The organism is Pantoea sp. X-Soil-TKNS-1279 (genome assembly GCF_059730565.1).
The window spans coordinates 4,018,537-4,076,207 of record NZ_AP035948.1 but is presented as its reverse complement, the minus strand read 5'-3'; the positions used below and the strand labels follow the sequence as shown (position 1 = coordinate 4,076,207).

Annotated in this window: 50 protein-coding genes; 23 read left to right on the top strand and 27 right to left on the bottom strand. The window is 55.7% G+C overall.

Annotation, left to right across the window (positions count from 1 at the left end; translation table 11 throughout):
• The first annotated feature begins 192 nt into the window (after positions 1–192).
• Positions 193–528, top strand: coding sequence for a universal stress protein UspB (gene uspB, locus AC6I8N_RS19110; protein ID WP_036626735.1), 336 nt, complete (start codon positions 193–195; stop codon positions 526–528).
• A 45-nt stretch (positions 529–573) separates the two neighbouring features.
• Here the strand turns inward: uspB and pitA are convergent, their stop codons facing one another.
• Positions 574–2,073: an inorganic phosphate transporter PitA gene (pitA, locus tag AC6I8N_RS19105; protein WP_021184910.1), complete on the bottom strand. Its 1,500-nt coding sequence runs from the start codon at positions 2,071–2,073 to the stop codon at positions 574–576.
• Positions 2,074–2,314: 241 nt separating this feature from the next.
• Between pitA and AC6I8N_RS19100 the strand changes: the two genes are divergently transcribed.
• The gene (locus AC6I8N_RS19100) at positions 2,315–3,505 is read left to right on the top strand and encodes a BaiN/RdsA family NAD(P)/FAD-dependent oxidoreductase (protein ID WP_497829697.1); all 1,191 of its coding nucleotides are present in this window, start codon (positions 2,315–2,317) and stop codon (positions 3,503–3,505) included.
• Here the strand turns inward: AC6I8N_RS19100 and AC6I8N_RS19095 are convergent, their stop codons facing one another.
• The 5 genes from AC6I8N_RS19095 to AC6I8N_RS19075 form a co-directional block, all read right to left on the bottom strand.
• Positions 3,506–4,384, bottom strand: coding sequence for a hypothetical protein (locus AC6I8N_RS19095; protein ID WP_497829696.1), 879 nt, complete (start codon positions 4,382–4,384; stop codon positions 3,506–3,508). It abuts the gene before it with no gap.
• The gene (locus AC6I8N_RS19090) at positions 4,354–4,836 is read right to left on the bottom strand and encodes an Hcp family type VI secretion system effector (RefSeq protein WP_021184907.1); all 483 of its coding nucleotides are present in this window, start codon (positions 4,834–4,836) and stop codon (positions 4,354–4,356) included. Before AC6I8N_RS19090 ends, AC6I8N_RS19095 begins: the two co-directional genes overlap by 31 nt.
• Before the next feature lie 45 nt (positions 4,837–4,881).
• Entirely contained in the window at positions 4,882–5,364 is a 483-nt protein-coding gene (locus AC6I8N_RS19085; RefSeq protein WP_021184906.1) for an Hcp family type VI secretion system effector, read from the bottom strand.
• A gap of 498 nt (positions 5,365–5,862) precedes the next feature.
• Positions 5,863–7,260, bottom strand: coding sequence for an APC family permease (locus tag AC6I8N_RS19080; RefSeq protein WP_036626733.1), 1,398 nt, complete (start codon positions 7,258–7,260; stop codon positions 5,863–5,865).
• A 149-nt stretch (positions 7,261–7,409) separates the two neighbouring features.
• Positions 7,410–8,243, bottom strand: coding sequence for a helix-turn-helix domain-containing protein (locus tag AC6I8N_RS19075; protein WP_415173638.1), 834 nt, complete (start codon positions 8,241–8,243; stop codon positions 7,410–7,412).
• Between the two features lie 178 nt (positions 8,244–8,421).
• On the opposite strand from AC6I8N_RS19075, the gene AC6I8N_RS19070 reads away from it, so the two are divergent.
• The 3 genes from AC6I8N_RS19070 to AC6I8N_RS19060 are packed head-to-tail and all read left to right on the top strand — an operon-like array spanning position 8,422 to position 11,311.
• Positions 8,422–9,561: an ornithine cyclodeaminase family protein gene (locus tag AC6I8N_RS19070; protein WP_497829695.1), complete on the top strand. Its 1,140-nt coding sequence runs from the start codon at positions 8,422–8,424 to the stop codon at positions 9,559–9,561.
• A 14-nt stretch (positions 9,562–9,575) separates the two neighbouring features.
• Positions 9,576–9,998: a RidA family protein gene (locus AC6I8N_RS19065; protein ID WP_021184902.1), complete on the top strand. Its 423-nt coding sequence runs from the start codon at positions 9,576–9,578 to the stop codon at positions 9,996–9,998.
• Positions 9,999–10,018: 20 nt separating this feature from the next.
• Positions 10,019–11,311, top strand: a complete 1,293-nt coding sequence (locus tag AC6I8N_RS19060; protein WP_497829694.1) for an NAD(P)/FAD-dependent oxidoreductase — start codon at positions 10,019–10,021, stop codon at positions 11,309–11,311.
• Between the two features lie 61 nt (positions 11,312–11,372).
• Here AC6I8N_RS19060 and AC6I8N_RS19055 read toward each other — a convergent pair whose 3' ends face one another.
• The gene (locus tag AC6I8N_RS19055; RefSeq protein WP_208724341.1) at positions 11,373–11,648 is read right to left on the bottom strand and encodes a metal/formaldehyde-sensitive transcriptional repressor; all 276 of its coding nucleotides are present in this window, start codon (positions 11,646–11,648) and stop codon (positions 11,373–11,375) included.
• A gap of 94 nt (positions 11,649–11,742) precedes the next feature.
• Here AC6I8N_RS19055 and AC6I8N_RS19050 point away from each other — a divergent pair, with 94 nt between their 5' ends.
• The 3 genes from AC6I8N_RS19050 (at position 11,743) to AC6I8N_RS19040 (ending at position 13,626) form a co-directional block, all read left to right on the top strand.
• Complete coding sequence (locus AC6I8N_RS19050) at positions 11,743–12,819, top strand: nickel/cobalt efflux transporter (protein ID WP_497829693.1); 1,077 nt, start codon at positions 11,743–11,745, stop codon at positions 12,817–12,819.
• Between the two features lie 60 nt (positions 12,820–12,879).
• A complete protein-coding gene (locus AC6I8N_RS19045) occupies positions 12,880–13,230 on the top strand; it encodes a hypothetical protein (protein WP_021184898.1) in 351 nt (116 codons plus the stop codon).
• Positions 13,231–13,353: 123 nt separating this feature from the next.
• Positions 13,354–13,626 carry a YdgH/BhsA/McbA family protein gene (locus AC6I8N_RS19040; RefSeq protein ID WP_021184897.1) on the top strand — a complete coding sequence of 91 codons (273 nt, stop codon included), beginning with the start codon at positions 13,354–13,356 and terminating at the stop codon, positions 13,624–13,626.
• Positions 13,627–13,701: 75 nt separating this feature from the next.
• Here the strand turns inward: AC6I8N_RS19040 and AC6I8N_RS19035 are convergent, their stop codons facing one another.
• Positions 13,702–14,196 carry a helix-turn-helix domain-containing protein gene (locus tag AC6I8N_RS19035; protein ID WP_497829692.1) on the bottom strand — a complete coding sequence of 165 codons (495 nt, stop codon included), beginning with the start codon at positions 14,194–14,196 and terminating at the stop codon, positions 13,702–13,704.
• A gap of 328 nt (positions 14,197–14,524) precedes the next feature.
• Between AC6I8N_RS19035 and AC6I8N_RS19030 the strand changes: the two genes are divergently transcribed.
• Complete coding sequence (locus AC6I8N_RS19030) at positions 14,525–15,532, top strand: alpha/beta fold hydrolase (RefSeq protein WP_497829691.1); 1,008 nt, start codon at positions 14,525–14,527, stop codon at positions 15,530–15,532.
• Positions 15,533–15,572: 40 nt separating this feature from the next.
• Here the strand turns inward: AC6I8N_RS19030 and AC6I8N_RS19025 are convergent, their stop codons facing one another.
• The 5 genes from AC6I8N_RS19025 to AC6I8N_RS19005 all read right to left on the bottom strand — a co-directional run bounded on the left by AC6I8N_RS19025 (position 15,573) and on the right by AC6I8N_RS19005 (position 22,057).
• Positions 15,573–16,541, bottom strand: coding sequence for a GGDEF domain-containing protein (locus AC6I8N_RS19025; protein ID WP_497829690.1), 969 nt, complete (start codon positions 16,539–16,541; stop codon positions 15,573–15,575).
• 114 nt (positions 16,542–16,655) lie between these two features.
• Positions 16,656–17,633 (bottom strand): porphobilinogen synthase, encoded by a 978-nt coding sequence (gene hemB, locus AC6I8N_RS19020; protein WP_021184893.1) that lies wholly within the window; start codon positions 17,631–17,633, stop codon positions 16,656–16,658.
• A gap of 122 nt (positions 17,634–17,755) precedes the next feature.
• On the bottom strand, positions 17,756–19,261 hold the full coding sequence (gene proP / locus AC6I8N_RS19015) for a glycine betaine/L-proline transporter ProP (protein ID WP_021184892.1): 1,506 nt from the start codon (positions 19,259–19,261) through the stop codon (positions 17,756–17,758).
• 257 nt (positions 19,262–19,518) lie between these two features.
• Positions 19,519–20,478, bottom strand: coding sequence for a D-2-hydroxyacid dehydrogenase family protein (locus AC6I8N_RS19010; RefSeq protein WP_497829689.1), 960 nt, complete (start codon positions 20,476–20,478; stop codon positions 19,519–19,521).
• Positions 20,453–22,057, bottom strand: coding sequence for an EAL domain-containing protein (locus AC6I8N_RS19005; RefSeq protein ID WP_497829688.1), 1,605 nt, complete (start codon positions 22,055–22,057; stop codon positions 20,453–20,455). The genes AC6I8N_RS19010 and AC6I8N_RS19005 overlap by 26 nt, the downstream gene beginning before the upstream one ends.
• Before the next feature lie 239 nt (positions 22,058–22,296).
• On the opposite strand from AC6I8N_RS19005, the gene AC6I8N_RS19000 reads away from it, so the two are divergent.
• Complete coding sequence (locus AC6I8N_RS19000; RefSeq protein ID WP_497829687.1) at positions 22,297–23,061, top strand: class II aldolase/adducin family protein; 765 nt, start codon at positions 22,297–22,299, stop codon at positions 23,059–23,061.
• Positions 23,062–23,072: 11 nt separating this feature from the next.
• Positions 23,073–24,032, top strand: coding sequence for an ABC transporter substrate-binding protein (locus AC6I8N_RS18995; protein ID WP_497829686.1), 960 nt, complete (start codon positions 23,073–23,075; stop codon positions 24,030–24,032).
• A gap of 64 nt (positions 24,033–24,096) precedes the next feature.
• On the opposite strand, the gene AC6I8N_RS18990 is transcribed toward AC6I8N_RS18995, so the two are convergent.
• The 3 genes from AC6I8N_RS18990 to AC6I8N_RS18980 are packed head-to-tail and all read right to left on the bottom strand — an operon-like array spanning position 24,097 to position 27,415.
• The gene (locus tag AC6I8N_RS18990; RefSeq protein ID WP_497829685.1) at positions 24,097–25,749 is read right to left on the bottom strand and encodes an ABC transporter permease; all 1,653 of its coding nucleotides are present in this window, start codon (positions 25,747–25,749) and stop codon (positions 24,097–24,099) included.
• A gap of 3 nt (positions 25,750–25,752) precedes the next feature.
• Positions 25,753–26,724: an ABC transporter substrate-binding protein gene (locus AC6I8N_RS18985; RefSeq protein WP_208724331.1), complete on the bottom strand. Its 972-nt coding sequence runs from the start codon at positions 26,722–26,724 to the stop codon at positions 25,753–25,755.
• The gene (locus AC6I8N_RS18980) at positions 26,702–27,415 is read right to left on the bottom strand and encodes an ABC transporter ATP-binding protein (RefSeq protein WP_021184885.1); all 714 of its coding nucleotides are present in this window, start codon (positions 27,413–27,415) and stop codon (positions 26,702–26,704) included. The genes AC6I8N_RS18985 and AC6I8N_RS18980 overlap by 23 nt, the downstream gene beginning before the upstream one ends.
• A 234-nt stretch (positions 27,416–27,649) precedes the next feature.
• Between AC6I8N_RS18980 and AC6I8N_RS18975 the strand changes: the two genes are divergently transcribed.
• Positions 27,650–28,870, top strand: a complete 1,221-nt coding sequence (locus tag AC6I8N_RS18975) for an MFS transporter (RefSeq protein ID WP_021184884.1) — start codon at positions 27,650–27,652, stop codon at positions 28,868–28,870.
• A 69-nt stretch (positions 28,871–28,939) separates the two neighbouring features.
• Here AC6I8N_RS18975 and AC6I8N_RS18970 read toward each other — a convergent pair whose 3' ends face one another.
• Complete coding sequence (locus AC6I8N_RS18970; protein WP_497829684.1) at positions 28,940–29,755, bottom strand: TIM barrel protein; 816 nt, start codon at positions 29,753–29,755, stop codon at positions 28,940–28,942.
• A gap of 293 nt (positions 29,756–30,048) precedes the next feature.
• Between AC6I8N_RS18970 and AC6I8N_RS18965 the strand changes: the two genes are divergently transcribed.
• Together AC6I8N_RS18965 and iolB are read left to right on the top strand one after the other, a co-directional pair.
• The gene (locus tag AC6I8N_RS18965) at positions 30,049–31,554 is read left to right on the top strand and encodes a CoA-acylating methylmalonate-semialdehyde dehydrogenase (RefSeq protein WP_021184882.1); all 1,506 of its coding nucleotides are present in this window, start codon (positions 30,049–30,051) and stop codon (positions 31,552–31,554) included.
• A gap of 23 nt (positions 31,555–31,577) precedes the next feature.
• Positions 31,578–32,393 (top strand): 5-deoxy-glucuronate isomerase, encoded by an 816-nt coding sequence (gene iolB / locus AC6I8N_RS18960; protein WP_021184881.1) that lies wholly within the window; start codon positions 31,578–31,580, stop codon positions 32,391–32,393.
• 91 nt (positions 32,394–32,484) lie between these two features.
• Here the strand turns inward: iolB and AC6I8N_RS18955 are convergent, their stop codons facing one another.
• The 5 genes from AC6I8N_RS18955 to AC6I8N_RS18935 are packed head-to-tail and all read right to left on the bottom strand — an operon-like array spanning position 32,485 to position 39,492.
• Positions 32,485–34,506 (bottom strand): CocE/NonD family hydrolase, encoded by a 2,022-nt coding sequence (locus AC6I8N_RS18955; protein ID WP_497829683.1) that lies wholly within the window; start codon positions 34,504–34,506, stop codon positions 32,485–32,487.
• Positions 34,503–36,125: an ABC transporter ATP-binding protein gene (locus AC6I8N_RS18950; RefSeq protein WP_415173653.1), complete on the bottom strand. Its 1,623-nt coding sequence runs from the start codon at positions 36,123–36,125 to the stop codon at positions 34,503–34,505. The genes AC6I8N_RS18955 and AC6I8N_RS18950 overlap by 4 nt, the downstream gene beginning before the upstream one ends.
• Positions 36,122–36,952, bottom strand: a complete 831-nt coding sequence (locus tag AC6I8N_RS18945; RefSeq protein ID WP_021184878.1) for an ABC transporter permease — start codon at positions 36,950–36,952, stop codon at positions 36,122–36,124. Before AC6I8N_RS18945 ends, AC6I8N_RS18950 begins: the two co-directional genes overlap by 4 nt.
• A 3-nt stretch (positions 36,953–36,955) precedes the next feature.
• The gene (locus AC6I8N_RS18940) at positions 36,956–37,903 is read right to left on the bottom strand and encodes an ABC transporter permease (protein WP_021184877.1); all 948 of its coding nucleotides are present in this window, start codon (positions 37,901–37,903) and stop codon (positions 36,956–36,958) included.
• Positions 37,903–39,492, bottom strand: coding sequence for an ABC transporter substrate-binding protein (locus AC6I8N_RS18935; RefSeq protein ID WP_021184876.1), 1,590 nt, complete (start codon positions 39,490–39,492; stop codon positions 37,903–37,905). Before AC6I8N_RS18935 ends, AC6I8N_RS18940 begins: the two co-directional genes overlap by 1 nt.
• 194 nt (positions 39,493–39,686) lie before the next feature.
• Between AC6I8N_RS18935 and AC6I8N_RS18930 the strand changes: the two genes are divergently transcribed.
• Positions 39,687–39,968 (top strand): CBU_0592 family membrane protein, encoded by a 282-nt coding sequence (locus AC6I8N_RS18930; RefSeq protein WP_021184874.1) that lies wholly within the window; start codon positions 39,687–39,689, stop codon positions 39,966–39,968.
• Positions 39,969–40,092: 124 nt separating this feature from the next.
• On the opposite strand, the gene AC6I8N_RS18925 is transcribed toward AC6I8N_RS18930, so the two are convergent.
• The 3 genes from AC6I8N_RS18925 to AC6I8N_RS18915 all read right to left on the bottom strand — a co-directional run bounded on the left by AC6I8N_RS18925 (position 40,093) and on the right by AC6I8N_RS18915 (position 44,064).
• A complete protein-coding gene (locus AC6I8N_RS18925) occupies positions 40,093–41,007 on the bottom strand; it encodes a LysR substrate-binding domain-containing protein (protein WP_208724326.1) in 915 nt (304 codons plus the stop codon).
• Between the two features lie 107 nt (positions 41,008–41,114).
• The gene (locus AC6I8N_RS18920) at positions 41,115–41,957 is read right to left on the bottom strand and encodes a MurR/RpiR family transcriptional regulator (RefSeq protein ID WP_013510847.1); all 843 of its coding nucleotides are present in this window, start codon (positions 41,955–41,957) and stop codon (positions 41,115–41,117) included.
• A gap of 193 nt (positions 41,958–42,150) precedes the next feature.
• Positions 42,151–44,064, bottom strand: a complete 1,914-nt coding sequence (locus tag AC6I8N_RS18915) for a bifunctional 5-dehydro-2-deoxygluconokinase/5-dehydro-2-deoxyphosphogluconate aldolase (protein WP_497829682.1) — start codon at positions 44,062–44,064, stop codon at positions 42,151–42,153.
• Between the two features lie 528 nt (positions 44,065–44,592).
• Between AC6I8N_RS18915 and iolD the strand changes: the two genes are divergently transcribed.
• The 3 genes from iolD to iolE are packed head-to-tail and all read left to right on the top strand — an operon-like array spanning position 44,593 to position 48,509.
• Positions 44,593–46,527, top strand: a complete 1,935-nt coding sequence (iolD, locus tag AC6I8N_RS18910; RefSeq protein WP_021184871.1) for a 3D-(3,5/4)-trihydroxycyclohexane-1,2-dione acylhydrolase (decyclizing) — start codon at positions 44,593–44,595, stop codon at positions 46,525–46,527.
• Between the two features lie 59 nt (positions 46,528–46,586).
• Positions 46,587–47,600: a bifunctional inositol 2-dehydrogenase/D-chiro-inositol 1-dehydrogenase gene (gene iolG / locus AC6I8N_RS18905; protein ID WP_021184870.1), complete on the top strand. Its 1,014-nt coding sequence runs from the start codon at positions 46,587–46,589 to the stop codon at positions 47,598–47,600.
• A 12-nt stretch (positions 47,601–47,612) separates the two neighbouring features.
• Positions 47,613–48,509 (top strand): myo-inosose-2 dehydratase, encoded by an 897-nt coding sequence (gene iolE, locus AC6I8N_RS18900; protein WP_415173657.1) that lies wholly within the window; start codon positions 47,613–47,615, stop codon positions 48,507–48,509.
• A gap of 79 nt (positions 48,510–48,588) precedes the next feature.
• Here the strand turns inward: iolE and glpD are convergent, their stop codons facing one another.
• Complete coding sequence (gene glpD, locus AC6I8N_RS18895; protein ID WP_021184867.1) at positions 48,589–50,097, bottom strand: glycerol-3-phosphate dehydrogenase; 1,509 nt, start codon at positions 50,095–50,097, stop codon at positions 48,589–48,591.
• Between the two features lie 228 nt (positions 50,098–50,325).
• Here glpD and glpE point away from each other — a divergent pair, with 228 nt between their 5' ends.
• The 5 genes from glpE (at position 50,326) to malQ (ending at position 57,007) form a co-directional block, all read left to right on the top strand.
• The gene (glpE, locus tag AC6I8N_RS18890; protein WP_021184866.1) at positions 50,326–50,652 is read left to right on the top strand and encodes a thiosulfate sulfurtransferase GlpE; all 327 of its coding nucleotides are present in this window, start codon (positions 50,326–50,328) and stop codon (positions 50,650–50,652) included.
• 33 nt (positions 50,653–50,685) lie between these two features.
• Positions 50,686–51,513, top strand: coding sequence for a rhomboid family intramembrane serine protease GlpG (gene glpG / locus AC6I8N_RS18885; RefSeq protein ID WP_036626762.1), 828 nt, complete (start codon positions 50,686–50,688; stop codon positions 51,511–51,513).
• 48 nt (positions 51,514–51,561) lie between these two features.
• Positions 51,562–52,320, top strand: coding sequence for a DeoR/GlpR family transcriptional regulator (locus AC6I8N_RS18880; protein ID WP_013510838.1), 759 nt, complete (start codon positions 51,562–51,564; stop codon positions 52,318–52,320).
• A gap of 148 nt (positions 52,321–52,468) precedes the next feature.
• The gene (malP, locus tag AC6I8N_RS18875) at positions 52,469–54,874 is read left to right on the top strand and encodes a maltodextrin phosphorylase (protein ID WP_208724323.1); all 2,406 of its coding nucleotides are present in this window, start codon (positions 52,469–52,471) and stop codon (positions 54,872–54,874) included.
• A 72-nt stretch (positions 54,875–54,946) separates the two neighbouring features.
• A complete protein-coding gene (gene malQ, locus AC6I8N_RS18870) occupies positions 54,947–57,007 on the top strand; it encodes a 4-alpha-glucanotransferase (protein ID WP_497829681.1) in 2,061 nt (686 codons plus the stop codon).
• A 37-nt stretch (positions 57,008–57,044) separates the two neighbouring features.
• On the opposite strand, the gene nfuA is transcribed toward malQ, so the two are convergent.
• Positions 57,045–57,620 (bottom strand): Fe-S biogenesis protein NfuA, encoded by a 576-nt coding sequence (nfuA, locus tag AC6I8N_RS18865; RefSeq protein ID WP_013510835.1) that lies wholly within the window; start codon positions 57,618–57,620, stop codon positions 57,045–57,047.
• Positions 57,621–57,671: the final 51 nt, after the last annotated feature.

The following is a 57,671-nucleotide window of genomic DNA, read 5'->3' as shown; positions in this document are numbered from 1 at the left end:
TCGCGGTGAACGAAAATCATCGCTGGAAAAATTTTTACCAAATCTCCTACACTGAAAATGACGGTCATACATCTCCTGATGACTTACCGCCGGACTCGCAAAAAAACAACGCAATTCGATTCATTCAGTGGAAGGCTTTCTCGTGGAGCGTTTACAGCGTTGCGTCTCCACGTCTCCAGCCGGGAGGGGATCATGATTAGCACTATCGCGCTTTTTTGGGCTCTTTGTGTAGTTTGTCTGGTGAATATGGCGCGCTACTTCTCTTCTCTGCGCTCGTTATTGGCGGTGCTACGTGGTTGCGATCCGCTGTTATATCAATATGTGGATGGTGCTGGCTTCTTTACGTCGCACGGTCAGCCCAGCAAACAGGTGCGCCTGGTGCGCTATATCTGGGAGAAGCGCTATCGTGACCATCACGACGAAGAGTTTATTCGTCGCTGTGAACGGGTACGCGGGCAATTTATTTTGACCAGCGGGCTGTGTGGGCTGGTGGTTGTCAGCCTGATCGCGATGGCGGTCTGGCAATAAAAAAAGGGCGACATTGCTGTCGCCCTTCGGTGTCTGAAGCGGTGATTACACCAGCTTCAGCGCAATCCAGTACAAGGAACCGGACAACAGAATACACACCGGCAGGGTAAACACCCACGCCATCGCGATATTCTTGATGGTACGGCTTTGCAGACCGCCACCATCAACCAACATGGTCCCGGCGACTGACGACGACAGAATGTGCGTGGTGGAAACCGGCATCCCGGTGTAGCTGGCAATGCCAATCGACACCGCTGCCGTCACCTGCGCTGACATACCCTGCGCGTAGGTCATGCCTTTCTTACCAATCTTCTCACCGATAGTGGTCGCCACACGACGCCAGCCAATCATGGTGCCGACGCCAAGCGCCAGGGCTACGGCCATGATGATCCACACCGGCGCATACTCAACGGTTCCCAACAGATCGCTTTTCAGCTTGTTCAGGAAACGCTGGTCGTCAGCGCTGGTTTCCGGCAGCTTCGCCGCTTTATCGGCGGTATCGGAGATACACAGCAGCAGACGACGCATCTGGCTGCGCTGGTCTGGTGTCAGGTCACTGTAGCTTTGCAGATTGTTCAGTAAGCCCTGAGCTCGCTGAATCGCTGGCAGCGCACGGGCGCTATCGCAGTGGAATTCATGCGGGCCATTGATGGACTCTTCTGGCGCAGGCACCGCAGGCGGCACCATCTGCACAATGTGCGTCAGGGTTTCGCTGTGCTGCTGGTAGTACTGCTCCAGATGGTTGACGGCATCACGGGTACGGGTGATGTCATAACCGGAGGCATTCATGTTGACCACGAAACCCGCAGGTGCGACACCAATCAGCACCAGCATGATCAGGCCAATGCCTTTCTGACCATCGTTCGCACCGTGTGAATAGCTTACGCCAATGGCGGAAACAATCAGGGCGATACGCGTCCAGAATGGCGGCTTTTTCTTGCCGTCGATTTTCTCGCGATCGGCTGGCGTCATATGAATACGCGAGCGTTTCTTGGTGCTGCTCCAGTAGCGGCGCAGCAGGAAAATCAGGCTACCGGCAATCACCAGACCGACAATCGGCGACAGGATCAGGGAAAGGAAGATATTCAGAACTTTTGGCAGGTTGAGCGCATCAACCACCGACGTTCCGGTCATCAGAGCATTGGTCAGACCGATACCAATAATGGCACCAATCAGGGTATGGGAGCTGGACGCCGGCAGGCCAAGATACCAGGTGCCGAGGTTCCAGATAATCGCAGCCAGCAGCATGGAGAACACCATAGCCAGGCCGTGAGCTGAACCAACATTTAATAGCAGATCGGTGGGGAGCATATGAACAATGGCATAGGCCACGCTCAAACCGCCCAGCAAAACACCGAAAAAGTTGAAAACACCTGCCATCACAACCGCCAGCTGCGCCCGCATCGCACGGGTGTAGATAACTGTCGCGACCGCGTTGGCTGTGTCGTGGAAACCGTTGATTGCTTCGTAAAACAATACAAACAGCAGGGCAAGAACCAATAACAGGCCGGTACTCAGGTCAAGACCAGCAAACAGATGTAGCATAAACGTTACGCCATTTTGGAGGACATGAACGCGGCGCATTATCCGCGACAACGTGCTGTATGGGAAAGGGAAATATAGTCTTTTTTTGTCTTAATGTTGCCAGTCACACGCCTAAACAAGGGAAAAATGCCGAAATATGAGTCATTTACAATATGACATATTTACGGCATTTTTTTGACGCTGGCGTCAAAGAGGACAGAACACTACAATCAGCGCCTTTCGGGTGAAGTGAGAAAAAGCAGTGGAAAAGTTTGACGTTATCATTGTTGGCGCGGGTGCTGCGGGCATGTTCTGTGCTGCACAGGCCGGACAGCGTGGCCTGCGTGTGCTGCTGCTTGATAACGGCAAAAAAGCGGGCCGCAAAATTCTGATGTCGGGCGGCGGGCGCTGCAACTTCACCAATATGTACACCGAGCCTGCGGCCTACCTCTCCCATAACCCGCACTTTTGTAAATCTGCGCTGGCGCGCTATACCCAGTGGGACTTTATCGATCTGGTCAATCGTCACGGCATCGCATATCACGAGAAAACGCTGGGCCAGTTGTTCTGTGACGATTCGGCGCAGCAAATCGTGGATATGCTGCTGGCCGAGTGTGAAGCCGGACAGGTGACGCTCCGGTTGCGCAGCGAAGTGCTGAGCGTGCAGCGTGACGACGCAGGCTACACCCTGCAACTGAACGGCATGACGGTGCAGGCGGAGAAGTTGGTGATCGCCAGCGGTGGCTTATCGATGCCGGGGCTGGGAGCTTCACCGTTCGGTTATAAAGTGGCGGAGCAGTTTGGTTTGAAAGTGTTCCCGACGCGCGCTGCGCTGGTGCCTTTTACTCTGCATAAACCGCTGCTGGAACAATTGAACACCTTATCCGGCGTGGCGTTACCCACCACCATCACTGCGCAGGATGGCACCTTATTTAAAGAGGCGTTGTTGTTTACCCATCGCGGTTTATCTGGCCCGGCGGTGTTGCAAATCTCCAGTTACTGGCAGCCCGGCGAGTTCGTGACGGTGGATTTATCCCCGGCAACGCCGCTGGATGGGTTTATTAATATCCAGCGCGACGCCCATCCGAATCTCAGCCTGAAAAACAGCCTGGCGAAAATTTTGCCGAAGCGCCTGGTGGAAGTGTTGCAGGCGCTGAACCAGATCCCTGACGTCACCCTGAAGCAGCTCAACAGCAAGCAGCAGGGCGAACTGGTGCAAACCCTGCATCAGTGGCGGGTACAGCCAAACGGCACCGAAGGCTACCGCACGGCTGAAGTGACGCTGGGCGGCGTGGATACCACCCTGTTATCGTCAAAAACCATGGAAGCACGCGATGTGCCCGGATTGTATTTTATCGGCGAAGTGGTGGATGTGACCGGCTGGCTGGGTGGCTATAACTTCCAGTGGGCGTGGAGTTCCGCCTGGGCGTGCGCGCAGGCGTTGTCATCCTGATTACGGCAACTTGAGATTGATCAGGTAATCATACTGAATACGTGAAATATCCAGCGGAGCCCCGCCTTCAAAATAGACCTTCATAAACTCGGCAGGTCGGCCAACAATATCAACGCGCTGATAGGCTGAGCTGATAAATCGGGTCAGTATCTGCTGAATTGCCGCGGCCTGATCGCCCGGAAGTGCATTTTTACCGGTGACATTTTGTTCAAAAGTCAGGGGAGGGCTGTCTTCATCAGGTTTGTACTGTACGCGTTTGACATAGACGTCATTGCGGAATTCAGAAAATGCATTGTGGGTGGTATTGAACATATCGGCGAGATTTTTGATATGTGACGCCATCTGATTCACCGCCACGACTTTCTGGGTCACAAAACGTGTTCCCCACGCGGAGGCGGCGGTGACGCCGAACTGTACGGCATTCCTGCCAATGATGCTGCCCACACTGGACCCTAATCCCGCCCATAGCCCGGCACCGAGAAATATTGCGGTTCCCCCCAACGCACTTTTGGCGGCATTATCCACATGCTGGACGCGCACACCGGCTACACGGTTATCCAGATGGTTAATCCTCCCCAGTGGTAACTGCCCTGACTCGACATCGCCGGAAGCCAGGCGGCGGTTATTCTCGTCTTTGTAATCTTTCAGGGTATAAGCAATCTGACTGGTTTCCGATTTAGCCAGTCTGAAGACTTCATCCGTCGATAACGAACGGACGAGAATCAAAGCTTCGTCCAGAATTTCAGTGGTCAGATAGTTTGCTGACACACGATTATTTAATTCGGGTTGTGATGTCAGTGCTAATATTTCATGTGATTTCGGAAATGCCATAACGCCCCCGAGCGTGGTTAGACTTCTTTGTTTTGTTTGATATCCCAACCCATCTGCACTGACGCGCCTTTATTCCCCTGAGAAGTCTGTTCCCAATATTCCATCGCCACCTTACTGGCCTGAAATGCGTATTCCATACCCAGGGTTGATCCATGTGCTACACCGATATAATCGGTTTGTGTTACCAACACATCTTCCAGCGTAATAAGGGTATATTCGACTTCCTGACCGCCGGCTTTGCAGACTGACAGTTGAACTTTGGCAATATGTTTGCCGCTGGAGCAATATTTCAGTAACGCCGGGGTACCTTTATCAACCAGCGCCTGCACAGTAAGGTCACGATAATTCACTTTACCTGCGCCACCACCACCACCCACCGCCATATTACCGGGTTGCTTTGCCCCCCAGCTAAATGAATACACATCGATCCAGTTCTTGTGATTCGCATTTTGCGATTCACCATTGATGCCATCCACTTTTAAAAAAATATCTATCGCCATTGTGTTTACCATCGCCTTGTCGTGATATCAGGGTGTCATGCGTGTTTAGCTTTCTTTGTTTTGCTTAATGTCCCAGCTCACTTTGCTTTCGGCACCTTTGGTACCACTCTCGCCCTGTTCCCAATAGCTCATGGAGACTTTGGCCGCCTGGAAGGCGTAATCCACTACGATGGTGTCGCTCTGACCCACGCCGTTGAAGTCGGTTTGCGTAACCAGCACGTCTTCAAGGGTGATCTTTGAATATTCAACCTGGTTGCCACCGGCCTTACAAACTGACAGCTCGACTTTGTCGACATGTTTACCGCTGGAGCAGAACTTCAAAATCGCCGGGGTGGATTTATCAATCAACGCCTTAATATTCAGATCACGGTAAGCCACTTTGCCAGCACCACCGCCGCCGCCAACTGACATATTTCCCGGTTGTGCAGCTCCCCATGTAAAGGAGAGTACATCGGTCCATCCTTTGTGATTGCTGTCCTGGGACTCACCGGTTGTTCCGTCAACTTTCAAATAAATATCAATAGCCATTACCTGATTTCCTGATTGCTTTTTCCATGAAAGATAAATGAGATACGCATCTCACTCGGTTACGTGAAAATGGTGTCAAGCCAGTTAATATGGAGATAATTCTGTCACCGCAATGTCACTTTTCACCCGATTTATCTGAAAAAATCGAGGGGATATTGCGGCCTGCTAAAGCTGATATGTCACTTATTTGTGTAGAGATTGGATCTGATTATCATCGCGTAAATACGCGATGGCACCGTAATACATTAGTAAAATTTAACACGGCTTCATGTCAATAAATTAACAGTGTTAACGATTTTATTAGGATGATTCTGAAACTGAATGATGTTGCCCAATGTTGGGAAGAGTGGGGTGGGAAACGATGATGCATTGAGTAGCGGCGCGATTTATCGCGCGGGTCATTGCAGGTCATGACACAGCCTGAAAAGAGCGCGATAAATCGCGCCGCTACATATAGGGATATTCAGGGGGAAACTGAGTTAAAGCAGCTAAGGCAGATTATTTTTTTATCACCGCCACTTTCATTCCACGCTTCAATGACATGCCGTAACCCGCCAGCGCACAGGCGGCGATAAACCACGGGATCATCTTCACCACGCTGGAATCGCTGCCACTCAGGGATTGCAGATTGTTCACCACCAGAATGATGGTGAGGGTCATACAAATAATCGACAGCAGCGGTGCCCAGAACACCTGAAACCGGCTGTCATCCGTTACGACGCGACGGAAAAACAGCACCACCGCCGCTGACACGCCCAATTGCAGAATCAGGATACACAGGGTAGCGACCGCCGAACCGATGGCAAAGATGTGCACCATCGGGTCCAGCCCGGCGCTGCCCATCCCCGCCAGTAACAGCAACAGAATCACGCTATGCAGATGGCTGGCGTTATGTGGCGTACCGTTGGTGGGATGGGTTTTGCACAGCTCTTTCCAGATCAGACCATCACGGCTGATGCTAAACAGATAGCGGGAGATATTGTTGTGAAACGCCAGGGTGGCGGCGAACAGGCTGGTGATCAACAGCACCGACATGGTATCCACCGCCCACTGGCCGACATACTGACGGGTGATGTTGAAGACAAAATTGCCGGGATCTTTGCTGGCGATGGCCACAATTTCATCGAAGCCATAGGCCTGCACCAGCGACCAACTGGTAAAGCAGAAAAAGGCGGTGATGAGCAGCAGGGCGCAAATGGTGGCGCGTGGCACGGTTTTCTGTGGATCGCGGCACTCTTCGGCATAGATCGCCGTTGATTCAAAACCGATAAAGGCGGCGATGGTAAAGATAAAGGCGATACCGAGGTTGCCTTGCATAAACACGGACGGCTCAAACGACTGGAAGGTGTAAGGACCGGCTTTTTTCACCAGCAGCATCACATCGGTCAGCAGTACGATCGCGACCTCGGCCAGCATCAGCACGCCCAGTAACTTACCGCCCACCTCAACCCGTTTGATGCCCAGCACCCAGGCAATCACCGCAAACAACATACTCAGCGCCCACCAGGGAATATGGGTGCTGAGATGTTCTTCAAGGAACAGCTGGGTAAAGAAGCCGAGCATGGCGACAATCGCGATTTGGATGGAGAAGTAGGCCATTAACGCCAGTACCGACGCCGATGCGCCCCAGTTTTCTCCCAGACCTTTGGAGATATAGGTATAGAAGGCACCGGCGTTATTGACGTGGCGACTCATGGCGATAAAGCCCACCGCGAACAGCATCAAAATGACGCACGACAGGATGTAAAACACCGGAATGCCACCGCCATTGCCGGAAATAATCGCCACCGGCAGGCCACCGACCACGCCAGTCAGCGGCGACGCCGCCGCCACCACAAAAAAGACCAGAGAAAACAAGCCCAACGTATTTTTGCGTAAACCGGTATCGTTGTTCATCGCCAGCGCCTCTATGGAGAGAGTGAAATTTCTCAGGCGATCTGCGTCGCCTGAAGCAGGTAACTTCGCTGCATCATTTCTCAGCGATGACGATGACGGATAGAAAAAATCGGACAGAGCAACGGTGCAGAGTTGCACCGTTTTAGTGCTCAGTGATAGCGCAAGCGATGGAACAACGCGTCGTGGGCAATCCGGCGTTGATAGTCGCAGGGCGTGGTGCTGACGAACTTTTTAAATTCACGCAGGAAGTGGGACTGGTCGCTGAACCCGAGGTTAAACGCCAGATCGCTAAAGGAAATATTACCCTGCGCATGGATGCTGGTTAGCGCCGACTGGCAGCGCAGAATGCGGCTGAAGGCTTTGGGCGACAAACCGGTATCCTGGCGGAACTGCCGCTGAATGGTGCGGCAGGTATAACCGGTCAGGGCTTCCAGTTGATCGACGCGAATATTGCCCTTTTGCTGGCGCATCGCGTGGATGATAAAGGCGGTTACCGATGAGGCTTTGCGCACCAGCCGTGGCGTGAAGTGGGCGTTAAATAACGAAATTTGCTGTGAAAAGCTGTGGCTTTGCACAATTTGTTCAAACGCCAGTCGGGCATCAGGTACCACATCAAGAAAGCTGAATTCATGGTCGGGGATCTCCTCTGCCATCACATCAAGAAAATCGGGGATAACGCCTGGCGCGAACCGCACGCCAAAATAATGATGGTTGTGCAGCATGTCGGCGCCGCGTGCTTCCAGCGTGGTGCCGCACACGCGCCCTTTCGGGTTGAGCGGATCGCAATCAAACACGATATCGACGCAGCCATCGGGAATCGCCAGCGTCATGCCTGCCGATTGCGCGACATCGAAGCTGTAAAAGTGTGAAATCGCCGGGTTTTCTGAGGCGATCACGGAGTAATGTTGCGCGGCATTCAGCACGAAAAACGGCTGTTCCGGGTGAAAGCTGCCGCCATGACGATAAAGGGAATTCTCAGACATCGCGCGCTCCGCTACAGGCTGAACAGGGATAGCGGGATCATGCAAGCGCTGTGCCACGCGGATGTCGCAAATATTCAATACAGCCCGAATCCAGTCACGTATTCCTAAAGGCATCCACCTGCACGCCAGACGCACTGCGCTGGCGGGAATACGAACGAAGACTGAAAAGGGGTTAGCCATGACAGATTCAACCCGGATTGATTTTATCTACCTGTCGGAGCAGGACATGATCCGCGCAGGCGTCACCGACATGCCCGCCTGTGTCGATACTATGGAGGAGATGTTTGGCCTGCTGTATCAAGGCGACTACCGCATGGCCGGGGCCAATAACGATTCGCACGGCGCGATGGTGACCTTCCCGGAAAACTCACCCTTTCCCACGATGCCGAAGCCCACGGCTGACCGACGTTTAATGGCGATGCCCGCCTATCTCGGCGGCAGCTTCTGTACCGCCGGGGTGAAATGGTATGGCTCGAATATCGCCAACCGCGAAAAAGGACTGCCGCGCTCGATTCTGATGTTCACCCTTAACGATGCGGATACCGGCGCACCGCTGGCGCATATGTCAGCGAACCTGTTGTCGGCGTATCGCACCGGCGCAGTACCCGGCGTGGGCGCGCGCCATCTGGCACGCAAGAATTCTCGCGTAATTGGCCTGCTGGGCCCCGGCGTGATGGGTAAAACCGCCGTCGCCGCGTTTATCGCGGTGTGCCCGCTGATCGACACCATCAAAGTGAAGGGGCGTGGGCAGCGTAGCCTCGATAACTTCCTCACCTGGGTGCAGGAGACGTATCCGCAAATCAAACATATCGAAATCGTCGATACCCTCGAAGCGGTGGTGCGTGACTCCGACATCGTGACCTATTGCAGTTCCGGCGAGGTGGGCGACCCGGACAGCTATCCTCTGGTCAAACGCGAGTGGGTAAAGCCAGGGGCGTTTCTTGCCATGCCTGCGCTGTGCAACATCGACGCCGGGATGGAGCAACCCGACGTGCGCAAAGTGCTGGATAACACCGGCCTGTATCAGGCGTGGTTCGAGGAGGTGCCGAAACCCGCCCATAAAACCATCCCGGTTATCGGCGTGCGTTTTATGGACATGATCGCCGAGGGCAAGCTGGCAGCGGAGCAACTGGAAGATATCGGCAAAATCGTTGCCGGTGATGCACCTGGCCGCCAAAACGATGAAGAGATCATCATCATGTCCGTCGGTGGTATGCCGGTGGAAGACGTTGCCTGGGGCACGGTGGTGTATCGCAACGCGATCGCAAAAGGCATCGGCGTGAAATTAAACCTGTGGGAAACCCCGGTACTCAGCTAACCAAGGAAACCAGCATGACGCAGATTATTAAAGTAAAAACCGGTTCAAAATTTGAAGAGATGGGCAGTTATTCACGCATTGTCGCGGTAGATAACTGGATTTATGTCTCCAATACCGCAGGCCGCAACCCGGTCAGCAAGGAGATTCCGGCCGATGTCACGGAGCAAACCTTGCAGGTGTTTGCCAATATCGAAGCGGCGCTGGCGGCGATTGATGCCTCGCTCAAGGATGTGGTGTTCTCGCGGGTGTTTATTCAGGAACCGGACGATGTGCCGACGGTAATGGCCATCATCGGCGAGAAGTTTCGTGGCATCAACCCGGCCACCACCGTGACTTGCCCGCCGCTGGGTTCCACGGTTTACAAGGTGGAGCTGGAGGTTACGGCATACCGTGGGGCCGGTCAGGCCGCAGTACAGGAAATCACCGTGGCGCTGTAAGGCATCACAGGAGGCGCGTTATGTCACCGCAAATTACCCCCGTTACCACCTCTGCCGCTTTCCCCTCCGCCACCACGGTGGTGATTATTGGCGGCGGCATTGTCGGTTTAACCGCCGCGCTAACGCTGGCGGAGCGCAACATCCCGGTGGTGGTGCTGGAAAAAGGCCGCATCGCGGGCGAGCAGTCATCGCGTAATCTGGGCTGGATTCGTAAAACCAGCCGTGCTGCCGATGATATTCCACTGGCGCAGGCCGCCGATCGTCTGTGGGCGGGCATGGCGGCGCGTGTTGGCAGCGATGTGGGATATCGTCAGGCGGGCATTATGTTTATCGCCCGCAATGAAGCCCAGATGGCGCTGCATGAAGGCTGGTTTAAAGCGGTAGCGCCGCTGGCGCTGGATACGCAATTGCTGAGCAAAGCGGAGATTGCACAACGGGTGCCGGGAGGGCAGGGTCATTGGGCGGGAGGGATTTTCACCGCCTCCGATGGTCGGGCAGAACCGACGCTCGCTGCCAGCGCGATTGCGAAAGCGGCTATCGCGCGCGGGGCGATCATTGTTGAGCAGTGCGCGGTGCGCACGCTGGAAACCAGCGACGGCAAGGTTAGCGGGGTGATAACCGAACGTGGCGAAATTCGCTGTGACCAGGTGCTGCTGGCGGCGGGAGCCTGGTCGCGGCGTTTCCTTGGCAATCAGGGTATTGCGCTGCCGACACTGCCATTGATCTGTTCGGTGATGCGCACTAAACCGATGGAGGGGCCAACCCATATCGCCGTGGGTGCGCCGGATTTCTCGTTCCGCAAACACCAGGATGGTGGATTTGTTATTACTCAGCGTGGCGCGTTGGATGCGCCGCTGACCCTCGACCATCTGCTGCTGGGGACGCGCTATTTACCCCAATTGCGTCATGCGCGGGACAATCTGCGTATCTCGCTTGGCCGCTATTTTGTTAAAGACCTGGCGCTGGCTCGACGCTGGCGTGGCGATCGACGTTCGCCGTTCGAACGTGTTCGTACGCTCGATCCGGCGGCTAACCCGGCGCTCAATCAGGAGGCGATGCGTAACCTGCGTGCGGCCTGGCCGGTGTTTGAGCAAGCTGAGCTGGCGCAGGCCTGGGCTGGGGTGATTGATGTGACGCCCGATTCGAACCCGGTCATCGGCCCGGTTGCCAGCTTGCCGGGTCTGACGCTGGCGACCGGTTTTTCCGGTCACGGTTTCGGTACGTCACCGGCTGCCGGGCAACTGGCGGCCGATCTGGTCTCCGGTCATACGCCGCTGATCGACCCCACGCCGTATCGGTTTGCGCGATTTTGAGGAAAAAGGCGCGATAAATCGCGCCGCTACGTAATCCACACCTATTTATCGCGCGATGTTGTTACTTCATATAACTGCGCACCACCGCAATAATCTGTTCCATATCGGCGTTGCGCTCTTGCTCGCTGGCGTGTGGGTTCATCAGGTGCTCGCGAATATGTCCTTCCAGCAACTCACTCATTAATCCGTTAATCGCTCCCCGCACCGCTGCGACCTGCTGCAACACCTTCAGACACTCTTCCCCGCCCACCAGCGCTTTTTCCAGTGATTCGGTCTGGCCCTTGATGCGGCGTACGCGCGCCAGCAATTTCTTTTGGTCTTTCAGGGTATGAGACATGGCGTGACATCCGTTGATCAATACTATAGTGGGGTATAGTATATTCGCAGTGTCAGACAATTGCATCTGCCGCACCGTGACAATGAGAGAAAATATGACTGATTTTGCCGCCCTGATCAGCCAGGGCACCTCCAGCGCCTGGCTGTTTATCCCCAGTGCAATTTTGCTGGGGGCATTACACGGCCTGGAGCCAGGACATTCAAAAACCATGATGGCGGCGTTTATCGTGGCGATTCGCGGCACGGTTAAGCAGGCAGTGATGCTGGGGCTGGCGGCAACCCTGTCGCATACCTTGATTGTCTGGCTGATCGCGTTGGGTGGCATGTATGTCAGCCGCAAGCTGACGGCCGATACTGCCGAACCCTGGTTCCAACTGATCTCCGCCATTATCATTCTGGCAACCGCGCTTTGGATGATTTGGCGTACCTGGCAAAGCGAGCAGCAGCGCAAGCAACATCAGCACGAGCAGCGGGCAGATGCGCAGGTGATCGACACCGGGCACGGCCATATTGAACTGGCGCTGCATCAGGACCACTGGCAACTGCGTACTCTGGATGGCGCGGCATGGCAGCCCAGTCAGGTTAGCGTTGCGACCCGGCGCGGAATGGGATTCTCGCAAATCTTTACCTTCGCCGCACAGGACGGTGTCCTGCAATCGACACTGGCGGTGCCACAACCGCATACCTTCAATGCGCGTCTGTCACTCGGTCATGCTGGTCATTCCCATGATTACGATGTGGCCTGGCAGCAGGGGGAGGTCCAGCGCGCACCTGGCGAGCATGATGGCAGTTTTCAGGATGCGCATGAGCGTGCCCATGCCAGCGATATCAAAAAGCGTTTTGCCAGCCGTGAAGTGACCAACGGGCAGATTATCCTGTTTGGTTTAACCGGCGGCCTGATCCCCTGTCCGGCGGCCATCACGGTACTGTTGCTGTGCATTCAGGTGAAAGCCTTCAGCCTTGGCGCTGCGCTGGTACTGTGTTTCAGCCTTGGCCTGGCACTGACGCTGGTAGGGGTGGGGGCCGCTGCCGCGTTAAGCATACAAAAAGCCACCCAGCGCTGGCAGGGGTTGGATACGCTGGCACGCCGTACGCCCTGGTTCTCCGGCACTCTGATCGCGCTGGTGGCACTTTATATGGGTTATCACGGGCTAAGTGGCATCCTGCACTAAACCGCAACGCTGCGAATCTGTTAACATCGCGGCGTTTTTTTCCATTTGGTTATTTTCCCCATGTTAAAACTGAAATTTATCCTGCCGTTGCTGATCATCATCAGCGCTTTGGTCTGGTGGTTTACGCCGCATTACAGTGACGAGGACAAGGCGTATTACATCGCCATGTTTTGTACCTTAACCCATGATGGGCGCAGTAATTCGGTGCAGGATATGCAGCAGATTATTGAAGGCAGCAATTCAGACTATGCGTTGCAAAAAATTCACTTCCAGCGCGGTCTCGGTGAGCATCTGCAAATGGTGTGGCAAGGCTTGTCGCCTGAACTGCAACAGCAAGCCCATCAGGACCGTACTCAATGCCGCCGTTTGATGTCGGAAAAATTATTACCGGGTCAGGAATTACAGGGCTAAACGGTTTGGCGCGATAAATCGTTTAGCTACGAATAATAAGTGCTCAAAAAGATCAATGTCGGGTGGCGATTAATTAGACAATAGCCATAGAAAATTACCACGAAAATTGAAGAGGACGAGCTAATGAAAAAATATATTCTGTCTGCGTTGCTGCTTGGTGCGAGCGTACCGGTTATGGCCGCCAATAATATTTCTGCGCAGGAAGCGGAACACTTTAAACTTGAGTCGCTGGGAAATATTAGCGTATCCGATACTGGCGGTGCCATCAGCTCGCCGATGGATCTGCATCAACGTTTGTCAGAGATGGCTGATGAGAAAGGTGGAAAATATTATGTGGTCGAGGCTGCACGCCAACACGGAAATAATTTTGACGCGGTAGCCCAGGTCTACAAATAATGCGAAAAGCCCCGGAAGGGGCTTTTTTTTGCCTGAAAGACACGATAAAAAAAAGCGCGATTATCGCGCTTTGTCTCATTGCATCACACAGTCAATACGGCGCACCGGAAACTGACCCGACCGCAATGGTGGTGGCAGAATCTCTGGCATCTCTTTGCTGTTGGCGACAGATTCCAGGCGACACAAGACGCAAGGATCTTCACATTCTGTCAGTTGCTGTTGCCGTTCGCCGCTTAATTGTTTTTTACGACATGCAAGCGGGGTACAACCCATCATTTGTTTAAATGAACGGGTAAAAGATTGCTGGCTTTCAAAATGGTATTTTACGGCCAGGCTGATAATCGTTGCTTCGCTGTTTTTCAGCTCGACAACGCTGGCGGCCAGTTTCTTTTTGCGAATAAAACGTGCCAGGGTTTCATTATGGCAACGGGCGAAAAGTTTCTGCAAATACCATTTTGAATAACCAGATTTTTGCGCAATATCATCAATGCTTAAACGCTGATCTAAGTTTTCAACAATCCATTCAGTTACGGCGAGAATGACACCTTCATTGTATTTTCTCTCTTGCATATAGCACCTCCAGGTCAGTGCGCACAGTGTAATTTAACTTATCTTTCCGTGTGCCTTGTTACGTAAAGTTTTATCAGGAAGTTGAGGTTTATTTTTCTGCTATCAGACTATTCTCGCAACTCGTGAGATTTGACCGTTGTATGTTGTTTATTTGTTGAGGGAATATCCTGATTTAACCCTAATTAGTTAACGTAAATCCCATAACCTGATTTTTTGCGCCACATCGGTTGCCATACATCAGGGAAATTTACTGATGGCACGGCCCATCAATACAGCGATACGCGTAACATGCCACACTCGATCTTTTGATCTGACAGGAGATGTCCTGATGGCGTTACGTTTTCCCGTGAAGTTATTGATTTCTTCGCTGATGCTGATGAGCAGCGCATCAGCGCTTGCCGCCAACGTCTATGGAGAACAACTGGAAGGATTCCAGTACCCTTATCCGTTGCAGCACTTTAACTTCGCCTCCCAGCAGCAGACGCTCAGCATGGGGTATATGGATGTGCAGCCCGCGCAGCATGCCAATGGGCAGACGGTGGTGCTGATGCACGGCAAAAACTTCTGCGGTGCCACCTGGGAAGACACCATCAAGGCACTGAGTCAACAGGGCTATCGCGTGGTGGCACCGGACCAGATTGGTTTCTGTAGTTCCAGCAAACCCGCAAATTATCAATACACCTTCCAGCAACTGGCGCAGAACACCCATCAGTTATTGCAGCAACTGGGCGTCGATAAGGCGGTGATTGTCGGACACTCGACCGGCGGCATGCTGGCTACGCGCTATGCGCTGATGTATCCACAGCAGACGCAAAAACTGGTGCTGGTGAACCCGATTGGTCTGGAAGACTGGAAAGCCAAAGGCGCGCCCTGGCGTTCGGTGGATCAGTGGTATCAACGCGAGCTGAAGCTCAACGCCGCCGGTATCAAAAAGTATGAGCAGCAAACCTATTACGTCGGCCAGTGGAAGCCGGAATATGACAAATGGGTGGATATGTTGGCCGGGTTAAACAGCGGTCCGGGGCATAAAAAGGTCGCCTGGAACTCGGCGCTGATCTACGACATGATTTTTACCCAGCCGGTGTACTACGAATTTAAAGATCTGAAAGTGCCGACCACCCTGATGATCGGCACCTCCGACACCACCGCCATCGGTAGCGATATCGCACCGCCAGCGGTGAAAGCGCAGTTGGGGCATTACAATGTGCTGGGTAAACAGGTGGCGAAAATGATCCCTGGCGCGCGCCTGATTGAATTCCCCGGCATGGGGCATGCACCGCAGATGGAAGAACCGCAGAAGTTTAATCAGACGTTGATTGATGACCTGGCGCGGTAAGGTCAACACCGCGCGATGAATCGCGCAAGTTGTTTGCGGTTTATCGCGTCTGTTTACGCAGTTTTTTCGCGGCATACATCCGTTCGTCGCTGCTTTCCAGCAGTTGCTCCAGCGACAACGGGTGGTGTGGATCAAACTCGACGATGCCGGACGAAAAATGTAGTTGATAGCGCCGGTTCAGATCGCGCGTCTGTTTTTGCAGCAACCGATCAAAGCGCTCCAGCACTCCCTCGGCATCTGCTTGTTGCAGGCCGTTAAACAGCACCACAAATTCATCACCGCCCAGACGCGCGAACAGATCCGCATGACGGAAACTCACCTTCATTGCATCGGCAAAATCCATCAACGCCCGATCGCCTTCACGATGGCCGAGGGTGTCATTGATCTCTTTAAAGCGGTCGAGGTCGAGGAACGTCAGGCTGGCGGGCAACTGCTTCAACTGACATTCGTTCAACGCCAGTTGCCCCAGCGTCATAAAGCCACGGCGATTGGTGATTTGTGTCAGCTCGTCGGAGGTGGCGGTCTGGAAAGCCACCAGCTCAGCTTCCGCCATCGCCGCCAGATCGCGCAGCGTGTGGCAATCCTCGGCATCAAACGCACGGGCATGGTGGTCGACAATGCACAGGGTACCGACTTTGGCACCGGCAGGGGTACGCAGCGGGCAACCCGCATAGAAGCGTACTGGGTTCTCGCCAGTGACTAAGGGATTATCGTGGAAACGTTCGTCTTCCAGCGCATTCTCCACCACCATCATATCATCCTGTAAGATGGCATGGCCGCAAAAGGAGGTATTGCGCGGCGCGGTTTCACCGGATTGTCCCGCGATAGATTTGAACCATTGATGGTCCTCCTCCAGCAGGCTTACCAGCGCAATCGGCACGCCAAACAGACGACGGGCGAGGCGAGTCAGACGGTCAAAACGCTCTTCTGCCGGGGTATGCAGAATGTTGAGCGCACGTAACTGAGCCAGACGATATGACTCGTCTGCGGGCAGCGCAGGTGCTTTCATCGCGTTACTCTTCTTATAGGATGCAGGTGCTACAGAACTGGTGTTGTGCCACAACAAAAGATGGCCGTAATAACTTATCAGCCGCCAAACAACGGCTGATAAGCGTAACGGTGATCAGAGCATTTTTTGCTCGGCAAGATCAAGGGCAAAATAGCTGAAAATCAAATCAGCCCCGGCGCGCTTAATGGCACCAAGGCTTTCCAGTACCACATTGCGTTCATCAATGGCACCGGCTTGCGCGGCGAATTTGATCATCGCGTACTCACCGCTTACCTGATAGGCAGCCAGCGGCAGCGTGGTACGCTCGCGGATATCACGCAGGATATCAAGGTAGGCTCCAGCCGGTTTCACCATCAGCGAATCGGCACCTTCCGCTTCATCAATCAGCGATTCGCGAATCGCTTCACGGCGGTTCATCGGATTCATCTGATAAGTTTTTCGATCGCCTTTCAGCGCCGTACCCGCCGCTTCACGGAACGGACCGTAGAACGAAGACGCGAATTTGGTGGAGTAAGACATGATGGCGGTATCGGTAAATCCGGCGGCGTCGAGCGCCTGACGAATCGCTTTAACCTGACCATCCATTGCCGCTGACGGCGCAATAAAATCAGCACCGGCCTGCGCGGCAACCACTGCCTGCTTGCCGAGGTTAATCAGGGTGGCGTCGTTATCGACGCCGTGGTCGCACAGCACGCCGCAGTGGCCGTGGCTGGTGTATTCGCAGAAACAGGTGTCAGACATGACGATCATCTCTGGCACGGTGTCTTTGCAGATGCGCGACATACGCGCCACCAGGCCGTTTTCGTTCCATGCATCGCTGCCGGTGGCATCGGTATGGTGCGAAATACCAAAGGTCATCACCGAACGGATACCCGCTTTGGCAATACGCTCGATTTCATACGCCAGACGTTTTTCGGGAATACGCATCACGCCTGGCATGGCGGTAATGGGTTTGTAATCATCCACCCCTTCTTCAACGAAGATGGGCAGCGCCAAATCGCTGAGGCTCAGGCTGGTTTCCTGGAACATTTCACGCATCGCGGCGCTTTTACGCAGCCTTCTTGGACGCTGGATAAGAGAAAAATCAGACATGCTCATTCTTACTTACAGGTGAAAAAAGTAGCGCCAGTCTACTCCTTTTCACGGCGGTGGATGAAGGTTTGTGTGCTGCGCAGCAAATGAAAACTCCCGCCGAAGCGGGAGTGGAGGGAGAATTACTCGTTGATATCCGGGTGCTGCTGCACCAGGTTTTTACGCTTCGCTTCCAGTTTCGCGATCTCGGCATCGATATCTTCGATTTTCTGCTCGATGTTGTCGTGATGTTCCTGGAGGATTTCACGCGCTTCTTCAATGTCAGATGCCGCAGGCGTTGCGCCAATCAACGGTTTATTCGCCGTCTCTTTCATATACAGGCCGGTGACCAAACCAATCACCGCAATCACCATCAAATAATAAGCCGGCATGTAGAGATTGTTGGTGGACTCCACCAGCCAGGCGGCGGCGGTCGGCGTCAGACCGGCAATCAGCACCGAAATGTTGAAGGCACTGGCGAGTGCGCTGTAGCGGATATGGGTCGGGAACATCGCGGGCAGCGAGGAGGCCATCACACCGGTAAAGGCGTTCAGGATCACCGCCAGCAGCAGCAGACCGGCAAAAATCAGCCCAATCACGCCGCTGTTAATCAGCATAAACGCCGGAATGGAGCAGATGAACAGCGCGATGCTACCAATAATGACAAACGGGCGGCGGCCAAAACGGTCACTCAGCATCCCCATCACCGGCTGGACAAACAGCATCCCGATCATAATGGCGATGATAATCAGCACACCGTGATCTTCCGAGTAGTGCAGGTTATGCGACAGGTAGCTCGGCATATAGGTCAGCAGCATGTAATAGGTCACGTTGGTGGCAATCACCAGACCTACGCAAGCCAGCAGGCTTTTCCAGTGTTTGCTGGCGATCTCTTTAAACGAGACTTTCGGGCCGTCACGCAAACCTTCACGATCGCCCTGTTCCAGCTTGTCCACATGCTGCTGGAAGGCCGGAGTCTCTTCCAACGCATGGCGCAGATACAGCCCGATGATGCCTAATGGCAGCGCGAGGAAGAACGGCAGACGCCAGCCCCACTCCAGAAAGCGGTCTTCGCCGATAATGGTGGAGATCAGTACTACCAGACCGGCACCCAGCACGAAACCGGCGATGGAGCCGAAATCCAGCCAGCTTCCCATAAAGCCACGCTTACGGTCCGGCGAGTATTCGGCGACGAAGATCGACGCGCCGGTATATTCACCGCCCACCGAGAAGCCCTGCGCCATTTTGGCGAGCAGCAGTAACACCGGCGCCCAGATGCCGATAGACGCATACGAAGGTATCAGGCCGATACAGAAGGTACTGATCGACATAATGACTATGGTGATCGAGAGAATTTTCTGACGACCGTATTTATCCCCCAGCATGCCGAAGAACAGGCCACCCAGCGGACGGATCAGAAAGGGGACGGAGAAGGTCGCCAGCGCGGCGATCATCTGAATACCGGGCGTCGCGTCCGGGAAAAACACCTTACCCAGCGCATACGCCACGAAGCCATACACACCAAAATCGAACCATTCCATCGCGTTACCCAGAGATGCCGCGGTGATGGCCTTACGTAAACGGCTATCGTCGATGATGGTGACATCATCCAGCCCGATCGGTTTTACACGTTTCCTACGAATTTTCATGAGGTTACCCTGTCCTGGAATCAGAAAGTCCTCAACGGCGCGGACCGGGTTACAGCAGTCAGTCCGCGGCGTTGAGAAAATTAAAGCATAGCCGTAAAAAGTGCGTTTCTCCGGCTTGCTACAGCAATAATTACGCTGGCAATTATTGCATCCCGCGACAGAGTATACCGTTTTTGTGTGATATTTGTCATGTTTCAGCCAAAAACCAGCGAGTTTGTGGCTGAAACTATGGCTATGAATGGGCGTAAAACGCAGGTTTACAGCAGGGACCGCAGCGGTGCGCCTTTTAACCAACCATTGATATTTTCTACGGCTTCGGTGAAGTAGGTGTGGTAGTTATTATCGGCCACGTAACCCAGGTGTGGTGTGGCGAAGACGTTTGGTAACTGGCGCAACGGATGGTCGGCTGGCAGCGGTTCCTGATCAAACACATCCAGCCCGGCACCCGCCAGTTGCCCGCTTTGCAAGGCGGCGATCATTGCCGCCTGATCGACCAGGCCAGCACGCGAAGTATTGATCAGCAACGCGCCCGCTTTCATCTGCGCCAGCGCGTCGGCATCCAGCAGATGGCGGGTGCGATCGCTCAGTACCAGATGAAGTGAGACGACATCACTCGCCTGCAACAAGGCGGGCAGCGTGCTCATCTTTTCTGCCCCACAGGCAGCCGCGCGCTCTGCGGTCAGATTCTGGCTCCAGGCGCATACTCGCATACCAAATGCCTGTGCCACCTTCGCCATCTCGCCGCCAATTTTCCCCAGCCCAATCAATCCCAGGGTTTTGCCCTGCAATCCGATGCCCAGCGTTTGCTGCCACGGGCCATTGCTGCGTAGCGCCTGATTTTCGCTGACGAGATGACGCGCCAGCCCCAGCACGAGTCCCCAGGTCAGCTCCAGCGGCGGTGCGCTGCTGCTGCCAGTGCCGCATACCGCGATATAACGTTCGCGGCAGGCATCGAGATCGATAGAGGCGTTCCGCATGCCGGATGTGACCACCAGCTTCAGTTTAGGCAGGCGGCCAATCAGCTCAGCGCTGAGCGGGGTACGTTCACGCATCACCACCAGAATATCGGCGTGCTCAATTTGGCTGACCAGCGTGTCGAGATCGTCGATGTGGGTGGTGAGGGCGGTAGTGTGGACCAGGGGTTCCAGCGTAGCCCAGTCGGCAAGCGTCAGGGCGACATTCTGGTAATCATCAAGAATGATGCAGTTCAGACTCATGGGATTCCTCAGCAAGTAGCGGCTGCTGCCCCTGCTCGTTGAGCCATGCGCGCAGCCGGTCATTATCCATTGGCCAGGCGTAATAATAGCCCTGAATAAATACCACACCACGCTGTTGCAGGTACTGGAATTGTAACGAGGTTTCAACGCCTTCGCCGAGCACCTCAAGCTGCAACTTGTGCGCCAGATTGATAATCGCGTCCAGTACCGGGGTTTCGCCATCCAGCCGTTCAATCGCGTTGATAAAGCCGCGATCAATTTTCAGATAATCGAGTGGAAAAGTTTGCAGATAGCTGAGCGAGCAGTGACCAGTACCGAAATCGTCGATTGCCACCTTCATCCCTTGCGACTGTAGCAATCGCAACTTACGCGCCACATCCTCACCGTCGTGAATCAAACTGCGCTCGGTCAGCTCCAGAGTTATCTGCAATTTTTTGTTCTGCACGCGTCTGGCGAACAGCTGGATATCTGCGACAAACTCCGGGTGTTGCAAATGTTCTGCCGCCAGGTTCAACCCGATATGGAACCCCGGTTCCACTTGCCAGCTCTGAATGTCTTCCGCCATCAGCTCCAGCAAATGACGCGTCAGCGGCACAATCATGCCTTCCTGTTCTGCTGCGCTGATAAAAATGTCAGGCCGGATGGTATCGCCGTTTGGCAAACGCCAGCGTAGCAACGCTTCGACACCGTTGCAGCGCTGCGCGGCCATGCTGTAGACCGGCTGATAATGGACCGAAAACTGGCGGTTGCGCATCGCGCGACGAATTTCATCCCGCCAGGAGATACGACGACGCAGCCAGTTGGCGGTGAGGATCATCAGCAAAATGGAAAAAATTGCCGCCATCGGCAGGAAAATAAACAACGCCTGCTGCCACGCCTTCAACAGTTCGCTGGGAGGGACCACCACTTCGACGCTGATGGGATAGCGGCTGGATTCAGCCCGCCAGGGTTCACTTTTCAGGTAGGTTTCCGGCAACTGCTCCGCCGGCCCGCTGGTGATGGGGGCGCCGTCATTAAACCGCATGGTCATGCGATAGCCACGCGACTCGCCCAATGCGCGCATAAAATCCATCAAATACTGACCATCAATCACCGCCCAAAAGCCTTCACCATCAGGCAGTTGCCGCACAAAGATCACTGCCGGGCGGTCTGGCACGCCAAATGTCCCACGGATCGAGATACTCCACCAGGCTTTGCCGGTTACGGGGGGGTGACGCAGCATCATTTCGCTCAGGGGGCCGGGATTCATCCCGTATGCCGAGGAGCAGGTCACGTTATCGCCCTCCAGCTTGCCGATGGAGCGAAAATAGGCGTTCAGGTTACCATCACGTTGCAGCTTGTCTTCAATCGCCGAACAGGGTTGATAGTGGAACTGGCGCAACTCGGTGATCATGTCCCAGGCGCTGTCGCTCATTCTTTCTGCCTGAGCCAGTAGGGAGTTAGCGGTGGTGATTTGCTGCTGATGCACGGTGTGGCGTGCTTCAATGGCCGTGCAGAGGATGCCAAGCACCAGCGGCAGCAGCCCGGCACAAACAATCAACAGCCAACCAAAATCGCGGTTTCGTCTCTGCGGTGGCACCAGGCATCCCTCGTCAGGTTTAAGCAGCGGAAAGGGCGATAAGCTGCGGCTTCAGCAGCATAGCACTTCCCGGGGCCGTGCATGTTAGCGTTTTGATTTTCAACCAAACTGACCCAGGTCAATTATCGACTCCGCTTTGCGTTTATTGACATTGTTTTGCCGTTATTGGCATTTCCCAGGGTGAAAAGCGCTGTGTCAGGATGATTTGCAGGCAAACCGACCCGGCAAAGGAGCAGAAAATGAGTACGGCAATCCTGGATATCAGCGCATTACGGCAGCGCATTAGCGAGGGAGAATGGCAGGCACGCGTCAAACTGGCGCAGGCTTATCATCTGGCGGCAAAGCTGCGTTGGACGGATCATATTTACACCCATTTCTCACTGCGCGTACCCGGCGAAAAACCGCATTTCCTGATTAATGCTTACGGGCAGACCTTCGATGAAATCCAGCCGGAGACGCTGGTGAAGATCGACATCGATGGCAACATCATTGATGATCCGACCGGACTGGGTATTAACCCGGCCGGATTTGTGATTCACAGCGCGATCCATCGCGCCCGCCCGGATGCGCATGCGGTGCTGCATACCCATACCGCCGCGGGCATTGGGGTGTCGGCACAGAAGCGCGGGCTGTTGATGATTTCGCAGCACAGCACCCGCTTCCATCAGCGCCTTGGCTATCACGATTACGAAGGTATCGCGCTGGATCTGGATGAGCAGCAACGTATCGTGGCCGATCTTGGCACGCGTAACGCGTTGATTTTGCGCAATCATGGCCTGCTCACCAGCGGCGGCGGCATCGAAGAGGCTTTTTATAACCTCTATTATCTCGAACGCGCCTGTCAGGCACAGCTGGCGGCACAAGCGGGCGGTGCTGAACTGATTATCCTGCCGGATGCGGTGGCGGAGAAAGCCGCGCAGGCATTTGATAACAGCATCCGCAACCAAAAATATCTGCTGCACTGGGATGCCTACATCCGTCAGCTCAACCGCAATGCCCTCTGAGAGTCTCACCGATGAAATGGCTGAAACCCGTTGTTGCTGCGCTGCTGTTGTGCGCGGCGTTTGGCAGTCAGGCTGCGCCTGATTTAAGTCACGTCACGCTGGTGCTGGGCGATCAGGCGCGAAACCTGCGCTCGCTGGTTGAAGCGGCTGGAGTGATGAAAGATGCGCCTTATCAGTACCGTTGGGCGAATTTTCAGGGGGCGGCACCGTTGTTTGAAGCGCAACGCGCCGGGGCCGTGGACACCTCCTACGCCGGTGATTTACCGGTGCTGATGGCGGCATCTGGCGGTGTTCCGCTGAAAATCATCGCCACCAACGTCGGTGACGGCGGCTCCAACGGGCTGATTGTCCCGGCGGATTCCCCAATCCACAGCGTTAAGGATTTGGTGGGTAAAGAGGTGGTGGTTTCATCTGCGCGCGGCAGCATCTCACAGCATCTGTTGTATCAGGCTTTGCAGGAAGCAAATGTGCAACGGGATGCCGTACCGGTGCGTTTTGTGCTGCCAACCGATGCCAGCGCGGCGTTTAACTCAGGGCAGATTAGCGCCTGGGCCACCTTTGATCCCTATTTAGGTATTGCGGAGCAGCATGGCGCACGCCTGCTGCGTGATGGCAAAGGGCTGACCACGGCACTCTCCTTTGTCACCGCGACACAACGCTCGCTCGATGATCCATTGAAGCGCGCGGCGATCGCCGATTTCACCCATCGTCTGGCACAGGCGCGTGAGTGGGCGCTGGCGCACCCGCAAGAATACAACCAGGTGTATGCGCAACTGACGCGCCTGCAACCGGCTGATGCCGGGAAAATCACCGCGCGTATCTCCCACGGTATTCGCGCGGTGACACCGGATGATATCGCCCAGGTGCAGCAGGTATCTGACCTGTTCAGCACGCTGCATATTCTGCCGAATAAGGTAGATGTGCAGGCGATTACCGATACACGGGTGTTTGCTGACGGCGGGCAGCATTGATTGAAAGCGCAATAAATGGCGCCGCTACCTGACGTAGCGGCGTGATTTATCACGCAAAAACAGGCTAGCCCGATTTTCTGCGCAGCAACGCCAGCGCGGCGAGCATCAGGCTGAGGCTGGCGAGCAGCGTCAGGGTGGCCATTGCCATGCCCTGTCCGACGGAGCCTTGCTCAAACTGCCGCCAGATAAATATCGCTACGGTTTGCGTGCCTGCCGGAGCCAGAATCAGTGAAGTCACCAGTTCGCGCGAGGCGACGGCAAACACCATCATCATGGCCGCCAGCAGGCTCGGTGCCACCAGCGGTAACACAATCAAACGCAGTGCCTGGATACGCGTCGCCCCATGCACGCGGGCGGCGGGTTCCAGCGTTGGGCCAAGCTGGCGCAGGGCGCTGCTGACATAGCGCACCGGCCACGGCAGCAGCAGGCAGCTATAGGAAAGCAGCAAAATCGCCAGCGTGTTGTAAGGTGAAACTGGCCAGAAACCGCGATTCCACAGCAGAATCAACCCCACGCCAATCACCACCCCCGGCATGGCCGCCGGTAGCAGCGCCAGACCATCCATCAGCGCCAGCAGACGGGTTTTGCCCTCGGCAACGCGCCAGGCGATGAGAAAGCCAAGAAGCCCGGTCAGCAACGCCGCCCCCAGCGCCAGCCCGATGCTGGTGGAGAAGGCTGTCAGCGCATCCCCCTGCTGGCTGAACAGCGCGGCGAAATGGCGCAGCGTCAGGTTGCTGGTATGAATGCCGCCGGACAAGGTATTTAACAGGCCGCTGAGCGTCATGGCCCCCAGCGGTAACGCTACTGCCAGCAACGTGGTCCCGGTGAACAACAGCAGCATTGGCCATTGCCAGCCACCAGGATCGGCGGCGTCCTGTGACACCGGTTTGCCGCTCACTGCCGTGACATCGCTGCTGCCGGTCAGTTTGCGCTGGCAAAACCACGCCAGCAGCGCCACCAGGCTTAACATCAGCGACAACGAGGCGGCCCCTGGCAAATCGATGGGCCAGTCGGCCAGCTTCTGTTCAATGCCCACCGTCATCAAGGTTAATCCAGCGCGTGCACCGAGCGCCGCCGGGACGCCGTACTCCTCAATTGCCAGGGTAAACGCCAGCAGCACACCACCCGCCAACGCCGGTAAGGTCAGGGGCAGGGTGATTTGCCAGAAAGCACGCCATGCGGAAGCGCCATGCACCCGCGCCACCCAGGCCAGACGCTGCCCACTTGTCATCAGCGCACGCGACACCGCGAAGTAAACCACCGGAAAGATATTCAGCGTCATCACCAGCATCATGCCGCTGCTGCTGAACAGCAGGCTGTCAAAATTCAGCCCGGTGAGCTGGGCAACGTAACCATTGCGTTGCAGCGCCAGCGTCCAGGCCAGCGCGACGATGTAAGGTGGCGTCAGGAAGGGGATAAGAAACAACAGATCCCACAGCGCCGCGCCGGGCAGGCGAAACAGCCCACGCAGCGCGCCAAGGGGTAGCCCGAGCAGCAGGCTGCCGAGTGCCACTCCCAGGCCAATTTTCAGCGTACCCAGCCACATCGGGACTAACTGCGGGTCCTCCAGCAGGGTCGGCAGCGCGCTGAAAGCGCCACGCCACTCTCCCTCGCTCAGATGCGGAAACAGCGCCTGGAGCACGATAAACAGCAGCGGCAGCGCCACCAGCACCAGCAACGCCAGCAGGATCAAACCGTTAAACAGGGCACGCGCCATGACTTATTGCCCGAACAGCGTGGCAAAGCGTTTCAGCACCGCCGCGCGTTCGCTGCCCCCCTCCTGATTCACCGGCAACAGTTTAATCTCGGTGATCAGCGGGCGTTGTGCCTTGATATCGGTACGCGCTGGCATCAGCCAGGCCTTCGCCACTTGCTGCTGGCCCTCATCCGACAACACATAATCGATAAAGGCTTTGGCATCCGCAGCATGTTGGCTGGTTTTCAGGATCATCATCGGACGCGGCGCGACCACCGTGCCGTTTTCCGGGAAAATCACTTTCACCGCCTCACCTTGCGCGATGTTGTTGTAGGTCACGTAATCCACCGCACCAAATACCGCCGCCTTCGCACCCTGCAACACCGGCGTCACCGCCTGGGCGTTCGGGCCGCTGATCACCATACCGTTGGCTTTGAGTTGATCAAACAACTGCCAGGCTTTTTCACCTTCGCCGTTCTGCAAACCGATTAACAGATCGAGGGACGCCCCGGACAGCGCTGGATCGGGTGTAGTGACCTGATCTTTAAATGCCGGGCCGGTGAGGTCCTGCCAGGTTTTCGGTTCCGGGGTATGGCTATTGGTGTTCCAGACGATACCGAGCGCGGAAATGCCTTGTGCCACGTAAGCATCGGTTTTAAACGCCGCCGGGACGTTGGCCGCGTTGGGGCTTTGGTAAGGCAGCAACCAACCACGTTGTTGCAGGTCTTCGGCGGTATCCCAGGAGGCGGAGATCAGCACATCGGCCTGCGGATTTGCCTGTTCGGCTTCCAGGCGCGCCATCACCTTGCCGGTGGTGGCCTGGAATATATTCACCTTGACCCCGGTTTGTTTTTCAAACCCGGCGGCGAGGCTTTTTGCCAGCGATCCCGGCCCGGCGGTGTACACCGTCAGTGCCTCGGCATCGTTCATCATCATGGCGGAAGTCAAAATCATCGCGCTGATGGCTCCTGTTTTAACAGACTTGAGAGATGGCATGGTTTTCCCCTGAGAGGTCAGTGACTGAAACCATCTGGCCCTGCGCCAGATGGATAATGCGGTCGGCGAGGGTATTGGCCTCCTCGCGGTCATGGGTGACGTATACGGCGGTGATCCCGGCGGCGCGCAGCAACTGCGCCATATGTTGTGCGAGGGTTTCACGCAGTTCGCGGTCGAGATTGGATAAGGGTTCGTCGAACAGCAGAATCGCCGGTTGTGCGACCAGCGCACGCGCTAACGCGACGCGTTGCTGCTGACCGCCCGACAACATCGCGGGTTTACGATCGCCAAATCCGCTCAGTTCCACCTGCGTCAGCGCGGCTTGTGCCTGCTCCAGCGCCGTTGCTTTTTTTACCCCGCGCATACGCAACGGAAAGGCCACGTTCTGCGCCACGCTCATATGCGGCCACAGCGCGTAATCCTGAAACACCATGCCGAGGTTGCGCGCTTCCGGCGCTGCGCAGTGGGTGGCGGAGGCGACGCACTGGTCGCCCAGCCAGATTTCGCCGGACGTGGGTTGCAGCAAACCCGCCAGCAGTTTCAGCAGCGTACTTTTGCCACAGCCAGAAGGGCCGAGCAGCGCCAGCGTTTGTCCGGCCGGAATGGTCAGGGAGAGATCGTGCAGAATGGTCAGGTTACCCGCTGACCAGCTCAGGTTTTTCAGTTCGATGGGTTGCGCGACACGCGTCATTGACCACCTCCCGCTAACAACAGGAAGCTGCAGCACGCCACGCGCACCCGATGGTTTATCAGGAGCGGCATCAGATTGTTATCCTCTTTGGGATTTCACTGGCGGCGAGTCTACGGTGGAGATATGACGGAATGATGACCAAATATCATCAGAGGCTATGATGCGCCGGGGCATAAAAGGCGTATAGTAACGGTTCTGTTATAAAAACTCCGTCAAACACGAGCGCAATTACTCATGCCTGACCAGCCTGCTGCGGAACCTGCTTTAACGCCTTTCCGTCTGAATTTACTGATTCTCTCCATCGTGATGTTCAACTTTGCCAGCTATCTCACCATTGGTTTGCCATTGGCGGTGCTGCCTGGCTTTGTCCATGACGGCCTCGGCTATAGTGCCTTCTGGGCCGGACTGGTGATTAGCCTGCAATATCTCGCCACGCTGCTGAGCCGCCCCCATGCCGGACGCTATGCCGACCAGTGGGGACCGAAAAAAGTGGTGGTGATCGGCCTGTTCGGCTGTTTTATCAGCGGGTTATGTATTCTTCTTTCGGCCTTGACCGAAAGCTGGACGGTGCTCAGTCTTGGGTTGCTGTGCCTGGGCAGGGTGATTCTTGGTATCGGCCAGAGTTTCTCCGGCACCGGCACCTCGCTGTGGGGCGTGGCACGGGTTGGCTCATTGCATATTGGTCGGGTGATCTCATGGAACGGCATTGTCACCTATGGGGCAATGGCGATTGGGGCACCGCTTGGCGTGGTGATTTTCCACAGCGGCGGGCTGTTGCTGCTCTCCGGGGTGATCATCGCCATCTGTGTACTGGCGATTGCGCTGGCGTTACCGCGTGCGCCGGTGAAAGGCAGCAAAGCCAAACCGCTGCCATTCCGTGATGTCCTGGGCAAGATTTACGGTTTTGGCCTGATCCTGGCGATGGGATCGGCGGGCTTCGGGGTGATCGCTACCTTTATTACCTTGTTCTATAAAGATAAAGGCTGGGATGGCGCGGCATTTGCCCTGACGCTATTCAGCGCTGCCTTTGTCGGCACCCGTTTGTTGTTCCCGAATGCCATCAACCGCCTCGGCGGCCTACGGGTTGCCAGCATCTGCTTTGCGGTGGAGGCGGTGGGCCTGTTCCTGGTTGCGGCGTCGTTTGATCCCTGGATGGCAAAGGTTGGCGCGTTCTTTACCGGCGCAGGCTTCTCGTTAGTCTTCCCGGCGATTGGCGTGGTGGCGGTTAAAGTGGTGCCGCAGCAGAATCAGGGCAGCGCGCTCGCCACCTATACCGCGTTTATGGATTTGTCGTTGGGGATCACCGGCCCGATTGCCGGTTTTATTATGAGCTTCGCGGGAGTGCCGCTGGTCTACTTCCTCACTGCGCTACTGGTGTGTCTGGCGCTGGTATGTACGCTGCGCATGAGCCGACGTCAGCCCGCCAGCCCGCCCATTGAAATCAAAGAGAATTAAAAAGAGGCCTCCGACCGAGGCCAATCACTACAAAGTTGTGTCAGAGACACAGATAAGGGTTCGTTTCGGTCAGGCTTGTAGCAATTCGATACTGGCGCGGATTTCACGTTCGATGTCTTGCGCGCTCCACTTCTCAAGCTCGGAAGAGAAGGGTTCAAAGGCATAGATGCCTTTGTAGCCCAGTCGCTCCAGACGCTTCACCTGCGCCACGCTGTTCAGGACATCGTTATCACTCAGCATGATGCGCTCTTCATCGGTGAGCTGCGCCGTCGGGCGGCGATCTTCCACACCCGACAGGTGCACCAGACCGATCTGATTCACATCAATCTCCTGCGGGAACTCCAGCTCAGCGTTTTCGTACAGATGATGGTGGAAGGTATCCAGCAGCAGTTTGAAAGGTACCTGCGCATCGCGGATCAGTTGCTGGGTTTTCACCGCCGAACGCAGCGAGCTGACCGGGAAGCCAAGCGGTTCCACCAGTCCCTGAATACCGTAATGTTCAAAGCGCGGCGCTAGCGTTTGCAGCGCTGCCAGCGTCTGTTCCGGGGAGATGGCGAACCCTTCGTTCAGTGGGCACATCACCAACGCTTTGGCCCCGATCTGCTGCGCTTCCTGCAACAGGGCTTCGGTTTTCGCCAGCAGCGCGTCATCAACGCGGTTGAACGGATAGAGCGCGTTGATGGTTTCGATTTCAATGTGGTATTTGTCGGCCAGCGCGCGCAGCGCGGCGGCGCTGAGGCCATCAGTGACGCTGCCACTCGGCATATCGTTACGCAGTTCGACTTTGTTCAGTCCCAGACGCTGCACCAGCTGGAAGAACGCTTCCAGCGACAGCGTTGGAGCAATTTTACGGTTAATACAGAAACGGGTGGGATCGATGGCCATGCTGCGGCTCCTGTAATGATGTGCGGGTAAGATGGAGCCAAAGAAAACATTTATTTCATTGTTAGTGAATTATGAAATATCAGATATTGGATCTGCCTCGCAAAAATTTCATATTTCGTTTTGTATACCCGATCTATGCGGCGGCCATCGTGGATGGGACGCTAGGAAAAATGCGATCCAGCCCGCTAAAAGGAAATTTTCCAAAAATAAGTATTTGAAAAATTTATTTCATTGTAATAGCTTCATATCACGCTTTTAGTCTTAGCTGGTTTACACATTAAAGAGGCAACGACATGAACATCGTAGGAAACTTTATCGGCGGCCAGATTACCCACAGCGCCAGCAACGAAACTATCCCTGTTTACGATCCGGCGACCGGCAAAGTGATACGTGAGCTGACGCAGAGCACCTCGGACGAAGTCGCTCAGGCGATTGAAGTCGCGCATGCGGCCTTCCCGGAATGGTCGAAGACCTCTCCGCTGCGTCGTGCCCGCGTGATGTTCAACTTCAAAGCTCTGATGGAACAACACCGTGAGGAGTTGGCGGCGTTGATTGTCTCTGAACACGGTAAAGTCTGGTCTGATGCGCTGGGCGAGCTGACGCGCGGTATTGAAGTGATTGAATTTGCCTGCGGTATTCCGCATCTGATCAAAGGCGAAAATTCACCCAACGTGGGCGGCGGCGTTGATAGCTACTCGCTGATGCAGCCGGTGGGCGTGGTGGCGGGTATTACGCCGTTCAACTTCCCGGCGATGGTGCCGTTGTGGATGTTCCCGATTGCGCTGGCCTGCGGTAACACCTTTGTGCTTAAGCCACCGGCGCTCGACCCGTCAGCCTCTGTGCGCATGGCGGAGCTGCTGAAAGAAGCGGGTCTGCCAGATGGCGTGTTCAACGTGGTGCACTCCTCCAACGAAGATGCTGAGCAGCTGTATAAAGATCCGCGTATTGCGGCGGTGAGCTTCGTCGGTTCATCCGGCGTGGCCGAGCATATCTACAAAACCGCCAGCGCCCACGGCAAACGTGTTCAGGCGTTTGGCGCAGCGAAAAACCACGCCATCGTGATGCCGGATGCGGATCTTGATGCCACCGTGAACGCCATTATGGGCGGCGCATTTGGTTCGGCCGGTGAGCGTTGCATGGCACTGCCGGTGGTGGTGGCCGTGGGTGAAGGCACCGCCGATAAACTGATTGCACGCCTGACGCCGTTGATCAAAGCGCTGCGCGTCGGTCCGGGTATCCAGAAGGGAGCGGAAGAGAATGAAATGGGGCCGGTGGTGTCTGCCGCGCACCAGAAAAAAGTGCTGGGTTATATCGACAAAGGTGAGCAGGAAGGCGCGAAACTGGTGGTGGATGGTCGTAACTATCAGGTGCCGGGCCATGCGGAAGGTTATTACGTGGGCGGTACGCTGTTCGACAATGTGACCTCAGAGATGACCATCTGGCGCGAAGAGATCTTCGGACCGGTGCTGAGCATCATGCGTTCCCCGGATTTCCACAGCGCGCTGCAACTGGTCAATAGCCATGAATTCGGCAACGGTAGCGCCATCTTCACCAGCAACGGCCACACCGCGCGTGAGTTTGTGCAGGATGTGGAAGCGGGCATGGTCGGCGTCAACGTTCCGGTGCCGGTACCGATGGCGTTCCATAGCTTCGGCGGCTGGAAACGTTCGGTGTTTGGCGCGCTGAACGTGCACGGTCCGGACGGCGTTCGTTTCTATACCCGTATGAAAACCGCCACTGTGCGCTGGCCGAGCGGTCAGCAGACGGTGTCTGAATTCAGCATGCCGACCCTGGGTTAATCTGCCAACAGAGGAGGAGGGTGATGTCACTACTTGCGAAAGCGCAGCAGCCAGACAGCAATGGCCGTATCCAGCATGTTACGCCGGAAAGCGCGGGCTGGGGATATGTCGGTTTTGATGCTTACCTGCTGAAGAAGGGACAGACGCTGAAACTCAGCAGCGGCGATAAAGAGCTGTGTCTGGTGCTGGTGGCAGGTTTTGCTTCGGTGAAAACCCGTCATGCGGAGTTCCCCAATCTCGGTAAGCGTCTGTCACCGTTCGAGCGTATTCCGCCGTATTCGGTGTATGTGCCGCATAACGATGAGGTGGAAGTCTACGCCGATAGCGATCTGGAGCTGGCGGTGTGCAACGCCCCCAGCCAGGGCAACTTACCGGCGCGCCTGATTGCGCCGGAAGATGTCGGGGTCGAACATCGTGGCAAGGGACGCAACCAGCGTCTGGTGCATAACATTCTGCCGGACACTCAGCCAGCTGATAGCCTGCTGGTGGTGGAAGTCTACACCGACGAAGGCGCGACCAGTTCTTACCCAAGCCACAAGCACGACCAGAAGGACAGCCCGGACGAAACCTACCTGGAAGAGACCTATTACCACCGTTTCGATCCGGAGCCGGGTTTTGCCATGCAGCGCGTGTATACCGACGATCGTTCACTCGACGAATGTATGGCGCCGTATAACCGGGATGTGGTGACGGTGCCGCGCGGCTACCATCCGGTGGCAACGCTGGCGGGGTACGATAATTATTACCTGAACGTGATGGCGGGTCCGGTACGTCTGTGGAAATTTACCTGGGAGAAAGATCACGCCTGGGTGAATAGCGACAAGTATCCGCGCGTTTAAATCGCGCAAACCGCGCGATGAATCGCGCCGCTACGATATTTACATGTATTTGTAGCGGCGCGATTTATCGCGCTTTTTTTGATGTGCGGATTTAACGTTTAATCCGTCGATCCCAACGGCGATTAAACACCGCTTCACCGTTATGCTGCACCTTCATCTCGCCGCTGATGATGAAATGCGTCAAATCGCTGCGCATTTCCAGCTCAATATCGGTTTCCGTCCACCAACCTTCCCGGCCAATCTTCATGCTCTGCGTCAGCAGATAATGGGCTGACAGCGGATCATCGTTATGACAGGTCAACTGGCGGCGCAGGCTGTGATCAACGGTAGTATCGATATCGTCAAAACGATAGACGCCCTCACCGAACACCCCGCCGATACCGTGGGTGACACTTTCCCAGCTATCGTTGACCACGTCATAACGCAACTCACGTTCGACACGTCCCGGCGACAGTAACGTCAGTGGCGTATTGGCTGCGGTGATCGGTTGCGGGTTGGGGCCGTCAATCGCTGTCACCTGACGACATACCGGCAGGTCGAGTGCGGCGCTCGCCAGATTCACCCTCAGGGTGGCGACTTCCGCCATCGGCCAGATCATTGGCCAGAAGGTGGTCGCCAGCGAAATGCGCAGACGATGTCCGGCGGCAAAGCGCCAGGCGATACCGTCCAGTTGCACCTGCACATCCACCACTTCACCCGGCGTCAGTGGCACGTTTTTATCCTGCCCCTGCAAATGGCTCAGGTTAACCCAGCCGTGTGTCACGCGGGTTGATGCGCCATCCGGTGCGATATCGGAGAGACGGACATACAGCATCGCCGCCGGTTTGTCGCTGCTCAGTTTGACGCTGAACTGCGGGAAACCGTAGATGCTCAGGCTTTCGCTTAACGGCGCGCTGTCAAAACTCTCTGCCAACCCGTCGTCCATACGTTGGTCGCTCGGGCTTTCGCCCAACACGCCCGCCCCCATCCACTCTCCGGCAAACAGGCCGTGGTTCTGCTGAGTACAGATGGCTTGCCAGCTCTCCTGCGCCAGCGGCGTGGTGGTCAGGCTGCCTGGTTGCACATGCCAGCGTTGCGGCTGGGTCACCGCGTCGGTATCGCCGTCGATAGCAATCCACTCGCCAAACGCCTGGGGACGCTGTGATCCCGGACGCTGGCTGTCGTTCAGCCAGGCCTGCACACGCGGGCCAGCCAGTGCGTCATTATCCACCTGCTTCAGCCAGCGATCCCACCAGGTCACCGCTTCCTGGAGGAAACCAATTGCCGGTTCCGGCGTGCCATCCTGCGGATAGATATGCGCCCACGGGCCGATAATCGCCTTGCGCGGCACGTCGAGGTTGTCCATCAGACGGAACACCGCGTTGCTGTAGGAATCCGCCCAGCCGCCAACCGCCATCACCGGACACTGAATTGCCGACCAGTCTTCACCGACCGAACCGTGTTTCCAGTAAGCATCTTTCAGCGGATGATCCATCCACAGCGCCGGGAAGAATGGCATGTTTTCCAGCCGATTCAGCCAGTCCTGATACCAACTTTCCCCTACCAGGGCCGGGTCCTGCGGGCGACTCTGATAAGCCAGCATGATGCCGCCCCACCACAGGTTGTCATTCAGCAGGCAGCCGCCTTTGTAGTGGATATCATCGTTGTAACGATCGTCGGTAGAACATACGGTAATGATGGCTTTCAGCGCAGGTGGGCGGCGCGCCGCCAGTTGCAGGCAGTTAAAACCACCCCAGGATTTGCCCATCATGCCAACCGCACCGCTGCACCAGGATTGCTGGCTAATCCAGTCAATCACCTCCAGCGCATCTTCCTGCTCCTGCAACAGATATTCATCTTCCAGTAAGCCGTCTGATTCGCCGCTACCGCGCATATCGACGCGCAGCACCGCATAACCCTGACCGGCGAAATAACCGTGCATCGGCTCATCGCGGGTACGTGTCCCGTCGCGCTTGCGGTAGGGGATGTATTCGAGAATGGCGGGCACCGGCTGCTGGCTGGCGGAGAGTGGCAGCCACATGCGCGCGGCCAGGCGCGTGCCGTCTTTCAGGGTAATCCAGAGATGTTCCGTCACGCTGACGCTGTGGGGGAATTGCGTTACGAAGGTTTTCATGAGGCTCCTGCCATTGCGTTGTTCTGACGCTGACCCAGCACCTCATCCAGCCAGGTGGTACGCATTTCCGGCACTGAGGTCAGTAGTTTTTCGGTGTAGCTGTGCATCGGGGCGCTGAACACTTGCTCGGTTGGCCCCTGCGCCACCACGTTGCCCTGGTACATTACCGCCACCTGCTGCGCGATGCGCTTCACGGTGCTGAGATCGTGGGTGATAAACAGGTACGACAGCCCCAGTTGCTCCTGCAAACGACGCAGCAGATTCAGCACCTCTTCCGCCACCAGCGGATCAAGTGCCGAGGTGGCTTCATCGCAGATGATCAAGTCCGGCTCGGCGGCCAGTGCGCGGGCGATACAAACACGCTGCTTTTGACCACCCGACAGCGCGGCGGGGTAGCGATCGATCAGGGTGAGCGGCAGCTCGGTCAGGCGCAGCAATTCTTCCACGCGTGCCCGTACCTGGCGTTTATCCAGTCCGAAATAGAAGGCAATCGGGCGGCCAATCGCTTCAAGGATGGTCTGGCGTGGGTTGAGCGCCACATCCGGCAACTGATAAATCATCTGGATGCGGCGCAGCGTCTCTTTGTCGCGCTGCTGGTAGCGATTCGCCAGCACCTGACCGGCAAAGCTGACGTTGCCCGCGGTATCGCCCAGCAATCCACACAGCGCGCGTGCCAGGGTGCTTTTGCCACTGCCGGATTCGCCGATAATCGCCAGGGTTTCCCCTTTGGCAATGCTCATCGAGACGCCGTGAACCACGGTTTTGCCGTTGTAACCGGTGGAGAGATTTTGCAGGCTCAGCAGTTGACCCTGCGCGGTGTTCTCGGCGTGCACCGACGTCAGCGCATGGGCGCGCTCCGATACCAACCGTTGGGTATAAGTTTCCAGCGGATTTTGCAGAATGTCAGCGGTGCTGCCGCATTCCACTTCGCTGCCCTGACGCAGCACCATGATGCGGTCAGCGATTTGCGCCACCACCGCCAGATCGTGGGTGATATACAGCGCGGCGGTGTTGAACTCGCGTACCAGCTTGCGCAGCATCACCAGCACTTCAATCTGGGTGGTGACATCCAGCGCGGTGGTGGGTTCATCCATCACCAGCAGGTCAGGTTTGCAGGACATCGCCATCGCTGCCATCGCGCGCTGCAACTGGCCGCCCGACAACTGATGCGGATAGCGCTGGCCGATGGTTTCCGGCTGCGGCAGATCCAGCGCCCGGAACAGCGTCACTGCCCAGGCCTGCGCTTCTTCGGCGTTCATCAGGCCATGACGGATCGGGCCTTCGCACACCTGTTTACCGATGGTCAGCGCCGGGTTAAACGCGGCGGCGGCGCTTTGCGCCACATAGGCCACGCGTCTGCCGCGAATTTCACGCTTCTCTTTGCTGGAGAGCGGCACGATATCCTGTCCGGCGATACGCACTTCGCCACCGGCAATACGGCAGCCGGAACGGGCATAGCCCAGTGCGGCGAGGCCGATGGTGGATTTACCGGCACCGGATTCGCCAATCAGTCCCAGCACCTCGCCGGGTTTCAGGCTGAGTGAAATGTTCTGTACCAGTGGAATGCCCTGGTCGGTTTCAATGCGCAGATTGCGCATTTCCAGAATCGGTTGAATCATCCTTCTTCCCCCAGCGAGAGGTTGTTGCGCACCAGCAGCCAGTCAACCACCAGGTTGACGCCAATGGTCAACAGGGCGATAGCGGCAGCCGGGTAAAGCGGGGCCAGTTGGCCGAAGTTAATTGCCTGGGCGTTGTCACGCACCATGCTGCCCCAGTCGGCCCACGGCGGCTGGATACCCAGACCGAGAAAGCTCAAACCGGCGATAAACAGGAAGGTGAAGCAGAAACGCATGCCAAATTCCGCCAGCAGTGGCGGGATGGCATTCGGCAAAATCTCCTTACGCACGATCCAGCCGAGGCCCTCACCGCGCAGACGCGCCGCTTCGACATATTCCTGGCAGACAATGCCCTGCGCCACCAGACGCGCCAGACGATAAACGCGGGTGGCATCCAGCAAGGCAATGGTGCCGACCAGCACCGGAATCGAGGTGCCGAGTACCGACAACACGATCAGCGCCAGAATCAGTACCGGGATCGACATCAGGGTATCGACGATGCGCGTCAGCACCACATCGACCCAGCGGCCATAAATGGCGGCGGTGAAGCCGGTGAGAATACCGATGACAAACGAGATGGCGGTGATGGCCAGCGCGATGGCGATGGTGGTACGTGCGCCAAACAAAATACGCGACAACATATCGCGGCCAAGGCTGTCAGTGCCGAGCGGCAGCGCGCCGGAAGGCAGCATCCAGATATCGCCCACCTGTGCGGTTTCGCTGTGCGGTGCCAGCCACGGCGCAAACAATGCGGCAATCAGGTTAATGGCGATGATCGCCAGGCCGAGCATGGCGGAAAACGGCACCGCGCGGCTTTTCAGTTTTTTCATTGCTTACCTCGCGTGGCGCAGTCGTGGGTTACACCAAATCGCCAGCAAATCGGCGGCGGTGTTGAGCAGAATGTAGGTGCCGCCAAACAGCAGCCCGCAAGCCTGCACCACCGGCAGGTCGCGCTTGGTCACCGCATCCACCATCAGTTGCCCAATGCCCGGATATACAAACACCACTTCGACCAGAATCACTCCCACCACCAGATAGGCGAGGTTGAAGGCGATGACGTTGATGATCGGTGCCAGCGCATTCGGCAGCGCATGGCCCAGCACAATGCGCCAGCGCGACAGGCCTTTCAGCAGCGCGGTTTCGATATAGCTGCTCGACATCACCGCACCCACGGAGGCGCGGGTCATCCGCAACATATGCGCCAGCACCACCAGCACCAGCGTCAACATTGGCAGAGTGCAGGCGTACAGGCGTGAAAGGAAACCGGCATCCGGGTCGACCAGCGCCAGGCTGGGAAACCACGCCAGGCGGATGGCGAAGAAAATCACCAGCACATAACCGACAAAGAATTCCGGCACGGAAATACTCAGCAAGGTCAGCGAGTTAGCCAGACGATCAAACCAGGAACCGCGCCACACCGCCGAGGCGATACCCAGCAGCACCGCCAGCGGAATGGCGATGATGGCGGCATAACCGGCGAGGAACAGCGTATTCGCCAGACGCGGTAATAGCTCCGCGCTAATCGGCTGGTTGTTCGCCAGCGAGTTACCGAGATCGCCGTGCAAAACGCCACCCAGCCAGTGCAGGTAGCGCCAGATGGCGGGCTGATCCAGTCCGAGCTGCGTGCGCAGCGCGGCGATGGTTTCCGGCGTACCGTTTTGTCCGAGAATTGCGCTGGCGACATCGCCAGGCAGCAATTCCGTACCGACAAAAATCAGTAACGACACCAGCCAGAGCGTGAGCAAGCCCAGCAGCAGGCGATGTAAAATCTGCTTTTTCATTACGACTCCAGCCAGACGCGTTCAGCCAGGCGACCACCCATAAAGTTGAACATCGGATGTGGTTTTACGCCGCCCAGTTTTTTGCTGGTGGCATCAAGGTAGTCACCGAACAGCGGGATCATCGCACCACCATCATCGCTGGCGATTTGCTGCAATTCGCCATAGATCTCGGCACGTTTCTGCTCATCCAGCAGCGAACGTGCCTGAATCAGCAGGCTGTCGAATTTCTCGTTCTTCCAGTGGGTATCGTTCCACTTGGCGGTGGATTGCCATGCGGTGGAGAACATCTGGTCAGCGGTTGGACGACCACCCCAGTAACCCATGCTGAACGGGGCTTTCATCCACACGTCGTCCCAGTAGCTGTCGGCAGGCTGACGTTTGATGCTGACCTGAATCCCCGCCGGTGCGGCCTGACCCTGGAACAGCGCAGCAGCATCGAGCGCACCGGCAAAGGCGGCATCGGAGGAGGAGAGTTCGACCGGCAGGCTGGTCAGTCCGGCTTTCTTCAAATAGAACTTCGCTTTGTCGGCATCATAAGCACGCTGGGGCAGCGCTTTGTTGAAGAAGCGGTCAGTTTTCGGGATCGGATGGTCATTACCCAGCGAGCCGTAGCCACGCAGTACGGTCGCCAACAGTTTTTCACGGTCGATACCGTATTTAATCGCCATACGTACGTCGTTGTTATTAAACGGCGCAACGCGGCAATCCATCAGGAAGGTAAAGTGCTGGCCGCCAGACGAACGGATGATGTTCAGCGCCGGGCTGCGTTTCAGGAAATCAACGGTTTTGAAATCCACGCGGTTAATGGCATGGACCTGACCGGAGATCAGTGCGTTGGTACGTGCGGTGGCATCGTTGATCACCAGTACTTCGACCGCATCAACAAAGGCGCGATTCGGTTTCCAGTAATTCGGGTTACGTTTGAAGTAAGAACGCACGCCAGGCTGGTACTGATCAAAGACAAAGCCGCCGGTGCCGATCGGGTGTTTCCAGTCGGTGAAGCCGTCCGGCACCACCACCAGATGGTAATCCGCCAGCAGATAAGGTAAGTCGGCGTTGCCGCTGTCCAGCGTCAGGGTGATTTCGTTATCACCGCTTTTCTTCAGCTCGGTGATGCTCGCCAGTTGGGTTTTGATGGCGCTGCGCGACTGGTCGCCGCGATGCAGGTTAATGGAGTAGAGAATATCTTCTACCGTCAGGGTCTTACCGTTATGGAAGGTCACGCCCTGGCGTACTTTAAAGGTCCACTCCTGCGCGCCAGGTTTTGCCGACCAGCTTTCCAGCAGCTCTGGCGTCGCCTGGTTGTTCTCATCAATCTCGATCAGGCCGTTCATCAGCATGTAAGCCTGGTTGAGCGGCACCCAGTCACTGAACAGCGTTGGGTCCAGTGAATCGCTGGTATTGCCGCCGGACATACCGAGTTTCAGCACGCCGCCTTTTTTCGGGGTGGCCTCAGCCGCAAAACCGGCGAAAGGAGAAAGTGATAATGCCGTACCCGCACCAATCAGCGCGGCAGTATTGATAAATGAACGGCGGCTTAAATTCGCGCCCTGAAGATATTTGTTAAATTTGTCCTGCTCGTCTTTCATTTATTTTTCTCCGTTGTTATTCGCCCTGTTTTACTAATCACCCTGAGCCTTAGCGCAGTTATTTCTGATTTATATCAAAACCAATAAAACCTGATGTATGAGATTTTCGTATCAGACTATGCGAAAAACGCGCAGCAGAACACCCACAAAAAAGATAATTTCCTGATCACAAGGCAACACCAGGGAAAATGCATGTGGAACTGCATACGATAGTTGGGCTAATTGGCGTTTTTTGTTACTTACTGGCTTACGCACTGGTTCAGTTGCGTAAATTAGTCATTGATTCAGATATTTATGCTTGTCTGAATATCGCGGGAGGGGTTTGTGGCCTCTATTCATTGAGTCATGATTTTAATTTGGCGATGGTGATTTCCCAGTCGATGTGGTTAATTTTTACGCTGGTTGGTATGCATTCTTCACATCGTCGACGCGGCGCGCTAAAAAATAAACTTCCGCCGATGGATACCCAGCAATAAAGAAAGGGAAATAGCGGCATAGGCTTTTATTTTATATATAAGAAAAACCTATGACGTGATATTAATTTACTTATGTTTTGTATAAACGGTGATGTGGCAAATAATCTGCTGCATTACCGTTTTTTTATAATGGCAACATTTCAGTCTGATGTTGGTGCTGGAGCCAGCTCATAACATGGCGCACAATCGGCTTGAGATAGCGGTCCTGCGGGATCAGCAGAAAACATTTGCCGTTGGCAGCCAGCTTGCCGCTATGGGCCGGCACCAGCTCACCCCGGTTGAGATGATCCTGCACTAAGCCTTCCCAGCCGAGTAATATCCCGTCACCCCGCACCGCCGCCTGCACCAGAAACGGATAGTTATTCGCCCGCCAGGTCTGACGTGGCACAAAACTCAACACATTTTGCGAGGCGAACCAGTCACTCCAGCCGGTCCATTCACGTTGCGGGTCGTCCTGAATCAGCAACATATGGTGGAGTAATGATTCGGCGGAGGCATTATCCTCAAGCCTGGTCAGGAACTCAGGGGCGCACATCGGATAACAGATTTCGTCAAACAGCGGGGTGGCCTGAAAGCCTGGCGGGGCTTCGCGTAGATAGAAAATTGCCAGGTCAAACTCCGACGAGCGCATATCGGCAAAGCTGTCGGAGATTTTCATACGGATTTGCAAATCGGGTAATTCGCGGTGCAGCGCGGAGAGTCGTGGGGCTAACCATAGCGATCCCATCGCGCTGGTGCAGGCAATCGTCACCTGCGGCAGACCGTTCCAGCCCATCACTTCAGCGGTGGCATGGGACAGGGCGGAGAGCTGCTGACGTACCTGAGTGGCATAAGCCTCGCCGCGTGGCGTCAGTAACACCCGGCGTTGCGTGCGGGTGAAGAGTTTGCAACCGAGCATCTCTTCCAGCTGCAAAATCTGGCGGCTGGTGGCGCTTTGCGTCAGGTTAAGTTCTTCAGCCGCGCGCGAAATATTGCCGTAGCGCGCCACACACTCGAAGGCAATGAGCGTGTTGAGGGGCGGTAAAGGTTCGATCTGCATCAATCCTGCCTCGGTACGGGGGAGAATGCGCCGCCGCAGCGGTCGCGATCCTCACACACTAACCATCGCGGGGGAGGCTGGCAAGCGTCTCGCTGCCAGCCGCAGGGTCAGGCTTTTTCGACGTTATTCAGGGCCAGGGAAACCGCGAGGGTTTGTGCCAGGCACAGAGACGCCACCTGTGAGCGGAAGCCATCAACCTGCGCTTCGCGTACCACAAAGCAGACATCGCTGAAGGCCGCCAGCGGGCTGACCTGGCTGTCGGTGATGGCGATTTGGTGCGCGCCACGTTTGGCACCCAGTTCCACCAGTTCTACCGCTTCACGCGCGTACGGTGAATAGCTGATGGCAATCACCACGTCTTTCGGGTTCACCATGCTTAGCTGTTCGGTGAACATGCCGCCGAGGCCATCGATCAGGAACGCGCGACGCTCCAGATGGCGCAGCGCGTACACCAGATACGACGCCACGCTGAACGAACGGCGCAGACCAATGATGTAAATATTTTCCGCTTCATTCAGCATCTTCACCGCTTTGTTGAGCTGGTCAGGGTTAACCTGCATCGCCAGCTGTTGCAGCGCCTGGCTGTTGACCATAGTGAAGACGTTGAGGATTTCGACCGGGCTTTCCGGCGAAGAGGCGCTGTCGTCGGTGGCGGTCTGACGGAACAGGCGGGCGCGTTCGGTGTAGTTCACCGTCTCTTCCATCAGGTGCTGACGGAAAACCTGCTTCATCTCGTTAAAACCACTGAAACCAAAGGCGTTGGCAAAGCGGATCAGCGTAGAAGGGGGGACATCCGCTTGCTGCGCGATTGAGGCCACGGTGTCGAAAGCGATGCTGTTGCTGTTATCAAGAATATAACGCGCCACCTGTTTCAGGCGTTTACTCAGCGTCTCATAACGACGACGAATGTCGTCCTGTAACAAAGTCAGTTGGGTGGGGTTATTGGTCATTACTTCGGCCTGCTAATAAACATTGTGGCTGGATAATGAGCGCTATAGTACCAGATGGATGGAAAATTTCATTTGTTTGGCAGCATCGTGACGGTTATTTCATCGGTTTATGAAACGCCTCACAAAATGCAGGGGGTAATCGTAGCGGCGCGATAAATCGCGCCGCTACGTTCGTGCACTATGCGGGTACTGTTTAACCGCGTGCCGCGCGCCAGTACTCAATCAGGCGCAGATAATTGCCTTTCACTGTTTCAATCAGCGCCTGGTCATCCAGCTCGCCCTGCAACCACTGGCGTGATGGCTGGCCGAAAATGGTGCGACCTACTGCAAAACCTTTCACCCACGGTGCCTGGGCCGCCGCCGCGAAACCGGCTTTCAGCTTCTCTTCCGGTGCATCAAGGCCGAGCAGCAGAATGCCACGGCAGTGAGGATCCTGCTGTTCGATCAGGCTGCTTACCGCCTGCCAGGTTTCTGCCGACAGCGGCGGTAACTTCCACCAGTCGGGCTGGATGCCGAGGCGATAGAAGTGGCTTAGCATATCGACATAGTAAGACTCTTTTTTATCCGGGTTACTCTCCGGCAAAATCACTTCCAGCAGCAGCTCGTGCCCGCTTTTGTTACAACCCTTCCACACATCCAGCAGCAGATCGTCCTGCTCTTTACGCAGTTCCGCGCTGTCATGTGGGTGGTAAAACACCAGGCATTTCACCACATGTTCCTGCGGCCAGTCGATCAACTGGGAGCCGATATTGCCGTGCTCCAGACGCAACGGGCGCGAACTGGGTAACTCAATCGGGCGACCAATCCACCAGCCTTTACCGGTGATGGCGTTCAACGCTTTCTGGCCGTAGGTGGTATCCGCGAGGATGCCGCTTTTGCTGTCCAGACCGGCCTGTTGCGACGCCTCTTGTGCTGCCTGCAACAGCAGCAGCTTGAGTTGTGGGATGCGGCTTTCATCGACACCGGCCTCGCGCGCCATATCGGCCAACTGCTTACGATGGTCGAAAGCGAACACGTTCAGTTCCGGCCACTCACGGGTGCGCGAAGTGACACGGTGCAGGTGATTGAGGCGGGTATCGAGATCCGGGCGTTTTACCTCTTGATCGCGGCTGAGGAAATCATCCAGTTCCTCTTTGGTCGGCATCGCTGGCGCGCAGCCGTGGCGAGATACCACCAGTGCGCCGCAGGCATTGGCATAGCGACACGCCTGTTCCCAGCCTTCATCGTTCAGCCAACCACGCAGCAGGCCAGACATAAAGGCATCACCCGCGCCCAGTACGTTCAGCACTTCTACGCGCACGCCGCTGTGCAGTTTGGTCTGCTCCCAGCTGTCCGGGATCGCGCCTTCAAATACCACGCAACCCAGCGGGCCGCGTTTGCACACCAGCGTCGCCTGGCTGGCCTGACGCACATTTTTCAGCGCGGTCAGGGTATCGGTGCTACCACCGGCGATATGAAACTCTTCTTCTGTTCCGACAATCAGATCGAAATAGTGCACCACTTCCTGAAGCTGTTTTGTAACCTGGCTGGACTCGATGAAACGCGTTTCACCGTCGCCGAGTGAGGTCAGCCCCCACAGCACCGGGCGATAGTCGATGTCCAGCGCAGTGCGCAGGCCGTTTCGCCTGGCGATATCCAGCGCTTTCAATACCGCGGCACGGGTATGAGGATGCGACAGGTGAGTACCGGTTACTGCGACAGCGCGTGAGGAAGTAATGAAATTTTCCTGAATATCTTCGGGTACCAGCCCCATATCCGCGCAGTTGTCACGGTAGAAAATCAGCGGGAAAGTCTCTTCATCTTTAATACCGAGGATCACCAGCCCGGTCAGGCGATGTTTATCGGTAATCAACCCCTCAGTGCTGCAACCCACGCGTTGCAGGGTTTCACGCAGAAAGCGGCCATTATGCTCGTCCCCGACGCGTGCCAGCATGGCGGATTTCAACCCCTGGATGGCCGTGCCATAGGCAACGTTGCCGGAAGATCCGCCGAGGTATTTAGCGAAGGTGCTCATATCTTCCAGTCGCGCGCCAATTTGCTGACCGTAGAGGTCGACGGCGATGCGTCCGATACAAATCACATCAAGCCGCTTCTGTTGTGTACTCATACTTGTGGTTTCCTTCTGTGATAAGCAGACACTTCGGGCGCTGTGCTTCCGGGTTCTCAAGGTGCCTGATTGGCTATGGTCGCAGTATGGGGAATAAAAATTCCAAATTCAATATGAAATGAAATATTCGTCACGATTTTGTGAACCAGGTAAAACTCTGAACAACGTAGAATGCAAGGGAGAGTGGCAAGACAAGTTTCACGGATGCTCTGGCTTGTGAGCCAGCTCTCAGGAAAACCCTGAGAAATAATGGAAGCTGCTGAAGTGAAATGAAATTTCTTTATGAGGCTTCTTTGCTTTATTGTTGTTCCACTTTCCCCCCTTTTTGGCCTGTGTCTGGGGCCGTTCCATCCCTGAATTTGATCTCCATCGCAAAATGAAATGTTTCTTCTGTAATCGTATTTTATGGAAAAAATATTTGTTTATAATCGCCTCACGTTTCACTTATCCGCGGTCGCCATTTCCGGTGCGTTGACGTCAACCGCGTTGTACCTGGTTCACAGGTACCAGCATGTAAAGGATGAGCATATGGGCACAATCAGATTAACCACGGCACAGGCGCTGGTGAAATTTCTTGATAACCAGTATCTGAACGTTGATGGCGTTGAAACCAAGTTTGTGAAAGGCATTTTCGCTATTTTCGGTCACGGCAACGTGCTGGGGCTGGGGCAAGCGCTGGAACAGGACAGCGGCGATCTGGTGGTGCATCAGGGCCGTAACGAGCAAGGTATGGCGCATGCCGCCATCGGTTTTGCCAAGCAGTCGCTGCGCCGCCAGATTATTGCCTGTACCTCGTCGGTCGGACCGGGCGCAGCCAACATGATCACCGCCGCCGCGACAGCAACCGCCAACCGTATTCCTTTATTACTGCTGCCGGGCGATGTGTTCGCCACGCGCCAGCCGGACCCGGTGTTGCAACAAATCGAGCAAAGCCACGATCTCAGCATCAGCACCAACGATGCCTTCCGTGCCGTCAGCAAATACTGGGACCGCGTCAGCCGCCCGGAGCAGCTGATGACCGCCTGTATAAACGCATTGCGCGTGTTGACCGATCCGGCGGAAACCGGTGCGGTGACCATTGCGCTGCCGCAGGATGTGCAGGGTGAAGCCTGGGATTTCCCGGAATATTTCTTCCAGAAGCGCGTACATCGTCTGGATCGCCGTCTACCCACGGTGGCCCAGTTGGAAGAGGCACTGGCACTGATTGCGCGTAAACATAAGCCACTGATTGTATGCGGTGGTGGCGTGAAATATTCCGAAGCGGGTGAAGCGCTGCGCCAGTTTGCTGAGCGTTTCAACATTCCGTTTGCCGAAACGCAGGCGGGGAAAGGCACCATTGTCTCTGACCATCCGCTAAATGTCGGCGGCGTCGGTGAAACCGGCTGTCTGGCGGCTAACCTGCTGGCGAAAGAAGCGGATTTAGTGATTGGCGTAGGTACGCGCTACACCGATTTTACCACCGCTTCGAAATGGATTTTCCAGAACCCGGACGTCAGCTACCTCAATATCAACGTCAACAACTTCGACAGCTACAAGCTGGATGCGGTGCAACTGCTGGCCGATGCCCGCGAAGCGCTGACCGCGCTGGATAAGGGTTTGCAGGGCTTTGAAAGTCACTGGGGCGGCCAGATCGATCAGGCACAAAGTAAGCTGCTGAAAGAGACGCAGCGCGTGTATGCCGCGACCTATAACACCGACGATTTCATCCCAGAGATCGCCGACCATATCGACCGTGAAGCGTTGTTTGCCGAATTCCAGCGCCTGACGCAGTCGGTACTGACGCAGAGCAGCGTGCTGGGCACCTTAAACGAGCAACTCCCAAAGGATGCGGTGATTGTCGCGGCCGCGGGCAGTCTGCCGGGCGACCTGCAACGCGTGTGGCGCACCAAAGATTACAACTCGTACCACGTTGAATATGGCTACTCCTGCATGGGCTACGAGGTGAATGCCGCGCTGGGGGTGAAGCTGGCTGAGCCGCAGCGTGAAGTCTACGCCATGGTCGGTGACGGATCTTTCATGATGCTGCACTCCGAGCTGGTCACCTCAGTTCAGGAAGGGGCGAAAATCAACGTCATCCTGCTGGATAACATGACCAACGGGTGTATCAACAACCTGCAAATGGAACACGGTATGGACAGCTTCACCACCGAGTTCCGCTTCCGTAACCCGGAAGGCGGCAAGCTGGACGGTGGCTTTGTTCCGGTGGATTTTGCGGCGATTGCGGCAGGTTACGGCTGCAAAACCTATCGCGTCACCAGCCTGGAGCAGCTGAAGGCCGCACTGGCCGATGCGCAGAAGCAGACGGTCTCAACGCTTATCGATATTAAAGTGCTGCCGAAAACTATGGTCCACAAATACTTCAGCTGGTGGCACGTCGGGGTCGCGCAAGCGTCCACTTCCGAGCGTACGCAGCAGGTGGCTGACAACCTTAATGCGCATATCGAACAGGCGCGTAAGTACTGATCTTCAGGCCGGACTTCTCCGGCCTTTATTTACCCTTATCCGACTCTACAGGTGTAATTATGACGCTCAAACTCGGTGTTATCGGTACCGGTGCAATTGGTCAGGAACATATCCGCCGCTGCAACAATGTGCTACAGGGTGCGAAGGTGGTGGCGGTTTCAGATATTAATGTGGAAGGCGCGCGTGCTGCGCTGCAACGTCTGAATATTGATGCCGAGGTTTATCAGGATGGTCATCAGGTGATCAACTCGCCAGAAGTTGATGCGGTGCTGGTCACTTCATGGGATCCGACACATGAAGAATTTACCCTCGCGGCGATTGCTGCGGGCAAACCGGTGTTTTGTGAAAAGCCGCTGGCACTGAGCGCCGAGGGTTGTCGCCGCATTGTCGATGCAGAAATCAAACACGGCAAACGCCTGGTCCAGGTCGGGTTTATGCGCCCTTATGATGCCGGTTACCGCGCACTGAAAAAGGTCATCACCGACGGTGAAATCGGCGAGCCGCTGATGCTGCACTGCGCGCATCGCAACCAGAGCGTTGGCGAGAACTACACCACCGACATGGCCATTACCAATACCCTGATTCATGAGCTGGACGTGCTGCGCTGGTTGACGGAAGACGACTACAAAACGGTGCAGGTGGTCTTCCCGCGCGTGACCTCGAAAACGCATGCGAAGCTGAAAGATCCGCAAATCGTGTTGTTTGAAACGCAGAAAGGGATCCGCATCGACGTGGAAATCTTTGTGAACTGTGCGTACGGCTACGACATCCAGTGCGAGGTGGTGGGGGAAGAGGGCATTGCGAAACTGCCGGAACCTTCAGCGATTCAGATGCGTAAAAACGCCCGTCTTGGCAACGCCATTCTGACTGACTGGAAAGATCGTTTTATCGAGGCTTACGACGTGGAGTTGCAGGCGTTTATCAATGATGTGAAAGCTGGCCAACTGACCGGGCCTTCTGCCTGGGATGGTTTTGCGGCCTCAGTGGCGGCGGATGCCTGTCTGAAAGCGCAGAACAGCGGGGCTATCGAAGCGGTTGAAATGCCACCGCGTCCGACTTTCTACAACAAATAATCAGGGCTTCCCATGAACAAAGACAATGTAAAACTGGCGATTGCGCCGATTGGCTGGACCAACGATGACATGCCGGAACTGGGCAGCGAAAACACCTTCCAGCAGACGGTCAGCGAAATGGCGCTGGCGGGCTTTACCGGTAGCGAAGTGGGTAGCAAATATCCGCGCGATCCGGCGGTGCTGAAACCCATGCTGGATATTCGCGGCATTCAGATCTGTAACGCCTGGTTTAGTACCTTCTTCGCTAATGGCGATAAAGCGAAAACTATCGACGAATTCACCAACCATATGAACTTCCTGCATGCTATGGGGGCGCGCGTGATTGGTTGCTCCGAGCAGAGCAAAAGTATTCAGGGCACCAGCTTGCCTGTTCTGGAGCAGAAGCCAATTTTTAGCGATGAAGAGTGGCGTCTGACAGCCGAAGGCTATAACGAGCTGGCGGAGATTGCGGCAAAGAAAGGGATGCGTGTGTGTCTGCATCACCATATGGGTACGGCGATTCAGACCCCGGCGGAAATCGACCGCTTTATGGCGTCGACCAATGAGAATGTTGGCTTGCTGTACGACACCGGCCACATCTACTACTCAGAAGGTTCGCAACAGGCGATGCTGGATGTGCTGACCACATATCTGCCACGCATTTTCCATGTGCATCTGAAGGACGTGCGCGACAGCGTGGTGGCGGAAGTGCGTGCGCATTCGTTGTCGTTCCTCGATGGTGTGAAGAAAGGTACCTTTACTGTGCCGGGCGATGGCGTCATCGATTTCCAACCGGTGTTCAAAATCCTCGATGATTTCGGCTATAAAGGCTGGATGGTGGTGGAAGCGGAACAGGACCCGGCGCTGGCTAACCCGTTTGAATATGCGGTGAAAGCGCGGAAATATATTCGCGAGAATACCGGTCTTTAAGGTAAAAACGCGCGATGAATCGCGCAAAAAAAGGCCGTAACCCTGAAGAGGGTTACGGCCTGTTATCTGACTTTACGGCTTAGGATGCCAGCGACAGCGTCGGTTTCTGGCGGTGAGTTGCCAACCATTCGCGAATGCGCGCCTGCTCGGCGTCGCTCAGCCACATCCCCTGTTTGGTACGACGCCAGATGGCATCATCCAGTTCATACACCCATTCGTGTTTCACCAGATAACGCAGTTCGGCCTCATAAAACTCATGACCGAAGTTCTCGCCGAGATCTTCCAGACTCTGTGCACCTTCCAGCAACACTTCGGTGTTGCTGCCAAAGGTGCGGGCATAATGACGCGCCATACCTTCGCTGATAAATGGATAGCGGCGACGCAGGCTGGCGGCGTAATCTTCGCGCGAACCGGCGATATTGCCTCCCGGCAGCACCGCATTTTTGGTCCAGGCCGGGCCAGCGTTCGGATAATACTTCGCCAGTTTTTCCAGCGCGTGTTCCGCCAGCTTACGGTAGGTGGTCAGCTTGCCGCCAAATACCGACAGCAGTGGAGCCTGACCATTATCGTCATGGACATCCAGCGTGTAATCGCGGGTGATGGCCTGCGGTGAATCGGATTCGTCGTCACACAACGGACGTACACCGGAATAGGTCCAGACGATATCTTCCTGCGTCAGCTGTTTTTTGAAGTGCGCGTTATACACCTTCAGCAAATAGTTGATTTCGTTATCGTCGATCTTCACGTCTTTCGGGTCGCCTTTATATTCGACGTCTGTGGTACCGATGATTGAGAACTCATCCATCCACGGAATGACAAACACGATACGATGATCTTCGTTTTGCAGGATATAGGCCTGTTTTTCACGATGTACGCGCGGCACCACAATATGGCTGCCTTTGATCAGACGGATGCCATAAGGCGATTTCAGTTTCAGGCCATCGTCAAAGAACTGTTTAACCCACGGACCAGCAGCATTCACCAGCCCTTTGGCGCGCCAGGTGTAGGTTTTGCCGGTATCAATGTCTTCGGCTTCCACCATCCACAGGCCAGCCTCACGCCAGGCGCGGGTTACGCGGGTACGGGTGCGTACTTCACCACCTTGTTTCACCACTTCCTGAGCATTGAGCACCACCATGCGCGCATCATCCACCCAGCAGTCGGAATATTCGAATCCGCGCGTGATTTCAGACTTAAGTGCCGAATCCGCGCCAAAACGCAGACTTTTGCTACCCGGCAGGCTGGTGCGTTTGCCAAGATGGTCATACATAAACAAGCCCATGCGGATCATCCACGCCGGGCGTAAATGTGGGCGGTGTGGCAGACGGAAGCGCATCGGGAAAGCAATATGCGGTGCCATTTTCAGCAGCACTTCACGCTCCGCCAACGCTTCGCCCACCAGGCGAAATTCGTAGTGTTCAAGGTAGCGCAGGCCACCGTGAATCAGTTTGGAACTGGCAGAGGAGGTTGCACAGGCCAAATCCCGCGCCTCCAGCATTAGCACCGACAGTCCGCGTCCTGCAGCGTCCACTGCAATGCCGGCACCGTTGATGCCGCCGCCGATAACGATCAGGTCTTTGGTTTCCACGTCATCTCCTCCGATGTTCGGAATCGTTCTTAAATGTTCGTTTTCGAGCATAATAATAATCGGAAACCAACATTGATGCCAGAGGTTAACCTAATAAAAACATCTTTGCGTGATACAGCTAACATTCCGGCAGGAAAAAAAACACAAAGCCACATGCTTTATCAGGTTATGGCGCTCACAACTCAGGGTAAACTAGGCGTTAATTGTGACGATGTGATGAGAGAAACCATGGAAACCTTCGAATGTATTAACGTCCTACAGGCTCAGGAGCATCTGACACAAGGTGCGCAGCTGGTGGACATCCGCGATCCGCAAAGCTTCTCTCTGGGCCATGCCGCAGGTGCGCTACACCTGTCGAATGACAACCTCGCCGATTTTATCAGCCAGGCCAATCATGACCTGCCAGTGCTGGTGATGTGCTACCACGGCAATAGCAGCAAAGGTGCCGCGCAGTTCCTGCTGGGACAAGGGTTTAGCGCGGCCTACAGTATTGATGGGGGATTTGACGCCTGGCGTGCGGCGTTTCCGGCTCAGGTGACAACTGGTACGATGTGAGCCTTTAGATAAAGGAACGGAGAGCACCGCATGATGCGCATTACCCAGTTCAATAATCCGCGCATGGCCCAGGCGTTTGTGGACTATATGGCGACGCGTGGCGTCAGGTTAACGATTGAACGTGAAAGCCATTTTGTCATTCTGTTGGAAGACGAAAGCAAGCTGGATATGGTCGAAAACGAACTCGCGCAGTTCGTGCGTGATCCCAACCATCCACGTTATCAGGCCGCCAGCTGGCATACCGGCAGCACGGAAAGTGGGCTGCGTTATGAGCGAAGCCATATTTGGGCGAACATTCGCGAACGCGCAGGCCCGCTCACCATGACCATGATGATGGCCTGTGTCGCGGTGTTTATCCTGATGCAGATTTTCGGTGATGAAACCCTGCTTGGCTGGTTGGGCTGGCCTGATGGTCCGCAGCAATATTTCCAGGTGTGGCGCTGGTTCAGTCATGCGCTGCTGCATTTTTCCCTGCTGCATATTTTGTTCAACCTGATGTGGTGGTGGTATCTCGGCGGGGCAGTCGAAAAGCGTCTCGGGAGCGGTAAGTTATTTGTCATCATGCTCATTTCCGCGCTACTTACCGGCTGGATGCAGGCTAAATTTAGCGGCGTGCTGTTTGGCGGTTTATCTGGCGTGGTGTATGCGTTGATGGGTTATTGCTGGTTGCGAGGCGAGCGCGATCCCGAAAGTGGTATTTATCTCGAGCGCGGTTTGATGGGGTTCGCTATTGTGTGGTTGATTATTGGCTGGTACGGCGCATTTGGTCTGTCGATTGCCAATGCGGCACACGTTACCGGCCTGCTGGTTGGGTTAGCGATGGCGTTTGTTGATACGCGTAAGAAAGTGGTGCGCCGTTAATACCAGAAGAAGAAAAACGCGGCATCAAGCCGTGAACAGGAGAGAGATGTGAAGCAGACGCAACGTCATGACGCCATTATCGATCTGGTCCGGCGTCAGGGATATGTCAGCACGGAAGAGCTGGTGGATCACTTTGAAGTCAGCCCACAGACCATCAGGCGCGATTTGAACGATCTGGCCGATCAAAACAAAATTCAGCGTCATCACGGCGGTGCAGCGCTACCCTCCAGCTCGGAAAATACCGCCTGGCAGGACCGAAAAATGATGTGGTCGGCTGAAAAAGCGCGTATTGCCGAGCGCGTTGCCAGCCAGATCCCCGATGGGGCGACATTATTTATCGATATTGGCACCACGCCTGAAGCAGTGGCGCATGCGTTGCTCAATCATAGCAATCTGCGTGTCGTCACCAACAACCTCAACGTCGCGATGCTGCTGATGGCGAAACCGGATTTCCGCGTCATCATTGCTGGTGGCGAAGTGCGTACCCGCGATGGCGGCATTATGGGGGAAGCCACCCTCGACTTTATCTCCCAGTTCCGCCTGGATTACGGCATTCTTGGTATCAGCGGTATTGATATGGATGGCTCGTTGCTGGAGTTTGACTACCACGAAGTTCGCACCAAGCGCGCGATCATTGAAAACTCGCGTTGCGTGATGCTGGTGGTGGATCACTCAAAATTTGGTCGCAACGCGATGGTGAACCTGGGCAACATGAGCCTGATCGACTATCTGTATACCGATCTCACGCCACCTGCCAGCGTGATGAAGGTGATTGAGCAACACGAAGTACAACTCGAACTCTGCTAAATCTGCACGAGGCGGGTTTTTTTCTCTCCCGCCTTGTTTTTCTGTCGCTTTTTTCTCCTGACCCGTCTTTACTTATCCATTCAGGCCAGCATCCGGCCATGCGCTCCCCAATTTCGCTTCACCGTTACCGGACTCGGAAGGGATTGATATGTCGCAACAAAAATTCAATAAAGCGCGTTTTGACGCCGCACTTACCCGCCAGTGGCAATATCTTGGACTTTCTTCAGCACAACAAATGACCCCACATCAATGGTGGCAGGCGCTAAGTGCTGCGCTGGCGGAGCTGCTGGCGACGCAACCGCCACTGACGCCACGCAAAGGCCAGCGCCATGTTAATTATCTGTCGATGGAATTTCTGATTGGCCGTCTGACCGGCAACAACCTGATGAATCTCGGCTGGTATCAGGAGGTGCAGGAAGCGCTGGCGACTTATCAGGTTTCGTTAAGCGAGTTATTGGAAGAAGAGGTCGATCCGGCGCTCGGTAACGGTGGGCTGGGACGTTTAGCCGCTTGCTATATGGATTCAATGGCCACCGTAGGTCAGGCGGCGATGGGGCATGGCCTGAATTATCAATATGGCCTGTTTCGTCAGTCGTTTGATGATGGCCAGCAAAAAGAAGCGCCGGATGACTGGCAGCGCGATCGCTACCCGTGGTTTCGCCATAACGCAGCGCATGATGTGCAGGTCGGTATTGGCGGCAAAGTTGAGAAAACGGAAAACGGCGGTTGGTACTGGCAGCCCGCTTTCTGGTTAAAAGGGGAAGCCTGGGACTTGCCGGTGGTAGGCTATCGTAATGGCGTGACCTTACCGCTGCGGTTATGGAAAGCGACCAGCGATCACCCGTTTGATCTGACGCTGTTCAATGACGGAAAGTTTCTCCAGTCGGAGCAGTCGGGCATTGAGGCGGCCAAACTCACCAAGGTGCTCTATCCCAATGACAACCATCAGGAAGGTAAACGCCTGCGCCTGATGCAGCAATATTTCCAGTGTGCCTGCGCGGTGGGCGATATTCTGCGGCGGCATCATCTGGCCGGGCGTTCGGTGCATGACCTGCCAGACTACGAAGTGATTCAACTGAATGACACCCACCCGACCATTGCGATTCCAGAGATGTTGCGCCTGCTGCTGGACGAACATCAGCTGAGCTGGGATGACGCCTGGCACATCACCAGCCGCGTGTTTGCCTATACCAACCATACGCTGATGCCGGAGGCGCTGGAGCGCTGGGACGAGCGCCTGGTGCGGAGTTTGTTGCCGCGCCATATGCAGATCATCCGTGAGATTAACCGACGTCTGAAGAAACTGGTGCAACGTCAGTGGCCGGATGATGAGGCGGTGTGGCAGAAGCTGGCGGTGGTTGCGGAGGGTCAGGTACGGATGGCCAATTTGTGTGTGGTGAGTGGCTTCGCCGTCAACGGCGTGGCGGCGCTGCATTCCGAGTTGGTGGTGAAAGATCTGTTCCCGGAATATCACCAGCTTTGGCCGAAGAAATTCCATAATGTCACCAACGGCATCACCCCGCGTCGCTGGCTCCAGCAATGTAACCCACGGTTGTCGGCGTTGCTTGACGAGACATTGCAGGTGGAATGGGCCAACAATCTTGAGGCGCTAAAAGCGCTGGAGCCTTTTGCCGCTAAAAAAGCGTTCCGCCAGAAGTACCGCAAAATCAAGCAGGCCAATAAGCAGCAACTGACCGAGTACATCCGTCAGGTGACCGGCATTCAGGTGAATCCCGAGGCGCTGTTTGACGTACAGATCAAACGCCTGCACGAATACAAACGTCAGCATCTCAGCCTGCTGCATATCCTCCATTGCTACCGTCAATTGCGCGATGACCCAAAAAATCCTGACTTTGTCCCGAGGGTGTTCTTGTTTGGCGCGAAAGCCGCGCCGGGTTATTACCTGGCAAAAAATATTATCTATGCCATCAACAAGGTCGCTGAGGTGGTCAATAACGACCCGAAGGTGGGCGATAAGTTGAAGGTGGTGTTTATTCCTGACTATCGAATTACCGCCGCTGAACTGATGATCCCGGCGGCTGATCTCTCCGAACAGATTTCGACCGCCGGATATGAAGCTTCTGGCACCGGCAATATGAAACTGGCGCTGAATGGTGCGCTCACCATCGGTACGCTGGATGGTGCCAACGTTGAGATTGCGGCGGAAGTTGGCGAGGAGAATATCTTTATCTTTGGTCATACCGTGGATGAGGTTAAAGCGTTGAAGGCTGAGGGTTACCATCCGAAAAAACTGCGTAAGGCCAATAAACATCTCGACGGGCTGTTGAAAGAACTGGAAAAGGGCAAATTCAGCGATGGCGACAAACACGCCTTTGATTTGTTGCTCAACAGCCTGACGAAAAACGGCGATCCCTGGCTGGTGTTGGCCGATTTCGATGCTTACGTCGAGGCGCAACAGCGCGTTGAGGCACTGTGGAAGGATCAGGAAGCCTGGACCAAAGCGGCCATCCTCAATACTGCCCGCAATGGGATGTTCAGCTCCGATCGCTCTATCCGTGATTACCAGAAACGCATCTGGCAGGCGAAACGGTAAACCTGCACGTCTCGTAGCGGCGCGATAAATCGCGCCGCTACCGAATGTGCCTTACGCGATTCAGGAGCAGCAATGACGTTGAACAAGTTGGATCAAGCCGCACAGGCTGCGGGCATCGCACTGCGTTTTATCAATGCCAACGGCGAGCCTGAAACCATCAGTGATGACACTAAGCGGGCGCTGTTGGCGGTGATGGACGCACCAACGGGCAAAGCACCGCCGTTACCGCCGGTCCAGGTATTCAGTGGACGGATGCAGCGCCAACTGACGCCGCAAGGCAGTGGCGAATTCCACTGGCAGTTGATTTCCGAACAAGGTAAGCAATTTCACGGCAGCGTGCAGGGGGGCGAACCGTTGACGCTGCCTCCCCGGTTACCACAGGGCTACCATCAGCTTATCTTGCGTAAAGGCCGCCAGCAGTGGCAGACCCGTATCATCCTCGCCCCGCGCCGTTGTTACCTGCCTGCGCCATTGGAGCAAGGTGAAAAACGTTGGGGGGCGCTGGTTCAGCTCTATACCCTGCGTTCCGAACACAACTGGGGCATGGGGGATTTTGGCGATCTGGAGCGCATGCTGGAACAGGTGGCGGCACAGGGGGGCGATTTCGTTGGGCTCAATCCGCTGCACGCGCTTTACCCGGCACAGCCAGAGATGGCCAGCCCCTATAGTCCCACCTCACGCCGCTGGTTGAACGTGCTGTATATCGATGTCAGCCAACTGACGGATTTTCAGCAAAGCCACGCGGCGCAGCGCTGGTGGAACAGCGCCAAAACGCGGCGGATGCTGGAGAAAGCCCGCGTCAGCGAATGGGTGGACTACAGCACGGTGGCAGAGCTGAAAATCCACGCGCTACGTCTCGCATGGCAGACATTTCGTCAGCATGGCGTCCAGCATGATGTGTTTCAGCAGTTTGTGGTGGAGGGGGGCGAGCACCTGCGCTACCAGGCAGCGTTTGACGGCATTCAGGCAGAACGGCACACCGACGATCAACAGGCGTGGGGCTGGACGGGTTGGCCAGAAGGCTGGCGCAATGCGCAGCAGGCCGAGGTCCAGCAATGGTGTATGCAGCATGAGGACGAGATTCAGTTCTGGAGCTGGTTGCAGTGGCTGGCGCAGCAGCAATTTGCGCAGTGCTGGCAGCGTAGCCAGCAGTTGGGGATGGCGGTAGGGTTGTATCGCGATCTGGCGGTCGGTGTGGCCCAGGGCAGTGCAGAAACCTGGCAGGATCCTCAGCTCTACAAGTTAGGTGCGTCGGTTGGGGCACCGCCAGACCGCCTCGGTCCACTCGGGCAAAACTGGTCGCTGCCGCCGCTCGATCCTCATGTGATGCGTGCGCGCGGCTATCAACCGTTCATCGATCTGCTGCGAGCCAACATGCGCGATTGCGGCGCGTTGCGTATCGATCATGTGATGGGGTTGCTACGCCTGTGGTGGATTCCCTGGGGTGAGACGGCGGATAAAGGGGCCTATGTCGCTTATCCGGTGCAGGACCTGCTGGCGATCCTTGCGCTGGAAAGTCAGCGCCATCGTTGCATGGTCATTGGTGAAGATCTCGGTACGGTACCTGCTGAGATTGTCAGCCTGCTGCGCAACAGCGGCATCTTTTCATGGAAGGTGTTGTGGTTTGAGCAACATCGTGATGGGCGTTATCGTCAGCCAGAGGAGTATCCGCGCCAGTCAATTGCCAGTGCCAGCACCCACGATCTGCCAACCCTGACCGGATTCTGGGAGGCGGGTGACTTGCTGCTGGGAAATAAGCTCGGGTTGTATCCTGGTGAAAGCGTGTTGCAGTCATTGCAGCAGCAGCGGGAAAAACAGAAGCAGGCGCTGCTGGATGCATTGCATCAGGCCGGGGCGTTAGCCAAACCCAGCGGTAAACAGGCGGCCAAACGGGGGATGTCGCCCGCGCTCAATCTGGCGATGCACCGTTTTCTGGCGGCTACCGACAGCGCGTTGCTGGGCCTGCAACCGGAAGATTGGTTGGGTATGGACTCACCGGTGAATGTGCCGGGCACAGTTGAACAGTATCCTAACTGGCGTCGTAAGCTCAGTACCACGCTGGAGGCAATGTTTGCAGAGGGGGAAGTACAACGATTGCTGAAGGCTGTGAGTATCGGCAGGAAGCGGATTTAACGCGCGACAGCGTCGGGTCGCTGTCGCGCGTTGGGAATCAGTAGTAGGAGTGCTCGCCGCGCTGGTGCTCGGTCAGATCGCGCACGCCTTTCAGTTCCGGGAAGGCTGCCAGCAGCTCTTTCTCGATACCGTCTTTCAGCGTCACGTCAATCATCGAACAACCGTTGCAGCCGCCGCCAAATTGCAGAATGGCGTAACCGTCATCGGTGATTTCCATCAGTGAAACGCGACCACCGTGGCCTGCCAGCTGCGGGTTGATCTGTGCCTGCAACAGGTATTCCACGCGTTCTACCATCGGCGCATCGTCAGAGACTTTACGCATTTTGGCGTTTGGCGCTTTCAACGTCAGCTGGGAACCGAGGTTGTCAGTGACGAAGTCAATTTCCGCGTCTTCCAGGTAAGGGGCGCTCAGCTCGTCAACATAGGCTGACAGCTTTTCAAACTTCAGCTCGGTATCCGTCGCTTCAACGGCATCGGGCGGGCAGTAAGACACGCCACACTCGGCGGTTGGTGTACCCGGGTTAATCACGAATACGCGGATCTGGGTGCCATCTTCCTGTTTTGACAGAAGTTTTGAGAAGTGCTCTTGGGCAGCATCAGTAATACGGATCATGGCGATTGCTCAATAGTTGACTAATTTAGTTGGTTATAATACGCCCAACGC

What these genes read in the sequence shown, in the direction of transcription:
- uspB (WP_036626735.1), top strand. Translation starts at nt 193, where the DNA reads ATGATTAGCACTATCGCGCTTTTTTGGGCTCTTTGTGTAGTTTGTCTG.
- pitA (WP_021184910.1), bottom strand. Translation starts at nt 2,073, where the DNA reads ATGCTACATCTGTTTGCTGGTCTTGACCTGAGTACCGGCCTGTTATTG.
- AC6I8N_RS19090 (WP_021184907.1), bottom strand. Translation starts at nt 4,836, where the DNA reads ATGGCGATAGATATTTTTTTAAAAGTGGATGGCATCAATGGTGAATCG.
- AC6I8N_RS19085 (WP_021184906.1), bottom strand. Translation starts at nt 5,364, where the DNA reads ATGGCTATTGATATTTATTTGAAAGTTGACGGAACAACCGGTGAGTCC.
- AC6I8N_RS19080 (WP_036626733.1), bottom strand. Translation starts at nt 7,260, where the DNA reads ATGAACAACGATACCGGTTTACGCAAAAATACGTTGGGCTTGTTTTCT.
- AC6I8N_RS19075 (WP_415173638.1), bottom strand. Translation starts at nt 8,243, where the DNA reads ATGTCTGAGAATTCCCTTTATCGTCATGGCGGCAGCTTTCACCCGGAA.
- AC6I8N_RS19070 (WP_497829695.1), top strand. Translation starts at nt 8,422, where the DNA reads ATGACAGATTCAACCCGGATTGATTTTATCTACCTGTCGGAGCAGGAC.
- AC6I8N_RS19065 (WP_021184902.1), top strand. Translation starts at nt 9,576, where the DNA reads ATGACGCAGATTATTAAAGTAAAAACCGGTTCAAAATTTGAAGAGATG.
- AC6I8N_RS19060 (WP_497829694.1), top strand. Translation starts at nt 10,019, where the DNA reads ATGTCACCGCAAATTACCCCCGTTACCACCTCTGCCGCTTTCCCCTCC.
- AC6I8N_RS19055 (WP_208724341.1), bottom strand. Translation starts at nt 11,648, where the DNA reads ATGTCTCATACCCTGAAAGACCAAAAGAAATTGCTGGCGCGCGTACGC.
- AC6I8N_RS19050 (WP_497829693.1), top strand. Translation starts at nt 11,743, where the DNA reads ATGACTGATTTTGCCGCCCTGATCAGCCAGGGCACCTCCAGCGCCTGG.
- AC6I8N_RS19045 (WP_021184898.1), top strand. Translation starts at nt 12,880, where the DNA reads ATGTTAAAACTGAAATTTATCCTGCCGTTGCTGATCATCATCAGCGCT.
- AC6I8N_RS19040 (WP_021184897.1), top strand. Translation starts at nt 13,354, where the DNA reads ATGAAAAAATATATTCTGTCTGCGTTGCTGCTTGGTGCGAGCGTACCG.
- AC6I8N_RS19035 (WP_497829692.1), bottom strand. Translation starts at nt 14,196, where the DNA reads ATGCAAGAGAGAAAATACAATGAAGGTGTCATTCTCGCCGTAACTGAA.
- AC6I8N_RS19030 (WP_497829691.1), top strand. Translation starts at nt 14,525, where the DNA reads ATGGCGTTACGTTTTCCCGTGAAGTTATTGATTTCTTCGCTGATGCTG.
- AC6I8N_RS19025 (WP_497829690.1), bottom strand. Translation starts at nt 16,541, where the DNA reads ATGAAAGCACCTGCGCTGCCCGCAGACGAGTCATATCGTCTGGCTCAG.
- hemB (WP_021184893.1), bottom strand. Translation starts at nt 17,633, where the DNA reads ATGTCTGATTTTTCTCTTATCCAGCGTCCAAGAAGGCTGCGTAAAAGC.
- proP (WP_021184892.1), bottom strand. Translation starts at nt 19,261, where the DNA reads ATGAAAATTCGTAGGAAACGTGTAAAACCGATCGGGCTGGATGATGTC.
- AC6I8N_RS19010 (WP_497829689.1), bottom strand. Translation starts at nt 20,478, where the DNA reads ATGAGTCTGAACTGCATCATTCTTGATGATTACCAGAATGTCGCCCTG.
- AC6I8N_RS19000 (WP_497829687.1), top strand. Translation starts at nt 22,297, where the DNA reads ATGAGTACGGCAATCCTGGATATCAGCGCATTACGGCAGCGCATTAGC.
- AC6I8N_RS18995 (WP_497829686.1), top strand. Translation starts at nt 23,073, where the DNA reads ATGAAATGGCTGAAACCCGTTGTTGCTGCGCTGCTGTTGTGCGCGGCG.
- AC6I8N_RS18990 (WP_497829685.1), bottom strand. Translation starts at nt 25,749, where the DNA reads ATGGCGCGTGCCCTGTTTAACGGTTTGATCCTGCTGGCGTTGCTGGTG.
- AC6I8N_RS18985 (WP_208724331.1), bottom strand. Translation starts at nt 26,724, where the DNA reads ATGCCATCTCTCAAGTCTGTTAAAACAGGAGCCATCAGCGCGATGATT.
- AC6I8N_RS18980 (WP_021184885.1), bottom strand. Translation starts at nt 27,415, where the DNA reads ATGACGCGTGTCGCGCAACCCATCGAACTGAAAAACCTGAGCTGGTCA.
- AC6I8N_RS18975 (WP_021184884.1), top strand. Translation starts at nt 27,650, where the DNA reads ATGCCTGACCAGCCTGCTGCGGAACCTGCTTTAACGCCTTTCCGTCTG.
- AC6I8N_RS18970 (WP_497829684.1), bottom strand. Translation starts at nt 29,755, where the DNA reads ATGGCCATCGATCCCACCCGTTTCTGTATTAACCGTAAAATTGCTCCA.
- AC6I8N_RS18965 (WP_021184882.1), top strand. Translation starts at nt 30,049, where the DNA reads ATGAACATCGTAGGAAACTTTATCGGCGGCCAGATTACCCACAGCGCC.
- iolB (WP_021184881.1), top strand. Translation starts at nt 31,578, where the DNA reads ATGTCACTACTTGCGAAAGCGCAGCAGCCAGACAGCAATGGCCGTATC.
- AC6I8N_RS18955 (WP_497829683.1), bottom strand. Translation starts at nt 34,506, where the DNA reads ATGAAAACCTTCGTAACGCAATTCCCCCACAGCGTCAGCGTGACGGAA.
- AC6I8N_RS18950 (WP_415173653.1), bottom strand. Translation starts at nt 36,125, where the DNA reads ATGATTCAACCGATTCTGGAAATGCGCAATCTGCGCATTGAAACCGAC.
- AC6I8N_RS18945 (WP_021184878.1), bottom strand. Translation starts at nt 36,952, where the DNA reads ATGAAAAAACTGAAAAGCCGCGCGGTGCCGTTTTCCGCCATGCTCGGC.
- AC6I8N_RS18940 (WP_021184877.1), bottom strand. Translation starts at nt 37,903, where the DNA reads ATGAAAAAGCAGATTTTACATCGCCTGCTGCTGGGCTTGCTCACGCTC.
- AC6I8N_RS18935 (WP_021184876.1), bottom strand. Translation starts at nt 39,492, where the DNA reads ATGAAAGACGAGCAGGACAAATTTAACAAATATCTTCAGGGCGCGAAT.
- AC6I8N_RS18925 (WP_208724326.1), bottom strand. Translation starts at nt 41,007, where the DNA reads ATGCAGATCGAACCTTTACCGCCCCTCAACACGCTCATTGCCTTCGAG.
- AC6I8N_RS18920 (WP_013510847.1), bottom strand. Translation starts at nt 41,957, where the DNA reads ATGACCAATAACCCCACCCAACTGACTTTGTTACAGGACGACATTCGT.
- AC6I8N_RS18915 (WP_497829682.1), bottom strand. Translation starts at nt 44,064, where the DNA reads ATGAGTACACAACAGAAGCGGCTTGATGTGATTTGTATCGGACGCATC.
- iolD (WP_021184871.1), top strand. Translation starts at nt 44,593, where the DNA reads ATGGGCACAATCAGATTAACCACGGCACAGGCGCTGGTGAAATTTCTT.
- iolG (WP_021184870.1), top strand. Translation starts at nt 46,587, where the DNA reads ATGACGCTCAAACTCGGTGTTATCGGTACCGGTGCAATTGGTCAGGAA.
- iolE (WP_415173657.1), top strand. Translation starts at nt 47,613, where the DNA reads ATGAACAAAGACAATGTAAAACTGGCGATTGCGCCGATTGGCTGGACC.
- glpE (WP_021184866.1), top strand. Translation starts at nt 50,326, where the DNA reads ATGGAAACCTTCGAATGTATTAACGTCCTACAGGCTCAGGAGCATCTG.
- glpG (WP_036626762.1), top strand. Translation starts at nt 50,686, where the DNA reads ATGCGCATTACCCAGTTCAATAATCCGCGCATGGCCCAGGCGTTTGTG.
- malP (WP_208724323.1), top strand. Translation starts at nt 52,469, where the DNA reads ATGTCGCAACAAAAATTCAATAAAGCGCGTTTTGACGCCGCACTTACC.
- malQ (WP_497829681.1), top strand. Translation starts at nt 54,947, where the DNA reads ATGACGTTGAACAAGTTGGATCAAGCCGCACAGGCTGCGGGCATCGCA.
- nfuA (WP_013510835.1), bottom strand. Translation starts at nt 57,620, where the DNA reads ATGATCCGTATTACTGATGCTGCCCAAGAGCACTTCTCAAAACTTCTG.